Origin of the sequence: Bacillus sp. 7705b, from assembly GCF_002289525.1 — a bacterium.
Taxonomy (GTDB): domain Bacteria; phylum Bacillota; class Bacilli; order Bacillales; family Bacillaceae; genus Bacillus; species Bacillus halotolerans.
In genome coordinates, this window is sequence record NZ_NSDH01000048.1 from 1 (window position 1) to 57,671 (window position 57,671).

The following is a 57,671-nucleotide window of genomic DNA, read 5'->3' on the forward strand; positions in this document are numbered from 1 at the left end:
AAACTGCGGGCTCTTTTTTACGATCTGAATTTAAGCGGATAAATCTGCTTTTATTTTTTTCACAGCACCTGGCGCAGCTTTCTCTACAGCTGCAGCCGCAATTTCATAGGATTCTTCATAATCATAAGCGTAAAACCGTCTTTCCGCTTCTTTCAGCTGTTCAGATAAAATATGGTTCTGGCTTCTGAATCGGTTTCCGAACTGAATGATTTTTTCAATCAGCATAACCTGCTCTACCAGTTCCTCTGATTCCCGGCTTGCCCTGTTCACGATATCTTCCGCTTGTTTCAGATGGGCTCCGGCCTCTTCCATATTTAAAGGAATTTCGTTTAATTGATTGACCGTTTCTTGAATGTGATGATGCGCGTTTTCCAGCATCTCTTGAATATGACTCGGGATGCCCGGGATGTTGCTTGTCTTCAGCAGTCTTGCTGTTTCAGAAATTGTTTTTTTCAGATTGCCAAGTGTCTCTCTCGCCTGCAGTTCTTCTTTTCTAAGAGCCTGCAGCTTTTCACGGTAATCCGTATGGTCTTTTTTCACTTCTTCAATCTGCTTCTCAATTGATGCGACCTCTTCAACTAAAAGAGAGTAGGCGACATGCTCTGCATCCAGCTTATCTTTTACTGACGCAAGCAGCTTGCCGACTTCATCAATGCGCTTTTCAAAGGCCTGCTGTTTGCCTAGCTCACCAGCTGTCAGTCTGTAGCTTTCCTTCACCAGTTCAGTTTCCGCCTTTGTCTGCTCCTTCTCTTCTTTCAGCTTATCGTAAGCAATGATCAGCTCAGGCATTTTGCTTAACACAGATTGGCCTGCTTCAACTTCACCCTCGAGCTGCTGGTAAACAGATTGAATATTTTCGTCTATGAGCTGCAGTATGGCAGATGCTTCATCAATATCCAGCTCAGTCATCAAAACATGTTCTGCCCGTTTCAGCTGATTTGACAGATTTTCCAGTTCCTTATCAATCTGGATATGCTCAAGCTTATACCCTTTCTCTTTCATTTCGCGATATCCGTCTTTGAGCTTTGCAATCTGGCCCGGCAGCGTCTGCTTGCAGTCGGCTAACAGTTTCGGCACATCATCTATGTACGACTGAAGCCGTTCTAGATTGCGGTCCTGCTCAAGGAGAACTTTTCTTGCAGTAATATAGTTCCCGCCCTCTGTCTCTTCTTCAAACTGTTTGATCCCGCTCCAAATCTCGTCAAGATCTGCTTCAAGGCTGTCATAAAGCTCTCCGTAAAGGTGGCTGTATGCCAGCAGGTTTTTTCGGGACTTTGAGTAGCGTTCTCTTACCTGTTCAATCTCTTCGCGGCTCTTTTCTTCACTTGTGACGAGATTGCTGATTTCCCGGAGTATCTTTTCAATGTTCGATTCCGCCGCTGTCAGGAGATCGTCGATATGAACGAGCACTTGATTGGCTTTTTTAAACCGGTATTTGTCCGCGCATTCTTCGGCATCATAAAGGAGCTCTTCAACTTTCGGCATATGGGCAGTGACAATCTCATCCCATTCTTCACGCCATTTCTCAAAGAACTCTTCTGTCTGCCCCGTCATTTTCAGATGTTTAATTTTGGACATTTCTTCCACTATCGATCGATTGAGAATTTCAATCTTCCAAGATTCCAAACGATCAATTTCCGTGTAGATTTTTTTCCTGAAAAAGTAGCCCGCCGCAAACAGCGCGAGCAGTACAATTAATAATCCAATGACAAACTCCATAATGAGCCCCCTTGCTGTTAACCTTAATCTGTCAGGGTGTTTTATTTATTCAGAAAGATTTCAGGATATGTATTGAGAAAAACTGTCGTTTTCATTGTTATTATGATACCATGTAACCAACATTTTTTGAGCAGAAATCAAAAACTTTTTGTGCAAAATCGGCAGGATTTGACTATTTTTTCACGGGGTGACACCAATGCTAAAGCGAGACGGACATATTCACACACCATTTTGCCCTCACGGCACAACAGACACACTCAGACAATATGCGGAGGAAGCGATAAAAAAAGGCTTTCAATCAATTACGTTTACAGAGCACGCTCCTTTGCCTCCCTCTTTTACCGATCCGACACCGCAAAAAGACAGCGCGATGGCGCAAGCCTCTTTGGAACGCTACATTAATGAAATTTCCGGATTAAAAAAAGAATATCGCGGACAGCTTAACATACGGACCGGGCTTGAGGTCGATTATATTGCTGAATACGAAGATGAAATCAAATCGTTTCTGAATACATACGGCCCATTTTTAGATGACAGCATCTTATCCGTTCATTTTTTGCGCACAAGCTCGTCTTATCTGTGCCTCGACTATGATGAGCATACATTTAAAAAGCTGATCTCAGAGTGCGGAAGCATCGAAGCTGTATATGAACTGTATTACCGCAGCATTTATTCTTCTATTGTAGCATCTCTCGGCGCCTATAAGCCAAAAAGAGTCGGCCACATCACACTCGTTAAAAAATTCATCAGGCTGTTTCCTTATAAAATGTCCGATCATATTCACAGACTTGCTTCCGAGTGCCTGAACGCTGTCAAGGAAAACGGAATGGAGCTCGACTTTAATACATCAGGTCTGAGAAAAACATACGCGGGGGATATTTATCTGGAGGATTGGATGATTGAGGCGGCGAAGAAAAAAAACATCCCGCTTGTATTCGGGTCTGATGCCCATCAAGCGGGTGATGTCGGATACGCGTATGAGAAATTTACTGAACTGCGCTAATTTGTGACCGCATGTCTCCTGTCCGGAATACGCTTCTGATCCAAATCTTGATTTCCTCAAAATACATTTTATAAAAGTACGGCTCGTGCGGCTGCATATAGAGCACTTCTGAAATATATTGAGGCTGGAGATAGGGCATCATCAAGAGAGATTTTAATTGAAGAATAAAATGAGGCAGCGGCAGCGTTAAATGTTCTCGCTGTTTTTCTCCTTCCTCAATAATCAGCTGGAAGATATACTTTTCCTTCATCAGGTACGTCGACATTATTTCCCTTATTAAAGTCGAATCAATGGTGACTTCCCGGTAGACAAACCGAGTTAATTGACGATTGTTATGCTGATAGGATAAAATATCGAAAACCAATTGGAGAAGCTGTTCCTGCGTGCTTTGAAAAGAGATGTTGCCTGCCGCTGTTTCAAGTGTTTTATTGTAGCCTTCGTAAAACTCTGAAACTAAGTGTTCCATCAAACCTCCTTTGCCTTTAAAATAGTAGGAGATGTGCGCAACATTTACATCAGCTGACTTTGCAATTTCACGGACAGATGTGCCTGAAAATCCTTTTTGGTTAAAGAGCATGACAGCAGATTCAATAATTTTGTCTTTGGTGCTTACTTTCATACCGGCTCACTCCTTCCTCTTGTTACAAATTCAAGGTGGAGACCGGCTGTTCCTGTAAGAACTTATCGACAAATGCCGGCAGAAAAGCCGGGATTTTGTTTTATATTATAGAAAAAGTGAGGGTTTTCCATGTTTCATGTCGAACAACAATCTGGAGATAAAGAAAAAGACTATCAGCTTCTGCTCAAACAGCTCGAAGCCATAACAGAAGACGAAACAGACCAAATTGCAAACTACGCAAATGCGTCAGCACTGCTTTATCATTCATTGCCTGAGGTCAACTGGGCCGGTTTCTATTTTGCTAAAGAAGGGGAAGGACAGCTTGTGTTAGGGCCATTTCAAGGTCTGCCGGCATGTGTCCGTATTCCTTTCGGCAAAGGCGTTTGCGGAACAGCATATGCAAACGGAAAAGCAGAGCGAGTTGCGGATGTAAACGCATTTCCGGGACATATCGCCTGTGATGCAGCATCTCAATCAGAAATTGTGCTTCCGATTCATGTAGACGGAAACCTAGTCGGCGTTTTGGACATTGACAGCCCTGTCAAAAACCGATTTGATGAGATCGATGAAAAGTATCTTACACAATTTGCAGAAATCCTTGAAAAAGCTTTAGTGTAGAGCATACAACAAAAGCCCAAAACATGTAGCGTTTTGGGCTTTTTTCATTTTATCGACTCGTGAATCATCAAACGGTTTTTCCCGCTGCGTTTCGCGGTGTAAAGCGCTTCGTCGGCCTCGTGAACAAGCTCCTTCAAGGATTTTTTCGATTTTGAGTCCCAGCAGGAGATTCCGCATGAAATCGTCACCTCAGGCTTCGTGCTTTTTCTCACCGCACAAACAAGCCTTTCGGTAATCCGTTTCCCGACAGCAACCGTCACATTCGGAAGGTAAACCGCCAGCTCCTCGCCCCCCCAGCGGGCGCCGACATCATGCTTACGAATATTGCTTTTGATAACGGAAGCGACCTGTATTAAAATCTCGTCCCCTGTCTGATGTCCGTACGTATCATTTACATTTTTAAAATTATCAATATCAACAAGAATAAAAACGCCTTTTTGATGAATTTTCATGCTGTATTGAATTTTTTCATCTAAATAGACTCTTGAATACAGCTCTGTCAGCTGATCCGTTTTCACCAGATGCTCAAGGCGGTCGCGAAGCATCGAATTGGTCACAGCCAGCGTTGCGTGATGAATCAGTGCTTGGAACAGCTTGTACATTTCAAATGTAAAAGCGTACATTTCCTTTTTCAGCAAAACGGCAAATCCCAGGAGCTGGTCATTCTCCATCATCGGAACAGCCATAAGTGAACCGTATCCGGCTTTTCCAAACACAGACTGTCCATTTCCGATAAAAACGCCATTCTCACCTTCGTACAGTTTTTCTTTTATTTCATTATATATATCAGACGACTTCGTTTCTTTAAAAAATGCTGTGCTCCCGGGAAGCAGTGTCTGATGTTCAAAATGGTCAATATGGAAAAAACCCACTTCTTCAGCATGAAATGATTCAGCCATTCTCACAGCAAGATCGTTCATCGTATCCGTCAGCGTCAGCCGCTGGTTGAGACGGCGCGATGTTTCATTAATTAATTCCAAGTTTGCAATACTTGTTTTGGATTGTTCATAGAGCTGGGCATTTTCAAACGCCTTTCCCGCCGCATTTGCTATCAGTGACATTTCATCAAGGTACACGTCGGTAAGAGGACTGTCTCCCGCCCCACCTGCCATCAGAACGCCGTACGTTCCCTGCTGCCCTTTAATTGGAATGTAAGCGACTGTTTCATTTTTCCGCAAAATGTTCCCGGATAGATAGACTTTAAGCGCAAAGGAATCGGCATCTTCCCCTTCCATATACAGTTCCTTTGCAGGAACACCTATACATTGGTCCTGATCATGAGAAATAAACAGAGAAAATTGAAACAGGGGAAACGTGGTGTGTAAGCTTTCAAGAAGCTTCTTCAACACTTCCGTCTGGTCGAGCAGCGAATGGAACAGTTCTGTCATCTTGTATATCTTTTTTTGATAGATTGTTTTGATATAAAGTCTTTCCTGTTTCATTGACTGATTCAAAAAAGAAGAAATCAAATCCGGAAGCTCTTCCGGAAACACTCCGTCCTGCCTGCATGTTAAATGAAAGCTCCTGCCGGAGACATGATCCTCGATAACATAAAATGAGGCATTTATTTTCGATGCAGAAAAATGCACTTCATCCTCTGCCATTTGTGCCATGTGATCAGATGGAGACGGTAAAAGGGATACGCAAAGTGATGGAAAATATGTTTGAATAGCCGATGTCAGCCATAAAAGAGAGTCGGTGAATGAGACCTTTACAGATTTGGTTAATAAAAAATCGAGCATATGATAACGAAAGGCGGGTAATTGATCTTTTGTTTGTTCTATCATGTTTTATCACCTAAAAAGTTTACCACTAATTTTTGTTTATTATATCATAAACAGCAAAGCGATAATGGATGAATGGTTGACTTCAAAACAAATAAATTATATAATGACCTTTGTGTGAAATATTGCAGCCTTTTTGTTCAGCTTCTATGTTTTCATTTTGTTCCTTATCAGTAAGGTGTATCGTGTAACTCTCTGCTGCTGGAGCGAGGATACATGAAAACAAAATGTCCATGGTCGAATAGAACAGACGGTTTTTATTTTCCACAAAATTAAAACCAAAGGAGGAGTCACATTATGGCTCGCTATACAGGTCCATCTTGGAAACTGTCCCGCCGTCTAGGAATCTCTCTTAGCGGAACAGGAAAAGAATTAGAAAAACGCCCTTACGCTCCAGGTCCACACGGCCCAGGACAACGTAAAAAATTATCAGAATACGGTTTGCAATTGCAAGAAAAGCAAAAGCTTCGTCACATGTACGGTGTAAACGAACGTCAATTCCGTACATTGTTTGACAAAGCTGCAAAAATGACTGGTAAACACGGCGAAAACTTCATGATTCTTTTAGATTCTCGTCTTGATAACGTTGTGTACAAGCTAGGTTTAGCGCGTACTCGCCGTCAAGCTCGCCAATTGGTTAACCATGGCCACATTACTGTAGACGGAAGCCGCGTTGACATCCCGTCTTACCAAGTAAAAGCTGGTCAAACAATCGGTGTTCGCGAAAAATCAAGAAACCTTTCTATCATCAAAGAATCTGTTGAAGTAAACAACTTCGTTCCTGAATACCTTACTTTCGACGCTGAAAAGCTTGAAGGTACATTCACTCGTCTTCCAGAGCGTTCTGAACTTGCTCCGGAAATTAACGAAGCGCTTATCGTTGAGTTCTACTCTCGTTAATCGTTTAAAAAACCCCCTGCCGCTATGCGGTCGGGGGTTTTTTTTCGTCTGATTCTTCTACCGTTTCCTGCTGGACAACACTTTCTCTGGTCTGCTGCTCCCAATAATCCCGCTGTAATCTTTCTTTGGCGATCGTACACATGAGATTCACGGTGAGCTCTCCCTCCTATTGAAAAGGTGGTGAATGGTCGTGTTTGCCCTATCTAATATACTCTTTCCCTCAAATTCCTATGCGCTAAACCAAAAACATCCTTTGCCAATTAAGCAAAGGATGTTTTTTTCTTATTTATATGTGACAAGGAAGTATTTTTTCTTCCCGCGGCGCAGAACAGTAAATTGATCTTCAATGCGGTCTTCAGCAGATAAGATATAGTCAATTTCTGTCTGGCGTTCACCGTTAATGTAAACGGCTCCGTTTTTAATATCTTCACGGGCTTGGCGTTTAGACGGTGACAGTTTCGATTCAACCAGCACATCTACGAGTGACAGTTCTTCAGCGCTGTCTTTTTCTAGAGAAGGCACATCTTTAAAACCGATTTTTACGTCTTGGGCAGAAAGCTCTTTAATATTGCCGCTGAACAATGCTTGGGAAATATTAATCGCTTGCTCCAGTGCCTCGCGTCCGTGAACGAGCGCTGTCACTTCTTCTGCCAGGCGTTTTTGCGCTTCACGCTTTTCAGGTGCTGTTTCAGTTTTTTCAGCATATTCTTCGATTTCTTCCTTTGAAAGGAACGTGAAGTATTTTAAATATTTCACTACATCACGGTCGTCTGTATTGATCCAGAATTGATAGAACTCATATGGGGACGTTTTTTCTTTATCAAGCCAAATTGCGCCGCCTTCGGTTTTTCCGAATTTTGTGCCGTCCGCTTTCGTTACAAGCGGAATGGTAAGACCGAATGCTTTTGCTCCTTCTTCTTCAGATTTTCTGATCAGCTCAAGGCCAGCTGTAATGTTGCCCCATTGATCGCTTCCGCCGATTTGCAGCTTACAGTTTTTCTCTCTGTACAGGTTTAAGAAATCATAAGATTGAAGAATCATGTAGCTGAATTCCGTGTAAGAGATGCCGGATTCGATTCTGGAGCTGACTGTATCTTTTGCCAGCATGTAATTGATGCCGAAGTTTTTGCCGACGTCACGAAGGAAGTCGATCACATTCATGTTTCCGATCCAGTCGTAGTTATTTGCCATAACAGCTGGGTTTTCCGCTGATTCAAAATCAAGAAATCTTGAAAGCTGATGTTTGATTTTTTGCGACCATTCGACAACGATATCAGCCGTGTTTAATGTACGCTCAGCTTTTTTTCCGCTCGGATCGCCGATTAAACCCGTCGCGCCGCCCACAAGCGCAATCGGATGGTGCCCCGCAAGCTGAAAACGGCGGAGTGTTAAAATGGGCAGCAGGTGCCCGATATGCAAGCTGTCTGCTGTCGGATCAAAGCCTGAGTACAGGCGGATTTTTTCTTCGTTCAGCTGTTTATTCAGTCCTTCTTCATCCGTCATTTGCTGAATCAATCCGCGGAAGGATAAGTCTTCAAGTAAGTTTGTCATGAGATAAAGCTCCTTTTTTAATAAAATAAAAACGCCCCTTCGTGTAAACGAAGGGACGATTGATTATCGCGGTACCACCCTACTAATAAGAGCATACATACAGCTTTTCGCTCTTATCACTTTGCCTGATAACGGATCAGGTCCGTTCTTTCACTACTGAAAGCCTGAGCGGCTTTGTTTGCAAAAGCGGTTCATGAGTGTATTCGATATATCCGTCTGTGCTGATTTTCACCGGCCATCAGCTCTCTGGAACGTAAGGATATTCTACTTGTCTCAATCTTTACCTTTTCATATGAAGCTATATCATTTTTAACATAAATAAAATCCCGTGTCAACGGCGCCTTTTAATCCTCCATCGTTGACAGGTCTCCGGCCGGAAGATTCAGTTCCCACGCCTTCAGCACACGTCTCATGATTTTACCGCTCCGTGTTTTTGGCAGCTTATCCTTAAATTCAATTTCACGCGGAGCCGCATGGGCTGCAAGACCTTGTTTGACAAATTGGCGGATTTCTTCCTTCAGTTTATCAGACGGCTCAAACCCTTCTCTGAGAGCGATAAAGGCTTTGATGATTTCGCCGCGCACGGGATCAGGTTTTCCAATCACCCCCGCCTCCGCAATTGCCGGATGTTCGACAAGCTTGCTTTCCACTTCAAATGGTCCGACACGCTCACCGGAGGTCATGATGACATCGTCCACTCTGCCTTGGAACCAAAAATACCCTTCATCATCCATGTAGGCAGAATCACCCGACACATACCATCCGCCAGGCATAAAATAAGATTCGTATTTTTCAGGGTTGTTCCAAATCGTGTGCATCATAGAAGGCCAGCCCTTTTTAATGGCGAGGTTCCCCATTCGATACGGCGGAAGCTCGTTCCCCTGATTGTCAACGATTGCTGCTTCTACACCGGGAATCGGTTTTCCCATCGAGCCTGGTTTAATATCCATGCAAGGATAGTTGCAGATCAGCTGTCCGCCCGTCTCTGTCATCCACCATGTATCATGAATCCGTTTATTAAAAACTTTATGCCCCCATCTGATCACTTCCGGGTTTAAAGGTTCACCGACACTCAGCACATGGCGGAGTGAAGTCAGATCATATTTGGCAGCCATCTCATCTCCGGCTCCCATCAGCATTCGAAAGGCAGTCGGCGCGCTGTACCAGACGTTTACGCCAAGCTGCTCAATCGTTCCATACCAGCTTTCCGGGCTGAATCGTCCGCCGACAATAACATTTGTCGCTCCGTTCAGCCACGGCGCAAAAATCCCGTACACCGTTCCAGTCACCCAGCCTGGGTCGGCCGTGCACCAATAAATGTCCTCTTCCTTTAAATCAAGGACCCATTTTCCTGTCTGATACTGCTGAACCATCGCCTCATGGACATGAAGCACACCCTTTGGCGTACCCGTAGATCCTGATGTATAGTGAAGCAAATAGCCGTCTTTCCTGTCCATCCATTCAATGTCCAGTCTTGTGCTCTCATGCTTAGCCACTTCATCATAATGAATGATGTTTGTTCCTCTCTTTTCAGCCTGGCCGCCGACTATGAATATATGCTGTAAATCAGGCAGCTTTTCAACCGGAATCCTTTCCAAAAGCTCAGGCGTCGTGACGACAACCTTTGCCTCGCTGTTTTGCAGCCGGTCCTTAACAGCCCCCTCCATAAACGCTTCAAATAACGGCCCGGCGATTGCGCCGATTTTGATAGCGCCTAGCATAATAAAATAAAGCTCGGGTGATCTCGGCATAAAAATAAAAACGCGGTCCCCTTTTTCCACATTTCCATACCGTCTCAGTACATTCCCGGCTCTGTTTGTTTCTTCTTTCATTTCTTTAAATGTGTATTTTTCATCCCGTTTTGCGTCCTTATAATAAAGCGCTACTTTGTTTTTCCGAAAAGATTCGGCGTGGCGGTCTATCGTTTCATAAGCCGCGTTCAATTTCCCTGTCTTATGCCAAGAGAAATGTTTCTCCGCTTCGGACCAATCAAATTGCCGATACGTTTCATCGTAGTTTTCTAGGTTATGATCCCCCTCTATCGCTGGTAACGCTTTCAAATTCATGTCAAAACATCCCCCTTTGCTGAAGTTGTCACATTTATTATAGTATATATTCATATTCTTCTCAATTTTTAAAATATAAAGCATGTTGAAAACGCTTTATAATTTGTTATTCTTAAAGGAGGCATGTATTTTTTATAGAAATTGATGGGACGGTGAATCAGTGGAACATCATAAAACATATCACTCTGCAAACATCAAAACAGCAACCGGCTCCTTACTGATAGAAGGGCCTGTCTCTCCAGAAGACTTGGCAGGTTATGAGTTTCATAAGGATTTGACCGCATTTCGGCCGCCCCGGGAACAGCATGAAGCATTAGTCGATATTGCCGGCCTTCCTGAGGGACGCATTATCATTGCCAGAGACGGCCAGGCCATTGTCGGCTATGTGACGTATCTATACCCTGACCCGCTCGAAAGATGGTCAGAAGGAAATATGGAGGATTTGCTTGAGCTCGGAGCCATTGAGGTGGCGCCGGAATACCGGGGATGTTCTGTCGGAAAAACACTTCTGACCGTCAGCATGATGGACGAACAAATGGAGAACTACATTGTGATGACGACAGAATATTACTGGCATTGGGATTTAAAAGGGATGAAAAAGGATGTGTGGGAGTACAGAAAGATCATGGAGAAAATGATGAACGCAGGCGGATTGGTCTGGTTTGCCACCGATGAGCCAGAGATCAGCTCCCATCCTGCGAACTGCCTGATGGCGCGCATCGGAAAAAACGTCAGCCAGGAATCAATTGAACGATTTGACAGGCTCCGTTTTTATCATCGTTATATGTATTAACTGACACTGACAAAGGGGAAAAGATAATGATTGTTGAGCAAATCATGAAAAAGGATGTCATCACATTAACGAAAACGGATACGCTTGAAACGGCAATACACAAGCTGAAGGAATTTCATATCAGGCATTTGCCTGTTATTAATGAAGACCGCCATGTGATTGGGATGATTACAGACAGAGATATGAAACAGGCCAGCCCCAGTATTTTTGAAGAAAGCAAACGCAGCCGTTTTCTCACACGAAGCGTTGAATCCATTATGAAAAAAGACGTCGTGTGCGCCCATCCGCTTGATTTTGTTGAAGAAATATCAGCAGTTTTCTACGAGCACGGCATCGGCTGCCTTCCAGTCGTGCAGCATCACAAGTTAATCGGCATTCTGACAAAAACCGATTTGCTGCGGACTTTTGTGAAGCTGACAGGCGCTGACCAGCCGGGATCGCAGGTTGAGATCAAAGTAAATGACATCACAAAAAGCCTCGCCGATATCAGTGGCCTCTGCCAAAGACTTCAGGTAAAAATACTGAGCGTTCTTGTCTATCCCCATGACGATTCCGGCGCAAAGGTGCTTGTATTCCGTGTCAAGACGATGAATCCGCTGCCGTTTTTGCAGGAATTGCAAAAAAACGGGCATCTCATCGTATGGCCGTCAGAGCACAGGGATCAGCTATGAGGGACAGTGTGTTTATTTATTCTCCCTCTTATCAGACTTATATGTTTCATCAGGAGCACCCCTTTAATCAGCAGCGTGTTCTGCTGACATATGATTTGCTCAAATCGATGGATGCCTTTGACGAGGGGGATATCGTCAGTCCCCGGCTTGCGGCGGAAGATGAGCTGGCTCTTGTGCATACGGACGATTATATTCAGGCAGTACAGCTTGCCGGCGCCGGAAAACTTCCACCCGAAGAAGGGGAAAGCTACGGGCTCGGCACTGAAGATACACCCGTCTTTGCAGGCATGCATGAAGCTGCCTCACTATTAGTCGGCGGAACCTTAACAGCTGCGGATTATGTCATGTCTGGACAAGCACTGCATGCTGCCAACCTTGGGGGAGGCCTGCACCACGGCTTTCGCGGAAGGGCTTCTGGATTTTGCATATACAACGACAGTGCTGTAGCGATTCAATATATTCAGAAAAAATATCAAGCCAAGGTGCTGTATATTGATACGGACGCCCATCACGGAGACGGTGTGCAATTTGCGTTTTATGATAATCCCAACGTATGCACCCTGTCCATTCATGAAACGGGACGGTATTTATTCCCCGGAACCGGTCAGATTCAGGAAAAAGGCAGCGGAAAAGGCTACGGATATTCCTTTAATATCCCGCTTGATGCGTTTACAGAGGATGATTCATTTATTGAGGCTTACCAGACAGCAGCTTCAGAAATCGCCGCTTATTTTCAGCCGGATGTGATTATCAGCCAAAATGGAGCTGATGCCCATTACTACGATCCGCTGACGCATTTGTCAGCAACGATTGCCATTTACGAACAGATTCCGCGGCACGCTCACACTTTAGCGCATCAATATTGCGGCGGAAGATGGATCGCCGTCGGAGGAGGCGGATATGATATTTGGCGTGTGGTGCCCCGTGCCTGGGCCCGAGTATGGCTTGAAATGAAAGGGATCGATCCGGGACATGACATTCCATCTGAATGGATCGCAAAATGGCAAAAGCAATGCCCAGTCACCCTTCCGTCCAGCTGGAGCGATCCCGCCGATTTATATCCGCCGATTCCACGTAAGGCAGAAATTACAGAAAAAAATGCCCAAACCGTCAGTAAAGCGTTATATGCGATACGATCAGAGCGTCAGGAAAAAACAAAATAAAAAAACGACCTTCACGAAGAGGTCGTTTTTGATTTTTTGATGACGATTTCTACACGTCTGTTTTCCTTCATGTGTTCATTTGTTTTGTTATCCTTTACAGGCTTTGTATCCGCATAGCCAACAGCGATAAATCGCTTCGACGGGAGTTTCTCTTTTGATGTGAAATATTGAATCACTCCGCTTGCCCGTGCTGCGGATAGCTCCCAGTTGGACGGATACCTGTACGTTGAAATATTTCGGCTGTCTGTATGGCCCTCCACCTGAATATCATTTGGAATAGTCTGAAGAAGAACTGCAATTTGGTGAAGAAGTGTTTCAGCATTTTCCAACACTTTAGCCTCGCCTGAATCAAACAGCACCGCTTCCTGAAGAACGAGCACGACACCGCGTTCATCCCGCTTTGCTGTCATTTTCGCCTTCAGCTGGTGCTCTTGAATGTATGTATTCACTTTTTGCAGCAGTTGATCCTGCTGATTCTCTTGCTTCTTTGCATCGGCTGACGGCGTGTCTTTTTGATCGATGGCTGTTTGGTCTGGCTGAAGTCCGCTGCCTTCCTTTTGGATCGAGTTCACCGCTGCTTTAAATTTCTGCAGATCGATCTGCGACATCGAAAAAAGTAAAATAAAGAACACAAGGATCAGCGTAACCAGATCTGTAAAGGTGACCATCCAGCCCGAGGATGATTGATTGTTTTTCCCGTTTCCATTCCTTCGTTCAAAGCGCTCTCTTCTAAGCTTCATGTACAGATCCCTTTTTTGTCTTTACTTGATTATGCTGCTTCCGCCATTCTTCCCGAGAACTGAAAACGACGAGCTGGCTTTCCAGATTGCGCGGATTTTTTCCGGATTGTATCCCGATGATACCTTCCACCATTACCTGTTTGATGAAGATTTCACTTTCTGTTTTTTCTTCGAGCTTAGCCGCAATCGGGTTAAATACCATGTTTGCCAGCAATGATCCGTATAAGGTCGTCAAAAGTGCAACAGCCATATTCGGACCGAGCATATCAGGGTCATTTAAGTTTTTGAGCATCAGCACCAGCCCGACCAGTGTCCCGATCATGCCCCACGCCGGAGCGAATTCCCCCGCCTTCTCCAAAACACGCCGCCCTTTGCGGTGCCGTTCCTCCATTGCTGCAATTTCTGAATCCATGACAAGCCGAATCGTTTCTTCATCCCAGCCGTCAACCGCCAGAAGCAGCCCCTTTTTCAAGAATGGATCTCTGATTTCTCTGGCCTGGTCATCAAGTGATAAAAGCCCATGTTTGCGCGCATGATCGGAAAGGGAAACGAAGGTTTTCACAAGATCTTTTACATTGTCTTCCTGGCGGATAAATGCCTGCTTTAACACAGTGGGCGTTTTTTTCAGCTCTCTCGGCGGAAAACTGATAAAAACAGCGGCGCAAAGCCCTCCTGTTACGATAAAGAAAGAAGTCAGATCTAGAAAAGAGCGGAAACCGCTTACTCCCGATCCGGAAATAATTCCAATCACAATAATAATCGTTCCTAACACAAAACCAACAGGTGTAAGATAATCAAAACGTTTCATCATTTCTCCTCACTCATACGAAAAAAGCAAGAATCCACCTTAGAGGTGAAGCTTGCTTTCTTGTTTTTCTTATGACTTGGTTGACTGTCTTAACTCTATACGATGCGGCAATTCGACAATATGCTCTTCCACCGGCTCTTTATTCATGAGCTTTGTCAGCAGTCTCATGGCAACCGCGCCAATATCATACGTCGGCTGAACTACTGTTGAAAGCTGCGGCCGAACCATCAAGCTTAATCTCGTATTATCAAAGCCGATAATGTCGAGATCTTCAGGAATGGAAAGGCCTTGATCCTGTGCGGCATGAATAATGCCGAGCGCCATTTCATCAGTTGCGGAAAGAATCGCTGTCGGTTTTTTGTCCAGGCTCATGAGATGCTGAAGCGCCTCAAGTCCGGAATCATACGTGTAATCACCTTCAGCGACAAATTGTTCATTAAACGGAAGATTCGCCTCTTCAAGCGCCCGTTTGTAGCCTTGCAGTTTCTTTGAGCGGTTGATCGGTTCTGTCATCGGGCCGGAAACAAACGCGATATCAGTGTGCCCCTTATCAACCAAAAGCTTCACCGCGTCATAAATCGCCTGCTCGTAATCAATTGCGACTGATGGTGTTTCACCTTGCTCTTCAACAGAAGCGGCAAGCACGATCGGCACTGGCGAACGCTTAAATTCCGCTACATGCTCGTCCGTAATGTTTCCGCCCATAAATACGATGCCGTCGACCTGTTTGCCGAGCATTGTGTTTAATAAGTGCAGCTCTTTCTCCAAGTTTTGGTCAGAGTTGCTCAAAATGATGTTATATTTATACATTGTCGCGATATCTTCAATTCCGCGCGCAAGCTCTGAATAGAAAATGCTTGAGATATCAGGAATGATGACACCTACAGTTGTTGTTTTTTTGCTTGCAAGCCCTCTTGCCACCGCGTTTGGACGGTAGCCGAGACGGTCAATGGCTTCCAAGACTTTTTTTCTCGTTGTCGGTTTTACATTCGGGTTTCCATTCACGACACGGGAAACGGTTGCCATGCTTACATTAGCTTCTCTCGCTACGTCGTAGATCGTAATATTGCTCATCCTAAAACCACTCCTTTTACTGGATACACTTATCCTTATCTATAGCATAAACACTTTATGTAGAGAAATGTCATAATGTCCGAATTTATGTCGTTTATGATTTGTAAGCGTAAGTCAGTAGTCTACATTATTTTTCATTATTCATCAAATTTAAATACTTCTCATGAAATTATACACGTTTTTATAGATGATGAAAACGTATACTTGAGTTTTATAATTAAATAAACGAGAAAGCGCAAAAAAAGGCCGCATATGCGGCCTTTTGTATTGATCTCATTCCATTAGGCGTTGACTTTCACCATTGGTTTCAGTTCATTCAGCCATTTTTCGAATTCAGGGATCGCCATTTGCTGAGCAGAGTCAGAAAGTGCGACTGATGGATCAGGATGAACCTCTGCCATTACGCCGTCAGCACCGATCGCCAAAGCGGCTTTAGCTGTCGGAAGAAGGAGGTCGCGGCGGCCTGTTGAATGCGTCACATCAACAAAGACCGGCAAATGCGTTTCCTGTTTCAGAATTGGCACAGCTGAAATATCGAGCGTGTTTCTCGTTGCTGTTTCGTATGTTCTGATACCGCGCTCACAAAGGATAATTTGATCATTGCCTTGTGCCATAATGTATTCAGCTGCATTGATGAATTCCGAGATCGTTGCAGCAAGTCCGCGTTTCAGAAGGACAGGCTTTTTCACGGAACCTGCAGCTTTCAGCAATTCAAAGTTCTGCATATTACGCGCACCGATCTGAATTACATCAATGTAGTCAAGCGCTTCTTCAATATGAGCCGGAGTTACGATTTCGCTGATAACAGCCAGATCAAATTCATCCGCTACACGTTTTAAGATTTGGAGTCCTTCTACACCGAGGCCTTGGAAATCGTATGGGCTCGTACGAGGCTTAAAGGCTCCTCCGCGAAGAATTTTAATCCCTTGTTTTTTAGCAGCCGCAGCCACTTCCGCCACCTGCTCATAGCTCTCAACCGCACATGGTCCGACGATAAATCTTTGCTGGCCGTCTCCGACTTTTTCACCTTTGATATCAACGATTGTATCTTCAGGTTTTTTCTTACGGGAAACAAGAAGCGCTTTACTGTGATCTTCCTCCTGAAGCTCTAAACCTGCTTTAAAGATTTCTTTAAAAATGTGCTGGATAGTAGAATTTTCGAATGGTCCGTCATTGTTTTCAATGATTTTATTTAACATTGTGCGTTCTCTGACAGGATCAAAGCGATTGACACCTTGCGCTTCTTTCGCTTTACCGATCTCTTTCACAACATTTCCGCGCTGGTTGATTAATTTTAAAATTTGCAAGTTTAATTCGTCTGCCTGCTGCCTTAGAAGCTCTAATTCTGTGTTGCTCATTTTTTTCATCCTTTCCCTGCACATTCATTTTTTATTTTGTAGTTAACATGCATCTTACTATAAGTAAAACCAAATGGAAATACTGAAATACAAAATTTTTAAAAAAGTCTACTTTATTACCCAAACGCTTTTAAGTGATAAAGTAATGTATGATGCTATCGTACATGATGTGAAGAAAATGATCAATAGTTTTTTTCAAAAAAAAAGCGCCAGATCATATCTGGACGCTTTTTTCTAGGACAGATGCTGCTCAATCGCCGCTTCTGTAATTTGTGAATGTGAGGTATGCCACTTTACTTCACCGTTTTGGATCACGAAAACTTGAGGGCTTTCGTGCTTGACTCCGTATGTTTCTGCGATGAAATTTGACAGGGGCCGTGCCTCTTGTACTTGCAGATAGTAAGCCGGCACTTCTTCATGCTGATTTGCAAAGGCATTAAATTCTTGAAATGCGGCTTGGCTGATCGGGCATGTTAAGCTGTGCTTAAAAAACAAGAAAGTGCCTTCCTTTTCTGCAATACGCTTAAACTCTTCCTCAGATTGAATTAGCTGTTTTGCCATTAGTCAAGTCTGCTCCTTCCGGGCTCAGCGGTTGATGTGCTCGGCCTGTTTTTGTGCATCTTTCAGCTCGTCTTTTACGTCTTCTTTCGTTTGGAGGACTTGATCTTTTGCTTCGTCAGCCGCCTGCATTGCTTCTTTTTTCATATCTTGCGTAGCAGATGATGACTCGGTATTTGCAGATTTTGAACGGTCTCTTAAATCTTTGACCTTGTTCATGATCTGTCCTGACTGATCGGCGACAAGCTGTGTGATGTTAGATGTTTTGTCTTTTGCAATGCTGACATATTGTGTGCCTTTTTCTTTTGCATCTGCCGTCATTTTATCTGTTTTATCCCGCAGAGCAACAGCTTGATTTCCGAGATCGTCGCGTAGTTCTTTCCCAGATTTAGGTGCTAGGAAAAGCGCAGTGGTGGCTCCGATGATTCCTCCGATTAAAGTACCGATTAAAAAATCTTTACTATTAATTCCATCTTTGCTCATCATTATTCCTCCTCAAAGTGTTTTTCTCTCTTAAAGAGCTGATTTCTTTCGCTTCCACTTCTCCCAAATTTCCATTGCTGCTTGGCTCCAGGTGACAACCTGATTGATTTTATCTTGGTTTTCTCTCACTGATGCCGATACAGACCCTGCCGCCTGCTTCATTGATGTATTGAACTGCTGCACAGAGGTTCCCACCCCTTGAACAGCATGAACGACCGTGTTCAGCTTTTCTGATTTTTCCTGAATATCTTCAGCCAAGCGGTTGGTCTTATGTAAAAGCTCGGCAGTTTCAGTGGTAATGCCTTTCATTTGTCCCTCCAGCCCTTCGAGCGTGGATGCAACATGTTTTAATGTCAGCTGCAGTGACTTTAGTGTTTTAGACAAATAGATCACTAAGACGAGAAATGCTACTGCGATTAGTGCAACGCTTAAATAAAGAATGATAATCATCTTAAACCTCCTTGCTGCAGGATATACTGCTGTTTACCCGATTTGTAAAATCATAAACATATCTGTTGGGCTGTATACATATTATTCTCCATTACATTTGAAAAATCCTTTAAGAGGATTTTTCTTCAGATAAATAAAAAGCAGTGAAATCACTGCTTTTTATTATGCCATGACGTTTTCGTAGGCTCTCATATATTTTTGGATATCTCCTGCTCCCATAAAGATGAGAACGGCTTTATCATGAGCTTTTAAAACAGATGTATCATCTTCTGCAATCAGCTTGGCATTATTAATTTTTCCCTGCAGGTCGCCGATCGTCAGCTTTCCTGCGTTTTCCCGGGCTGACCCGAAGATGTCGCATAAATACACACAGTCTGCCCCGCTCAGGCTTTCAGCAAATTCATCAAGGAATTGCTGTGTCCGCGTAAATGTATGTGGCTGGAATACCGCAACGATTTCACGATCAGGATATTTCTGTCTTGCCGCCTCAATCGTCACTTTTATTTCTGTCGGATGATGAGCGTAATCATCAATTAACACTTGGTTTCCGAGCTGTTTCTCATTGAATCTGCGTTTGACGCCGCCAAATGATTTAAGGCCATGTTTAATAACGCTGGCGTCAATTTCTTCATAATGGCACAACGCGATGACCGCCAATGAGTTCAATACATTATGATGGCCATACGCAGGAATATAAAATGTGTCATAGAATGTATTGCGGACAAAGACATCGAAAGTTGTCCCTTCTGTGCTTTTTACAATGTTTCTCGCTTGAAAATCATTTTCTTCTCCTGTGCCGTAATAAACGACAGGCACATTCGCATGGATTTTCGGCAGATACTCATCATCACCGCAGGCAATAATGCCTTTGTTAACTTGAAGAGCCATTTCCTGAAAAGCGTCAAACACATCGTCAATATTTGAGAAGTAATCAGGGTGATCAAAATCAATATTCGTCATAATCGCGTAGTCAGGCTGATAGCTTAAGAAATGGCGGCGGTATTCGCACGCTTCAAATACGAAGTATTCGCTGTTTTCATTTCCTTGGCCTGTTCCGTCCCCGATTAAGAAAGACGTCGGTTTTGCGTTTTGGATAACGTGAGCCAGCAGCCCCGTAGTCGACGTTTTACCGTGCGCACCAGTAACCGCGACACTGGTGAATTTTTTCATGTAGTCACCTAAAAACTTATGATAACGAATCACCGGAATTCCGTCAGACATCGCTTTTTCAATCTCAGGGTGCGTGTCTGGGAATGCGTTTCCAGCGATAACTGTCATGCCGGGTTTGATGTTATCCGCGCTAAAAGGAAGAACAGTGATGTTTCTTTTTTCAAGCGCCGTTTGTGTAAAAATGAATTTTTCGATATCCGATCCTTGGACAGTATATCCATTATCATGAAGTATTTGGGCAAGCGGACTCATACCCGTCCCTTTTATTCCAACAAAATGATAAACAGTCATAATTGTACCTCCAACAAACGTCTATCTGTTCCCCAGTATATGACGTTCATTTCAATTTGCGACCGCGGCGGCTGAAAAGCCGCCTGACGGCGTATCCTTATATTTTTTGTTATGTTCAGTATCCGGTTATTTCTTTCCGATTAAACCTGAATATCACGATTTCTATGCCCATTTGCTGTAAAGCGGCATAGCTGTTAAATGCTCTATCCATTATCATACCATGTTTGCTGTGAAAATGAACCTATATTATTCGTTTATTAAATCACTTGCAGTGATCAGCACCTCTCGAGGCTTGCTTCCTTTCGCCTCAGAGATCATACCTTCCGCTTCCATCATATCAATCAGCCTTGCAGCCCGATTATATCCGATTCTGAATCTTCTTTGCAGGCTTGACGTGCTTGCACTGTTTTGCTCAACAACAAATTCGCACGCCTCATAAAACAGCTCATCCTCTTCCTTTAAGGCAGAGCCTTGTCTGACCAATTCTTCCTGTTCGAATAAATAAGCTGGCGGCAGCTGGTTTCTGACATGGGAAACAACACGGTCAATTTCTCGGTCCGATACAAAGTTGCCTTGGAGACGGACCGGTTTTCCAGAACCGTTCTCCAAAAAGAGCATGTCTCCTTTGCCGAGAAGTTTTTCCGCACCTGCCATGTCAATGATTGTTCGGGAATCAACCTGGCTGGAGACAGAAAACGCAATTCTCGTCGGGATATTCGCTTTAATCAGACCGGTAATGACATCGACTGACGGACGCTGAGTCGCGACAAGCAAATGGATTCCGCAGGCTCTTGCTTTTTGAGCAATCCGGGCAATGCTTTCTTCTACATCATTTGGAGCTACCATCATCAAATCCGCAAGCTCGTCAATGACCACAACTAAATACGGCAATTTTTCGCCCGTTTGATGATCAGAGGTTAATTGATTAAAACGGTCAATATCGCGAACACCGGAATGGGCAAACAGTTCATAGCGGCGCTCCATTTCCTCAACGACCCATTTTAAAGCAGCAGTGGCCGCTTTGGCGTCGGTAATGACAGGGCTGACGAGATGAGGAATTTTGTTGTAAGGCGCAAGCTCTACCATTTTCGGATCAATCAGCAGCACCTTCACTTCACTCGGATCAGCTTTATAAAGCAGACTCACTAAAATCGTATTGATGCACACGCTTTTTCCCGATCCTGTAGCTCCGGCAATAAGACCGTGCGGCATTTTCTTCAGATCAATGACAACAGGATTCCCCGAAATATCCAATCCAAGTGCTGCCGTAAGCGGTGACGTGCTCGTCCTGAAAGCAGAGCTGCGAATCATTTGGCGCAAATCAACCACCTTGCTCGTGCGGTTCGGCACTTCAATTCCGATCGTGTTTTTCCCCGGAATCGGCGCTTCTATTCGAATATCTCTGGCGGACAGGCTGAGTTTAATGTCATCAGACAGGTTGGTGATTTTATTCACCTTTACACCCGGTTCAGGGTGTACTTCAAATCTTGTGACTGACGGCCCTTGCGTTACATGAACCACATTGGCCCGAACGTTAAAGTTTTTCAAAGTTAAATCAAGCAGCTGACGCTGGTTTTCTATCCACGCAGTATCGTCCTGAACTTGTGCTGGCGGCACATCAAGCAGTGAGACATTTGGGAACACATAGCTTCCGCGGCGCTCCCCTGCTTTTTGCTGTTTATGCGCATCGCTTTTCAGCATCATAACATTAAAAGGAACAGACGGTCCCTTCTGAAGTGCTGGACTTCGTTCAGGATTGTTACTCGACTTCTCGGTTCTGTTCTGCTGTTCTGCTGGGGCCGTGCGTCTTTCACCCGCAGGACCTTCTTCCTCCCGGCTTTCATCCGCCGCAGAATAGGATGGAGAATCCTCTTCTGTGCTATGTTCGGGTTCTGGATAGTCATTTATCTGGGCCGCGGTTGCTTCAGGCTGGCTGTTTTCCTCTATCACTTGAGCTGATGCAGCTTCCGGAATGATTTCTTCGTGAGCAGCTGTATGGCTGTCTGACAGTTCCTCTGCTTCTTGCCCGGCATCTGCCACAGTCTCTTCCTCGTATCGTTCATTATGCAAGAAAGGCTTTTCATGCTCATGGAATTCCATTTCTTCTGCTGGGGCTGAGGTGTCAGCAGTTTCTGGAACAGCTTTTTCACGAACGTTTCCTTCGTTGGCTGACGGCTCTTCTGCCTCAGTTTCAGCACCTGTCACAGCCTCTTCCCCATATCGCTCATCGGGTAAGAAATGCTCTTCCTTTTCAGGCTCTTGGTTTTCCGTTTGTTCTGCTTGAGTTGAGACGGTGTCAGCAGTTTCCGGAACAGCTTCTTCGCGGGCATATCCTTCGTTACCTGACAGCTTTTCTGCTTCCATTCCGGCACCTGTCACAGTCTCTTCCCAAGATTTTTCTTCGCGCAAGAAAGATTCTTCCTGCTGCTTCATTTGTTCTGTTTCTTCTGACCGCATCTCAGCAGCTTTTGGAGCCATTTCGTCTCCAGCGTTTACTTTTTTGTCTGACAGCTCCTCTGCTGAGTGCTTTGCCATTGTTTCATTCGTACTTTTTAGGACGCCAGAAGGCTGTTCTTCGAATCGGTCATATGAAAAGAGAGGCTCCTTCTTCTGTTGCTGCGGCGGCCGGTCCGGCATTGGATAGCTGCGTTCGCGTTCGATTTCTTCTGAAAGCAGCGTTACCTTCTCTTCTACAGGTTCCGGCTTTTTTTGCACACCTTTTTTTTCCGCAGATTGTTTCGGCACGTCCTTTTTCACAGATGGTTTTTGATTAAATCCATATACAGGCGAAGGTATATTTGTCGGTTTAAAAGGTTTCTTGGCCGGCTCTGATTTTTCATATGTATAATGCTCTTTTTCATTATTTGTGCGGTCTCTGTGCTGAGCAGCGCTCGAACGAGGCTCGGCTTGCGGTTCCTCCGATGGCGGGCGGCGCCTTCTCAAATCATTTTTTTGGTATCCGTCAGGCACAACCGGAAAACGGAACTTGCCTTTAGGATATTCGTAATATATTTTAGGATCTTCCAATCGTTTTAATTGTCCTTCGGAGTGATGCGTTTCTTGCTGTTTCGGAATTTGAGCAGGTTTTGTCTCCCGTTCAGCGTCCTCTTCACTCTCTCCTAAAAATAAATCAAAAAATTTATGAAGCCAACTCATAATTCATCTCTAACTCCCTTATAGTTTTCTGGGACGATTTTTAGTATACCACTGCTTGTCGGCCCAGAAAAGATTAAGCTTTCAGCAAAACAAAGCCGCTAAACAAGGGCTTAGCGGCTTTTTTTACATGATTCGATTTTTTCGGCGTATTTATGGGAGTCTAAAACTGAAATGCGTCTCCAGCCTCATGGTCTCCTTCTAATACAAGGATTCCTTTTTCAGCCGGAGCGTCAGGCAATGCAAGCTCTTTTGCGGAGCAGATCATTCCGCTCGACGGTACGCCCCGAAGCTCAGCATCCTTAATGACGAGTCCGCTCGGCATCACAGCGCCGACTTTGGCAACGACAACTTTTTGACCTTGATCAACATTAGGCGCGCCGCAAACGATCTGAAGCGTTTCATCTCCTACGTTGACTTTACATACGCTTAATTTATCCGCATTTGGATGTTTTTCTTTTGATTCAACATATCCGACAACAAACTTTGGCGATAAATCAACGACTAATGTTTCTTCAATGCCGTTTCTGTTTAGCATTTCATTCACATCTTGAACGAATGTTTCTGAAAGGGCAACAGGGCCGTTTTCATTAATGGTTAAGTATGAAGACGCGTTAAAGATGTTAAAACCCGTCGTTTCATTTGTTTCGCTATTGAAAATTTTGACGACGTCGCCGTGTTTTTCATAGCCTACTTGCTCGCGCGTTACGTCTTTTAGAGAGATCAGAAGTGTATCTCCCACACCTTCTTTATTATAAAAAGCGTTCATAAGTAAAAAATCCTTTCTAATCCTTTTTCGGACGGCTTTTTGCCAAGATAAACACCGGCTCCAGCTTTCCTTCATTATACAGGAAAGAAAGCGCCGTAATCGGAACGGTGCCGCCTGCAAAGAAGCTCATCGACATTTGTCCTAAAATATCATACCCTGATTCATTCCGAATGTCAGCAAGTATCAGAACGTCCTGATGCGGAACAGAGATCGCGAGCTCACCTTTAGCATTTTGTTTATACTCATTTAAAATCGCTTCGTTCAGAATCCGGCTGGCGTCGTAACCGTCGTTTGCTCTGAAGAAGTAAAAGAGATTGCCGGCAACAGTATCCTCTTTGACAACCGTCGGCAGAGAGCGGAGGTTAAACGCAGCCGTTTCTCTGATCCGCTCCCTTGTCCAGTTTTCTTTCTCCAGCATGCGCTGATCAATTAAACGATAGGTTTTGCCCAGATCAAGCGCGTAGTAAATTCTTGTTTCTGCGGTATGATCGTCATAAATAAGCGGAATCTCTTCGCTGGACTTGTCCGGAAAAGAGGTTGAGCGGATGACCGGATAAATGCGGCTTTCCTTCCCAGTTATTTCCTGCGACTTCCCTTCCATAGCTGTCATGGCTTCTGATACATAGTAAACGATCTCGTCAATGGCTTCGTCTTTTTTCAGTTCCCATTTTGCAATAATCGGCGGCAGGTCGAGCGTAATTCCTTTTTTAGTTGTTTCATCCTCAACACGGAGGGTGTCTTTTTCTCTGTCAAATAAAAAGGAGCGATTCTCGTGCTGAAGGCGCTGTTTCAATATGTCTGACAGCTTCCTTGAGGTCATTTTCAAACCGGATATCCTCCTTTACGCTTTTGCGAGAGAGTCAGTTAAAAACTGTTCAATTTCTTCTTTTGTTTTGCGGTCTTTGCTCACAAAACGATTCACTTCTTTTCCTTCATTAAACACAACAAAGCTTGGAATGCCGTAAATCTCCCACTCCGCGCATGTATCAATAAATTTGTCGCGGTCTACATAGTAGTAAGTGAATTCAGGAAAGTCTGCTTCCAATTCCGGAAGAAAAGGCTCTACAAAACGGCAGTCCGGGCACCAGTCGGCAGAAAACATAAATACTGCCCAATCATCCTTTACCGCTTTTTCCAATTCTTGCGTTGTCTCGATTTTTTTCATCGGATATCCCTCCAGTTGTTTATGTTCTTACATGTTAGTTTATCGATACTCGTCCATTTGGATCATACCAAACTGCTTGCGGCAAAACCACTTATATGCAACGAATGAATATGTAAGATAAGCTTTCCCATTATCATTATCATATTTTATTTGCATTATCAAGCACGTTTCGTTTAACATCTTTTACATGAGGGTAAAATTGACAAATGGTCATACATAAGGAGGGATCCAGTTTGGAGTTTATCGTCTATTTAGCCGGAGAAATCCACAGCAATTGGCGGGAGGAAATAAAGGAGAAAACGAAGTCACTGAAGCTGCCGATTACGTTTGTCGGCCCGATGGAGCATCACGACCGTTCAGACAATATCGGAGAAGAAATCATGGGCGCTCAGCCAAACGCAGTCTATAAGGACGACAAGGCTTCTGATATCAATAACTTCAGAACTGCCGTCTTGATGAATAAAGCCGACTTTGTAATCGCCTTGTTTGGCGAAAAGTATAAACAATGGAACACAGCAATGGATGCTTCCTATGCCATCGCAAAAGGCAAACCCCTGATCATCATTCGTCCTGAATCGCTACACCACCCATTAAAAGAGCTTTCAAACAAAGCGAATATGACTGTTGAAACGGTGAACCAAGCCATTAAAGCACTTTCCTATGTATTTGAAACAAAATAAGAAAAAAGCTTGTCGGCATGGCTTACAGCCTTGCTCAACAAGCTTTTTCTCCAGGTTTTACATATTTTCTTTAATTGCTTCAACTGTCTGCTTGTCACAGGCAGTTACGAGCTTTATCAGCATTTCTTTAGCCGCAGCGTAATCATCAATATGGATAATAGATGCATTTGTATGAATGTAGCGGGAGCAGATCCCGATAACTGCTGACGGAACGCCGCTGTTTGAAATATGCACTCTGCCTGCATCTGTTCCGCCGCCCGAAACAAAGTATTGATATGGAATCTGATGCGTTTCAGCCATATCCAGAACAAATTCTCTCATTCCGCGGTGCATGACTGTTGTTCTGTCAAGAATGCGGAGCAAAAAGCCATTTCCAAGCTGCCCAAACTGCTGTTTATCGCCGCTCATGTCGTTTGCCGGACTGGCGTCAAGCGCGAAGAACAAATCCGGTTTGATCATATGAGACGCTGTCTGTGCGCCTCTTAAGCCGACTTCTTCCTGAACGGTTGCGCCAGCGTAAAGCGTATTCGGCAGTTCTTTACCTTGCAATTCCTTCAGCAATTCAATGCTCAATCCGCAGCCGTACCGGTTATCCCACGCTTTTGATAATATTTTCTTTTCATTCGCCATAATGGTAAACGGGCATACAGGGACAATTTGCTGGCCCGGTTTAATGCCGATTTTGATAGCGTCTTCCTTATCATCCGCTCCGATATCAATCATCATGTTTTTGATATCCATCGGACGGTTTCGCTGAGCATCTGTTAACAGATGCGGCGGTATGCTTGAAATAACTCCCGGAACCGGGCCGTTATCTGTTTGAATTTCCACTCTTTGTGCCAGCAGCACCTGACTCCACCAGCCGCCGAGCGTTTGGAACCTCAGTAATCCGTTATCTGTAATGGATGTCACCATAAATCCGACTTCATCCATATGTCCAGCCACCATGATTTTCGGCGCGTCCTCTCCGCCTTTTCTGACTCCGAAAACACTTCCCAGTCTGTCCTGAACGATATCATCGGCATATTTGGCAAGCTCCTGCTTCATAAACGCACGGACCTGATGCTCATTGCCCGGCGCTCCGGGAAGCTGCGTCAGTGTTTGGAAAAGCGCTTTCGTTTCTTGATTCATGTTTTCCCCTCATTTCTATGTAGTTCTTTTATTTTATTAGAAAAAATTCTGTTTTCCAAGCACTCTGATTGAATCTGCTCAATGAGCCGCGTATCGCTTAACAGGATTTGGCGGTTTCTGTATAATGGAAGTATGATCAATCAGGAGGTGCTTTATTTTGAAATTGCGTCATCTTCTTTTAGGAGCAGGACTTGGAATTTGTACGGCTGTTGTTGTGAAGCAATATGTGATGAAGCCTTATATTTCTTCAGAAAGAGCGCTTCGTATCGTAAAATCCGCTTTTAAACAGCGGGGGCCGATTGATGGATCATGGATCTACACCCAGCCGGAGCCCTACAATGTGAATGGAGAAACCGTGCAGGTGTACAAGACCGGTGTTACACGGTCAGCTTTCGGAGAACTAGAGCAATATGAAGTGATGGTGGATGCGAAAACGGGGAGAATTGTAGATGTCATCGATACAATCGCGTCTTAACACCGGACAAGCGTAAAATAGGAGCCGCTGCCCATGCAGCGGCTCTTTTTATATTATATCGCGCGAATTGGTTTGTATACCGGATACCACATCGCGTCCTGCACAGCCTGAATGATGTCCTCAGGCTCTTCAGTGGCCACGCCTTCCTTAATGGCGGTTTTAGCGACTTCAACTGCAACCGTTGCCGATACAGTCCGTAAATCCTCCACCTTCGGAAGCATCGGCGCGCCAGGCATGCCGACATTGACCATACTTGCGATCGCGCGGGCACATGCTTCAAACATGCCATCGGTGATTAATTTTGATTTGGTGACAATCGTTCCAAGCCCAAGCCCTGGGAAGACTAGTGCGTTGTTGGCCTGTCCGATATGATATGTCACGCCGTTATATTCCACTGGCGGGAACGGGCTTCCTGTCGTAATCAGCGCACGGCCTTCTGTCCATTCAATTAAATCTTGCGGTTTTGCTTCGGAAAGAGTCGTCGGATTCGACATCGGCAAAATCGCCGGACGTTTTACGTGTGCCGCCATTTCTTTTACAATTTCTTCAGTAAAGGCACCGGAAACCGTAGATGTTCCGATCAGGATCGTCGGTTTCGCCTGCCGGACCACTTCAAGGAGATCAATGCCCCCTCCTTCTCCGTTACGCTGATAATCCTTCACTTCATCAGCCGAACGGGCATAAGGCTTTTGGAAATCGAGAAGCTGATCCATATCATCTGTTAACAGCCCGTTTCGGTCTATGCACCAGAATCGCTGGTATGATTCTTCCTCACTCAGCCCTTCGCGCACCAATGCTTCCCGCAGCTGTTCAGCAATTCCGATTCCGGCTGTCCCCGCTCCGAATATGACGACTCTGTGATCCCTCAGCGGCACTTTAGACGCTTTTGCACAGGATAAAACTGCCGCAAGAGATACAGCGCCTGTACCTTGGATATCATCATTAAACGTACATACTTTATCTTTATAGCGTTTCAAGATGCTGCGCGCATTTTTCGCTCCGAAGTCCTCCCAGTGGAGCAATGCATTCGGGAATGTCTCTCTCGCAAGTGAGACATATTCATCAATAAATTGGTCATAGCGTTCACCGCGCACTCTGGAATGCTGATTGCCGACATAAAGCGGATCGTTCAAGAGGCTCTCTTGATTTGTGCCCGCATCCAAAACGACAGCCAGCACTCTGCTCGGATCAATTCCGGCAGCGGCCGTGTATACCGCAAGCTTGCCAATTGATATCGCGATACCGCCGACTCCCCAGTCTCCGATTCCTAAAATCCCTTCAGCATCGGTTGCGACAATTAAATCGATGGCATCACTTTTGTCTTTAAACTGTTTAAAGGCCTCTCTCATGCCTTCCGGGTCATCGATGGACAGATAGAGCCCTCTCGGCTTCCTGTATTCATGGCTGTATCTCTGAATGGCCGTACCTACTGTCGGCGTGTATACAATCGGGAGCATTTCCCCTAAGTGGTCATTTAACAAACGGTAAAACAGCGTTTCATTTCGATCGTGCAGCGCTGTCAAATAAACGTTTTTACTTAAATCATCAGGCTGTGAGGAAAACTGTTCGTACGCTCTTTTTGCCTGTTCATCAATGGTCAATACCTTCGGCGGCAAAAAGCCATTCAATCCGAGCGCTTTTCTTTCCTCTGTTGTAAAAGCTACTCCTTTGTTCAAAAAAGGAACAGAGAGTACTTCAAGGCCTCTTAATGTTGTCTGAATTTCTCCTTCGTTCGTTACTTCAAATTGTTTCACCCTGCCTCTTCCTTTCTGAGCATAATTAGTACTAGGTTTGCTTTATTAGCCGGAAATCATGCAGGGTAAACATGAAAATATGCTATTGTTTCTTTCGTTTGAGTGATTCTGTCATTCTTTCGTCCCCGTCCCATTTTAGTGCGCGATATACGGCATCATGATAAAAAATAAACCATGCGTCTTTTTCCGCTGCATACGCCTGCCACTTTTGCTTTTGCGGTATAGAGGTCATCGGATAATCATCATAAGCCAGCACCCATAATGGATTGCGGTGGGCGTGTGTCGGCATCAAATCCGCCATATGTACCGCGGTTTCACCCGCATCCTCACATACAAGAACACAGTGGCCGTCACTGTGGCCCCCGGTATGATGCAGTGTAACCCCCCCTGTTATCGTGCAAGTGTCTTCAAAGGTCTTCACTTGGCCGGCAACCGCCTCCCAGTTTTCTTTCCAGTAGGTATTTTTCGATCTGATATTCGGATGGCGCATTTCATTCCATTCAACAGATGAAGTATAAATAACGGCATTTGGAAAAACTGGCACCAGTTTATCTCCTTCGTATTCCGTCAATCCGCACGCATGGTCAAAATGAAGGTGTGTCATGGCGATCACGTGGATATCTTCAACCGTTAACCCGAGCGCTGCTAATGATGTTTTCACATTGGATTCTTGGGTCACACCGTAGTTTCTTTTTTGTTTCTCAGTCAGCTTTCCGGACCCGATACCGGCATCGACGATCACGTTCAGCCCGTCTTTTTGAATAAGAATTGGATCTGTCCTTAGTTCAATCTGGTTTTTTTCATTGACTGGGTATTTTTTTGACCATAACGGCTTTGGAACAACACCGAACATGGCTCCTCCGTCCATGTGAGTCACCCCTCCGTCAAGCCAAGTTAACGTCGTGTTTCCAATTTTCATCGTTTCCATTTTCATCCCCCCTGTCATCATCGTAGCAAACAGCGCATAAAAAAAACAGACTCCTGTGTCAGAGTCTGTTTTACGCTCTCCATTCAACTTCAGCCCGATAGATCGGCTGGCCGAGTGCTGAGAATTTTTCTTCATATTCTGTCATGATGTTATCTTCCATATCGCTGTTATGCAGATCAAGACTGACATATGTCAGCAGCAGACCGTATTCCGAGAAGCTTTTCAGCGAGTACTCAAACAGGCCGCGGTTGTCTGTTTTAAAATGAATCGCTCCGCCTTTCCCCATTACTTCTTCATATTTCTTGAGAAAATGGGAATACGTCAGACGGCGTTTTTCGTGGCGGTTTTTCGGCCAAGGATCAGAAAAGTTCAAGTACACCCGTTTGACTTCACCCGGCTCAAACACGTCTGTCAGCGTGTCCGCGTCTATATTCAAAAGCTTTACATTCGGCACTTCGCTATCCTTAACTTTCTGGACAGCTGTCACAATTACGCTTTTAAATAACTCAATACCAATATAATTAATGTCAGGATTTTGTTTGGCCATGCCGGAAATAAATTGCCCTTTTCCTGTACCGACCTCGATATGGATCGGATTGCTGTTGCCAAACACTGTATTCCATTTTCCTTTATAATCAGCAGGATTGCTGATGGCAATATCTGCGTTTTCAGCCAAAAAGTCATCAGCCCAAGGCTTGTGGCGCATTCTCATATGATTGACACCTCTATCTATTATTTCGACTAACAACATACCATGAATTAAAAAGACCCGCAAGCTTGTTTTTGAAGGTGTGCCTTTTTAGAGCAGATCACATAAAAAAAGAGGTTCCCATCTGTCGGAACACTCGTGTCTCATGCATAAAACCATACTGTTTTGAACAATTTAACCCGTAAGATACTGAAGGGATGTGTACCGTTTTATGGGTTTAAATTACGAGAATCAAGTTGATCTATTGAAGGACATTTTGACTGACCATCAATTAGACTGCTGCGGAACCGTCGCAGAGTACGAACAGCTTGAACGTGTGATTAAATCGCTGATGGCAAACACCGAGCTCGATTCACACTTAAAAAACGTGCTGGAAGATGTGTACCGATACAGCCAATCAGGAATATCATCCAAATCTATCGACTCACACATACAAGAGCATCAGAGCAGCTTGTCTCAATGGGTAGAGGAAATGGATTCGTATTCCTGATTATTAAACAATTCGCTTCATCAGCATATGCAGTTCTTCCATTGCATCATGGAATTCTTTATCGTTTCCTTTGGATTTATGCCAGGCAATGAAAGTGATTGTTTCAGATAGCACATACCATGCCATTCTTAACCGAAGGCCGTCCGTTAACTCAATACCGTACATGCCCAGCCAGCTCTCCCAAGCTGGCTTTTCGACGTAGTGGTACAGCAATGGCCCCAGATCCATCGCCGGATCAGCAATCATGGCGCCGTCCCAGTCAATTAAATACAGCTGGTTGTCTTCAGACAATAACCAGTTATTATGATTGACATCACAATGGCAAACGACTTTCTCACCGAAATGCACTTCATGCAGATGATCTTCTAAATACTTAATCCCTTCTTGAATCAGCGGCGAAGATTGCTGCACAGCAAATACAGCCTGTTTAAGCTGAGACAGCAGAGTCCCTGGATTCAGCGGTTCCTTTCCAAGTCTCTTCAGCATGTCCAGCAAGGCTTTTGATGTGTGTATTTTACGAAGCAATTCAGCAACGGACCGTCCGTTCATGTCTTTCGGCTTCAGCTCTCTGCCGGTCATCCAGTGCTGGGCCGTTATGACGTCCCCATTCTCCATCCGTTTTGTCCAAACCAGCTTAGGAACAATGCCTTCGGCGGATAAAACAGCTAAAAAAGGTGAGCTATTACGTTTTAAAAAAAGCTGCTGCCCGTTATGTTTCGCATAATATGCATCTCCTGTAGCTCCTCCGGCGGGGAAGATCTCCCAATCGCTACCTAGTAATTGTCCCAACCAGTTCATATCAATGTTCAACCCATCATTTCTTAAAATATTTTAGAATAAAGGCCTATTCGTCTTCAGTCTATCCAGCGAATGCCTTTTTCGTACGAATCGTATGAAAAATAAAAAAGACAGCTATTGAGAGTCTCATATGCTAATCAATAGCCGTCTTTTAAATTTTAGCGCTATAGCACAAACTTCGTCAAGCAAAACTCGTAAGATCTCGTGCTAAATATAAGATAACCGTTCCGATGCCGTTTACAGCAACCGCTTTCTTGATTTCTCCATGATCAGCACGAAACCCGTCAGTATCACATAGAAGGCGGTAAGCCTTATCTTTCGGCAGCTGCCATGTAACAGAATCGGGGCTGGCATGATGGATCACAATGATTTCTTCCCATTCGTCGATTGCGCCGAGGTTAAACAGCCGGTATACAATAAGGTGCTCTTTGAGAGCCAGACATTCAAGGCAGCGCTGAATATCGGCTGATGACGTAAGCCGGAATGCCGGATGCGCTTTTCTGAGCGAAATCAGCCTGCGGACATAGTCAACATCCTGCTTGAATGTTTCACGCCGCGACCAGTCCAGCTGGTTGATGCTGTCACTGGATTGATAGCTGTTTTCCACCCCCTGCTTCGTCCGGAAAAATTCCTGTCCGCTGTGAATAAACGGGACTCCCTGGGCCAGCAGAATGATTGCAGACGCCAGCTTTTGCCTGCTTCTTTTTCGGCTCTCACTTTCTTGAGGAAGCGCGAGGCTCATTTTATCCCAAAAAGTGTGGTTGTCATGCGACTCGACATAATTGATGGACTGGCTCGGCGCAGACACAAGCGGGTCTGTCTCTTCCCACCCGGAAGATCCGGCGATCCCGCGCATGACTGTTTCCGTTTGTTCGCCGTTCCCAAGAGCAAAACCCGCCGCCGCGATATGAAAGGTATTCCCTTTAACAGCGTCACGAAACGAATCATTAAAAAAACCGACGCCCGGCATTTTCGATGCATTCGCCAATGTCGCTTTCTGTTCAGGCGGCAGCGGTGTTGCCAAATCCCAGCCTTCCCCAAAGAGAAGGATTCCGGGCTTTACCTCAGATGCTTTTTCTTTCATATGAAGAACCGTTTCAATATCTAAAATGCCGAGCAGATCAAAGCGGAAGCCGTCGATATCGTATTCCTTCAGCCAATACAAGACACAATCCGTAATGAATTTCCTTGCCATCCGTCTTTCTGAGGCGATGTCATTCCCGACGCCGGTGCCATTCGAAGGCATTCCGAATTGATCATGCCGGAAGAAATAACCGGGCACCGTTTTTTCAAAGGGCGAGTGCTCTCTTTGGTATACATGGTTATAAACAACATCCAGAATGACACGCAGGCCATGCTGATGCAGGGTGTGAATCATTTGTTTTACTTCTGTGTTTCTTGTTTGAGGGTCGTGAGGATTGGAGGCATAGCTTCCCTCCGGGGCAAAAAAATGAAGCGGATTATAGCCCCAATTGTAGGCGGCAAGCGGGTTTTCTTCATCAACTCCGGCATAATCGTTTAGCGGTAAAAGTTCTATATGTGTAACGCCAAGCTCTTTTAAATAAGAAAGTCCTGTAGAACTGCCATTTTTCGTTTTGGTGTCCGTTTCAGCAAGCGCCGCATATTTCCCTTTGTTCTTCATACCGCTGTTTTCATGAATGGAGAAGTCTCGGATGTGCATCTCATAAATAATGGCATCAACTGGGTCTGAAAATGGTGTAAACGAAGGAGCCGAATTTGCTTGATCAGGGCGCAGCACGACACCCTTCTCTCCGTTGACCGTCACAGCTTTTGCATACGGATCAACCGTTTCTGTCCATTCTAAATTGTTGCAAATCCGGTACACATACTCATAACCGTGCAGATCTCCAGCCACTGTAACGGCGTATACTCCATTTTCCATTCGTGTCATTTGAAGCGTGTGCCCGCTTTTCTCGGGATGTGACAGCTTGACGGCAGCTGACGTCGCAGCAGGCGCCCATACCTTAAATTCAGTATAATCCGAAGCGTAAACAGCTCCGAGCTCTCCGTCATAATAAAATGCAGCATCAAACGCAGCCGTCCTGACAACCGCCCCGATTTGGAGATCCGTTTTTCCGCCGCCAGATGCTTTGACATGATGCGTTTTTCCGAAAGCCACCGGCTGTTCAGCTACACATACATACTTGTATTTCCCTTCTATTTGCCATTCCTGACTGACTGCCAGAGGAATTTCCGCTGTATCTGTCTCAAGCTGAAAAGGCGGCGTAAAGGTATCTTTTTGATCAGCAGGAATCAGAACCGTAATGATATTCATTTCATCGGCATACGCTTCAAAGCTGCGTTGGATACAGACCATCAGAATCTCTCTCCTCCAAAAACGTTTATGTTTTGATCCGTAAGGGTGAGGGACTCGATGCCAGACGGAATGGGGTTGTACCCATGATTTCTCCGTCAGCATGGAACGGAATTTTGTCCTTCGTGTAAAACGTAATGTCTTTCGCTTTAAACATCGTCACGCCGTCCATTTTGGTGTGTTTTCCAAATGTCATCAAGCATAACAACCAATACTTTTTCAAAAACGGCAGATTCTCAACGATGACAATATCAAATGCCTGTTCGCGCGGATTCGCAAGCGGGGCCGCCTTCATGCCGCCTCCATAAAACGGATGATTGGAGACGACCGCAAACCAGACATGATGAAATTCCTGTGTCTCTCCTTCAATTGTACAGGCCAACGAAAACGGCTTAAAGGTAGCCGACGCGTACAAATGGGAAAGCGGATAGACAAGAAAGCGGAGGCGCAGAAAATGGATCGCCCGTTTTAATGGAAATTCCATCGCCTTCTTATTGACATATGCGTCAAAGCCGATTCCGATATGATTCAAAAAATAAAGAACCTGCGATTTATCCTGAAGCAAATTAATGCTTCCTAAATGAAACGTTCGCGTTAACGGACGCTTCAGCTGTCTGATTTCCTGAATCAGATCTATTTTCTTAATGGAGAATCCTCTGGAAAAATCATTGTACGCGCCAGCCGGCACAAAACTCAGTTCGATATCGTCAACATCTTTCAGCCCGTTGACGACTTCGTGCATCGTTCCGTCTCCGCCGATAACGATCAGGCGTTTCAGCTTATGTTCCTGTATTGTTGAAATCTGCCGGGCGAGAACCTCGGCGTGTCCCGGATGTTCAGTTAAAAATGAGCGGTGCTCAATCTTTCGTTTCAGTAATTCCTTTTGTATCGACTTCCAAACACGCAGGCCTTTTCGATGCCCTGCTGCCGGATTAATAATAAAAAACCATTGGCTCATCTTTCTCACCTGCTTATGTTATGAGAAAACCGCTCAAATCGTTCTGCTTTACTCCAGCCACTCTTGTCTGCGATAGGAGTCTGACAGGCAATAAGACAACAAAGCCTTTGCAGCCTTTAATTGATGATGTTTTATCGGAGCAGTGTTTTTCTTCTGCCTCTCCATCCAATCCGCCAAGCCCCGTTTGTCCACTATTTCCAGACCGTACGGCGGCTCGGGGTAATCGATGTATGACGTTCTGCTCAGGAGTAATTTCGAGACTGGAATATCAGCGCCTTTTTCCTTTACGATCTTCGACACAACAGATCCCGTCCGAAACAGACTCAACGCCGGATTTAATACCGATTCAGTCTGAGAGCCTGTTTTCTTCTCCCAAAAACGATGTTTAGATCCTATGTACACACTGTCTTCCTCTGCCTCTATAAAAGAAACGCAAAAAATGTCAAGAGGTGAAATGATCACTATGCTTAATTCTACTGCCGCCTGCTGAATTTTGAACACAGGCTTATACATAATAAAATAAGAATCAGGAAGCTGCTGGGCCAGAAAACGCAAAATGCGGTCCTGCTTCACCTGGTTTGACAGATTTGACATCTCGGAAAGAGTAGAGCTTGCCCATTTGAGCTGAAATTCATATAAATGTCTTTTATAAAAGGAAGCAAGCGCCATCCTGCTCTTCGGCAGCCTTACGTTCAGATCGTCTTCTTCCTCAAACCATTGGTGTCTCTCTTCTTGTATATCGGCTTCTATCTCTTCTTTTCTTCTTTTCAATGAAAATTTTTTTCGTTTCTGCACCGGTTTTTGCTGTTCAGCACTGGCTTGTCTTTCTTCATGCTGGCGCTCCGCTGCTTCTAATAATGAAATCCAGCGCTCTTTTTTCAGCCGTATAAACTGATTCATATAATGGTACGGATCAAGTTCATATCTCGATATATAATCATGTATTTTGATGATTTGTGCCATTTTGTTTCTCCACTCCGCATGAATTAAGTTAAATAAAATTTGTATTTTTCCTCATATTTTGGTGATTGATTTAAGTGTGTCTGAAAAAGTGAAAATCGTTCAATAGCCGTTGAAACCTCACCGCTTTTAAACGGGACCTGCGCCGGAAATCCCTTTTGGCCTGTCCATTTTCTTGCCAGCGTCATATGGGGATGATACGCTCTCTTTTCCACTTTAAAGCCTGCTTGAAGAACAGCTTGTTTTGTATGCTCCCGCAGTGTTTCGAGCGCCGTATTCTTCTTCGGCTCCAAATGTAACACGCGCGGCTGCCTGCGGTCTCCGAACACATCTATTTTGTCAAACTCAATTGTAAACGGATTGGCATCAACAGCTAACTCGGCAAGCGAGCCTTCAAGCTGCTTGATTTGCGCTTCGTCCGCCGCACCGAGAAAAATTAACGTGATATGGTAGTCAAGCGGGTGCACCCATTTTTGAAACGTGAGCGCCGGCTCGCTTTTCGCAGCCTGGTAAATCGGATTTGCAATTTCCGGCGGAATGGGCACGCCGATGAAATAATGAGGCCGGATATCTGACATCCGTCTGACACTCCCTTCTTTGACTGCTATTATTTTATCAATAAAGAGGCTGCGCGAATAGAGGAACCGCATATGAAAACACTCTCGCGCAAACGTTTATTATGTTAGGATATTATATGACACTTGTTTTATTCAGAAAGGAATGACAATGTTGAAAATCGTTGAAAACACTTCTGATCTTATAGGAGATACACCGCTTGTGAGATTGAATCGGCTTCAGCCGGAAAACGCAGCACAAGTCTATTTAAAACTTGAATTTTTCAATCCAAGCGGCAGTGTGAAAGACAGAGCCGCTTACAATATGATCATAGAAGCAGAACAAAACGGCTTACTCAAGCCTGGCTCAGTTATCATTGAGCCGACCAGCGGAAATACCGGAATCGGACTCGCCATGAATGCGGCGGCCCGCGGCTATAAAGCGATTTTAGTAATGCCGGATACAATGACGAAGGAGCGGATCAACCTCCTCAAAGCCTATGGTGCAGAGGTTGTGTTAACTCCCGGATCGGAAAGAATGCCCGGCAGCATTAAAAAAGCAAAAGAGCTCGCCGAACAAATTCCGAACAGCTTCATTCCGATGCAGTTTGATAATACCGCAAATCCTGACGCGCATCGAAAAACAACTGCTCTGGAAATTTTCCGGGCAATAAAAGAAATCGGAAAACCGCTAGGCGCTTTTGTAGCTTCTTCCGGTACTGGCGGGACCATTACAGGAACCGGTGAAGCGCTAAAAGAACTTTTCCCGGATATTTTGGTTCATGTTGTCGAGCCTGCGGGGTCTCCGGTATTATCAGGCGGAAAACCGGGTGCGCATAAGCTGGTTGGGACAAGCCCAGGCTTCATTCCTCCAGTTTTAAATCAAGATGTATATGATGAAATTATCAAAATCACTGATGAGGATGCTTATACGACAACCAGACGCCTTGCTGCGGAGGAAGGAATTCTCGTCGGGCCCTCTTCAGGCGCTGCCTGCTTCGCGGCGATTGAAGCCGCCAAACGTCTCTCTCCTGATCAAGTCGTTGTCTGTATGACAGCTGATACCGGAGAACGTTATTTATCAACTGATTTATGGTCATTTGTGTAAAAAAGGACTGGCTTCAGAAGAAGCCGGTCCTTTTATTTTGCAAGTTCGTAGATGGCCTGCGCATATAAAGCAGTCGCTCTGAGGAGATCATCAATTTCAATATATTCATCCTTTTGGTGCGCACTATCGGGACGTCCGGGGAACAGCGGTCCGAATGCGACGCCGGCTTTCAAAGATCTTGCATACGTTCCCCCGCCGATTGAAATTAAATCAGCTTTTTTGCCTAATTGGCCTTCATATACCTTTTGCAGTGTTTTGACTAGCGGATGGTCTGCTGATACGTGATGCGGCTTGCTGTCTTTAAATTCTTCAAGCTCAAATTCAGCGGCGCTTTCAAACGCATCGCGAATCATTTTGCTTTCCGCCGTTACCGGATAGCGGATATTGATTCCGAGCTCGCCTCCTTGCCCTTCTTTATAGCGCAGTGTTCCGACATTTAATGTCAGCTCTCCGCTAATGTCATCCTCACAGTCAATATTCAGCTTCTTTCCTCTCGTATCATCTGAAAATTTGTCTGTCACGACTTGAACAAAACGCTGTCCGGCTTCATCCAGCTCAAACTGGCACAAAAATTCTGCCAGTTTGATGCCGGCATTCACTCCATTGTTCGGTTCCATCGCATGGCAGGAAAGTCCGTGCATGCGCAAGATCAGCTGCCCATTCTCAATCTCAGCTTCACCTTTTTGATCTGTCGCGCGGAGCATGTCTTTAAATGAGGCAAGAACCTCTTCTATATTTGATCCTTTGATAACGGCTTCCGCAGCGTCTGGCACCATGTTTAAGCGGAGACCTGATGTAAACGAGGCAAGAACTGTTTCTGAAGCGGCTTCGTTTGCGCGGTGCGGGATGAGCAGTGAAGCATCAATAATTCCTTTTTCCGCGTTAATAATCGGGAAGTCAGCATCTGGCGCAAAACCGAGAGTCGGCATTTCTTCGTGCTTGAAATAATGCTCCACACATCTCCAATCACTTTCTTCATCTGTTCCGATAATGATTCTGACACGTTTAGAAAGCGGCAGATTCATGTCTTTGACGATTTTCAGCGCGTAGAACGCCGCCATCGTCGGACCTTTGTCGTCAATGGCGCCCCTTGCATAAATCCGTCCGTTTCGGATGTCCGCTGAAAACGGATCACTTGTCCAGCCGTCTCCGGGCGGTACAACATCAACATGGCAAAGAACGCCGACAATGTCTTCACCCTCGCCCCATTCGATATGACCGGCGAACCCGTCAAGATTTTTTACTGAAAATCCTTCTTTTTCTCCAAGCTCAAGCAAAGAGGTCAAGCTGGCATTTACCCCTTCTCCGAATGGTTTGCCGGGCCCGGCTGTTGTTTCGTCCATTACACTGTTGATTCTCAAGAATTCCTGCGTATCGCGAATCAAATCATCTTTTTTTCTGATCACTTCGACTTCCCAGTTCATAATGATCCCCTTTCTGCAATAAATCACTTGCAAAAACTAAATAAAACGAATAATATTAATGGTGTTTTGTTAAAACGTTCGTAATTGGAGGTTACTATGTTTCATCTAAAAGAGCAGCAAACATCGATTAAACAAGAAATCATAGCTGGATTGACGACCTTTTTCACAATGGTCTATATTGTAGTGGTGAATCCGGTCATTTTAGCGAATGCCGGAGTTCCTTTTGACCAGGTCTTTACCGCAACGATTATCGCCTCCATTGTCGGAACGCTGTGGATGGCCCTGGCTGCAAATTATCCGATTGCCATTGCACCCGGCATGGGCTTAAACGCTTACTTAGCCTATCACGTTGTAGGCGCAAGCGGCGGCGGCATCACGTACGCAACAGCTTTCAGCGCAGTATTCACAGCAGGGGTTCTCTTCATTATTCTATCGTTAACGCCTTTAAGAAAACAACTGATAGAAGCGATTCCAAACAATTTAAAATACGGCATCACCACAGGGATCGGGCTTTTTATTGCGTTTATCGGTTTACGGCAGGCGGGAATTATTACGGCTGATAAATCAAATTTGGTCACACTCGGCAACCTACATTCGCCAGCGGTTATCTTAACGCTGATCGGCTTATTGATCAGTGTGATCCTGATGGTGCTGAATGTAAGCGGAGCGTTATTTATCGGAATGGCAGCTACCGCTTTAATCGCGTTTTTTACCGGCCAGCTGCATTTTCCTAAAGGCTTTATGTCTTTTCCGCATTTGCCTGAGGGATTGATTATTTCAAATCCGTTCTCCGCTTTTGGCGATGTGATCCATCACGGCCTGTACGCTGTCGTCTTTTCATTTCTGCTGGTAACGATTTTTGATACGACCGGTACGATGATCGGTGTGGCCGAGCAAGCCGGATTGATGAAAAACAACAAGCTCCCGAACGCGCGTAAAGCGCTGCTTGCTGATTCAACGGCGACCACAGTCGGTGCTGTATTCGGAACAAGTCCGACAACCGCGTTTGTCGAGTCTTCAGCTGGCGTTGCAGCCGGGGGAAGAACAGGTCTTACGTCTTTAACTGTCGCGGTATTGTTTGCAGCTTCGATGTTTTTCAGTCCGCTTGTCAGCGCCTTATCCGGCATATCCGCCATCACTTCTCCGGCTTTGATTATTGTCGGCAGCCTGATGATGGGCTCGGTGTCGAATATTAACTGGAAGGAGATGGACGAGGCATTTCCGGCATTTCTCGTTGTTCTGACCATGCCTCTTACATCAAGCATTTCCACAGGAATTGCACTTGGCTTTATTTCGTATCCGATTGTGAAAGCAGCACGGGGAAAATGGAGAGACATTCATCCTCTCGTCCTCGTATTTGCCGTTCTGTTTTTCATCCAGCTATTTATTCTATAACATACAGAAAACCCAAACGGCATCCGTTTGGGTTTTTATTTCACCAAAAAAGAGATAGCAGCCGCCAAAAAGCAGCAGGCAACACAAGCATAGTGCAGCGTGTTCACACAGCTTTTTCTGGCCCGGTAATATTCATCACTTTCCTTATCAGCCCCAATTAAGATCGGCGCATCCATCACTTTGTCAAAAATAAGCGAAAGCACATAACGGCAAACACCTGTATAAACCAGCAGCGCAATCACCTTAAGAACGATCGGGGAAACGACTGTTAAAACCGTAAAAGCCGACAAAAGCATATACAGATGCCTCGCATACTCCCCATTCCTCAGCATGACTTTAAAAAACAATTCTTTATAAATTGTATACATTGTCCGTTTCTTAAATATCCTTTTAGAATTCCGGAATAATAGTGGTTTTCTCCTCATCCTGTCCTTTACTCTCGGCATTCTCACATCTTGGCTCGTCATCATTACAAGACCTGCAAGAGTGAGCCTGATTTTTTTCTCCTCAAGCACCTCTGCCTCAAAAGCCGAAAATGAAGCCGTCTTTTTCAAACTGCGTATGAAAGCAAAAATAAAAGACAAAACACCGGCAAGCGAGAGCAAGTGCCACTCAGTAAAGGTAATCATGAGAAAAGAACACGCCAAAAGCACAGCCTTGAGAAAAAAGTCTGCAATCTGTCTCCAAATAGATCTTGGTTTTCTGACCCTGTCCTGCTTCAAGGATAAAAAGAGCGTATGAAGACCGAATGCATAGATCAATAGAGCAGCGCTTTCTGGAATCGTGACGCGAACAGAATCAATGATAAAGGGAAGAAAAAGAAAAAAGAGCAACAGCCATTTGGCGAACGTGAACAATAAAGAATACACCAATGCGTATTGTTTCATCTGGCGAATGATCGCTTTCTTTTGCAGCAAAAACACCTGGTCCGCTTCCAGTAAAAAAGTATGGATGGAGCCTGTGCAAACAATCAGTATACCGACAGCGTATAACCATCTCCATTCGACTCTCTCAGACCACTCGTAAAGAAGGCCGTTTCCATTCGTCCACTCCACATACTGATAAATCACAAAAGCAAGCGCCGGCAGGACAATGTAGAGCGCAACCGTCCAATCAATGACAGCATGCAGCACCTTAAACTGATATCGGTAAAAATCCAGCCACCTTCGAAAAAAGAGAGACCGTCCGTTCATGCTTTTTCTCCTTGAATCGCCGTATAAAAACAGTCAAGCAATGACTGCCCGTCTAATCCTGTTTGCTCTTGAATATCTTTTAACGTTCCCTGAAGAAACAAAGAACCTTTATCAATCATGTAAAACCGGTCGCAGATTTTTTCCGCGGTATCAAGTACGTGTGTGCACATGAGAATGCCGGCTCCTCTATCTTTCTCAGCCTTCAGCATGTCCACAAAGCGTTTTGTCGATATCGGGTCAAGGCCGATAAACGGTTCATCAATCACATACATATCAGGCTTAGAAAGAAAGGCCTGAATCAGCATCAGCTTTTGCTGCATGCCCTTCGAAAACGTCACCGGCAGCTCATGCATGACATGATCAAGCGAAAATGTTTCAAGAAGACTTTGGGCACGGTATTCGAATTCACTCTGACCAATGCCGTGCAAAGTGCTGATCAGGTCGAGATGCTCCCACAGCGTTAATTCCTCATAAAAGGACGGGTGCTCCGGAATATAAGCAAACGAGCAATCATTCCAAGCGATAGTCCCTTTAAAGTCTTGCGAGAGGCCGAGTATCGCCTTGATGGCAGTACTTTTTCCAGCGCCGTTCGCTCCAATCAACCCGACAAGCTCCCCTTCTCTGACTTCCAATAAAACATCGGTGAGCACTTTTTTTCGGCTTGTATACCCTGCTTGCTCTATCGATGCTTCCAACAACATTCTCAATCTCACTCACCCCCCAAATCACATACGAATCAGAATAAAAAAAGTTTCTTTATCCATAATAATATTGTGGTGAAATACATAGTAATCCAACAAGGATGGCGGCCAAACTCAAATTGGAAAAAATTTATCATACTTATTCCTAGATTCACCGCTGCGAAATCGTGTATAATGAAGGCGAATTATTTAAATATTACAGATGTCTGCCTTAGTTGCTATTTCGTACGCAGTTGATAGTCGTGAGTTGTGGTTAGTCAAGTCCATCCGATCTTATGATAGGGAGTGGTTTTTTGAAACCTTCAACAAACCGTATGCTAACTCGAATCAAATCAGTTTACATGTTTATTCAAGAGAAAGGCCTTGTGACAACACAGGAACTGGTTGACGAATTCGGCATTACACCTAGAACGATTCAAAGAGACTTAAATGTGTTAGCATATAATGATCTTGTTCATAGTCCAAGCCGTGGCAAATGGGAGACAACGAGAAAGAAAGTAAAGATTACCTCATAACATTAAAAATTACATAGGGCCGCCCTGTGAGCGGCCTGATAGATACAGGGCGAGGAACGTTCTTAGCCTTGTTTTTGTGTGCTTATATATAATAAAAAATCCCGCATGTGTGATGCGGGATTTTTTCATGCTTGCGGCTCGTTCAGCCATTCAAGTTCTTCTTCTGTAAGCTCACGGTATTCTCCCGGCTCCAAAGCAGGATCCAAGGATACGCGTCCCATTGAGAGCCGCTTCAGATAAATGACTTCATTGCCGACAGCATTTGCCATCTGTTTGACTTGATGATATTTCCCTTCTGTTATCGTCAGGTATATCACGGTATGCCCTTTATCGTTTGCCTTTATTTCTGCTTGTGCCGGCTTTGTTTTGTAGCCGCCTTCAATAAATACCCCAGTCTCTAAGCTGTTGATGTCTTCTGGCGAAATTTGCGACTTTAAGTGGACCTCATACGTTTTCGGAACATGCTTTTTCGGCGATAGCAGCCGGTGAGCGAGCTGACCGTCATTTGTCAGCAGCAGAAATCCTTCTGTATCCTTATCAAGCCGGCCGGCAGGAAACGGCTCGAATCTAAGTTCATCCGGCGTCAGCAAATCGACCACTGTCTTTTGCCGGCTGTCCTCAGTCGCTGACAGCACGCCCTGCGGTTTATTCATCATGATATAAATAAACTCGCGGTAATCAATCGGCTCGCCATAAACGGTCACCTCCTGCGCATCAGGGTCCACGTGCGCCTTGACATCTTTTGCCGGCTTTCCGTCGACCATGACGGCTCCCGCTTTCACAATCGATTTGACCTCTTTTCTCGAACCATACCCGCTGTTGGCAAGCAGCTTATCTAGTCTCATGCCAATCTCTCCTTCCTATAAAAGAAAGCCCGCATCAAGCGAGCCCTCTGTTTCAACATATTCTGTTAATCAGCGGCATGTCTGCCTTTCTTTAAGAACCCCGGTAAACGGCGGCCGAATATTTTCTGTAAAAACCCTAAACGATAAGCGCAATACAGGTAGACAGCTCCGCCGACCACAGCAGCAATCAGCACGACGATCGCAGCATGCAGCTGGCCATCCTCGTAGGAGATGAAAAAGCTTAACACCCACTGGACGATTTTAACGGCTATCGCCATCACTGCTGACAAGAGCAGCATCAGAACGCCCCGTTTCACTAATATTTTATACGAATAGCCGGCATGCCGTTTGATCATGATAAATCCGTATATAAGTGAAGCAGTATACCCGAGTGCCGTAGCTAAAATAGCGCCGTCAGCCTGCATCAGCTTAATCAGCGGGACATTCAGCACAAGTTTGATCACGACACCGATCACAAGACTGGCAACCGCAAATTTTTGCTTATTGATGCCCTGCAATATGGCGGCGTTGACAGTAAACAAAGAGAACAAGATCGCAACTGGCGAATACCAAAACAGGATATCTTTCCCCAATTCAGGATGAAGGCTCTCTGATCCGTAAAAGAACGTGTACACAGGGCCTGCTAATACCGATATACCGACAACAGCCGGAATAATTAAAAACAGGATCGTCTGCATCGACTGGTTGATCTGCTGATTTAACAGCTTGTAGTTTCTGCTTGTAAACGATTCTGTGATCGTCGGAATTAAGGTCAGTCCGAATGCCGTCGCAAGAGAAACCGGGATCATCACGAGCTTCTGCACGTAAAGTGTCAGAATGGCCATCATGTCCTGACTGATAGCTTGATGCCCCGCTTCAATCATGGCTTTGTTAAACGTATTTGTATCAATATAGTTATACAAAGGGATGGCTAGTCCAACAAACACGTAGGGAGCGGCATAGCTGAAGAGCTCGAAAAACATTTTCTTGTAGCTTAAATCTGCTGTCGGCCCCGTATTAGGCATCATCGCCAGCAGATTGCCTTTTCGTTTGTTCCAATAAATATACAATACGATCAGCCCGCCGAAGGCACCGATCAGCGCTGCAAAGGTTGCATAACCGACAGCGATCACAAGGCCGCCGTTTAAGACTTTCAAAATCAAGAAGGTCGCACTCAATAAAAAGATGATGCGGACAATCTGCTCAACAACTTGAGAGACAGCCGTCGGCCCCATCATTTGGTGACCTTGGAAAAATCCGCGCACAAGACTCATAATCGGCACGACTAAAAGCGCTAAGCTGACCATGCGGATGACATATACGACATGATCAATCGTCAAACCGTTATTATCTTTGCCCCCAAGCGATATTTCCGCAAAAAACGGAGCAGATAAATATAGTATAAAAAAGGCAATCATTCCCGTTACAAGCATAACCGACATGCCCGCCTTCAGCATTTTTCTGCTTGTTTCATAATCCCCTTTGGAATTATATTTGGAAACAAATTTAGAAACGGCGGCCGGAAAGCCCATTGTGGCAATGTTCAAAAATAAAGTGTATTGATTGTATCCGTATTGAAATAACGCACCGCCTGTCGCTCCGACCATGATGCTGAAAGGAATTAAATAAACCATTCCCAGTATCCGTGAAATATATGTACCGAGCGTTAACACAAACGTGCCTCTTAACAGTTTGCTTGACATGTTTCTTCATCACCATTTTCTACGAAGATTCAACTTTTCTATTTTAACACAACTGGGCATATAGACGGTAATAAATACAAAAGCAATCTCAGGAACAATGCAAGTTTGCGGCAAAATACGTTTAAGCAGAACCTGTCTTTCGCTATAATAGTACTGCGGACAGCGTTCCGCACACGAAATGTAAAAAGAAAGTTGATGATAAAGATGAAGCAGTATGACGTAATTGTAATCGGCGGAGGCCCTTCAGGTCTGATGGCTGCCATTGCAGCCGGAGAACAGGGTGCTGATGTTTTGTTAATAGATAAAGGAAATAAGTTAGGCCGTAAACTTGCCATATCCGGAGGCGGCCGCTGCAATGTGACAAACCGCCTTCCTGTCGAAGAAATTATTAAGCACATCCCCGGCAACGGCCGTTTTTTATACAGTGCGTTTTCTGAATTTAATAACGAAGATATTATCAAGTTTTTTGAAAATCTCGGGATCAAATTGAAGGAAGAGGATCACGGCCGGATGTTTCCGGTGACAGACAAAGCGCAAAGTGTTGTCGACGCGCTCTTAAACAGGCTGAAACAGCTGCGTGTGACGATCAGAACGAACGAAAAAATCAAATCTGTTACATATGAAGATGGACATACAGCAGGCATTGTGACGAATAATGGCGAAGTGATTCATAGTCAGGCAGTCATTATCGCGGTTGGCGGAAAAAGCGTTCCCCATACCGGCAGCACGGGTGATGGCTATGAATGGGCCGAAGCCGCAGGCCACACAATAACAGAGCTGTTCCCGACAGAGGTGCCCGTCACATCTGCCGAGCCGTTTATTAAGAAAAAAACACTGCAGGGTTTATCGCTCAGAGGTGTCGCCGTCAGTGTATTAAACAAAAAAGGCAAAGCCATTATCACACATAAGATGGACATGCTGTTTACTCATTTCGGCCTCTCAGGCCCCGCCATACTCAGGTGCAGCCAGTTTATCGTGAAAGAGCTGAAAAAACAGCCGGAAGTGCCCGTCAGAATTGATTTGTTTCCGGATATCAATGAAGAAACGCTATTCCAAAAGATGCACAAGGAGCTGAAAGACGCGCCGAAAAAAGCGTTAAAAAATGTGCTGAAGCCTTGGATGCAGGAGCGCTACCTTCTTTTCCTGCTTGAAAAAAACGGCATTTCACCGAACATATCATTTTCTGAGCTGCCGAAGGAGCCTTTCAGACAATTTGTCAAAGACTGCAAGCAATTTACCGTTCTCGCAAACGGCACGCTGTCTCTAGACAAAGCGTTTGTCACAGGAGGCGGTGTATCGGTGAAGGAGATTGACCCGAAAAAGATGGCGTCTAAAAAAATGGACGGCCTGTATTTTTGCGGCGAAATCTTAGATATTCACGGTTATACAGGCGGATACAATATCACATCTGCGCTCGTCACAGGCAGACTCGCCGGACTGAATGCCGGACGCTTTTCCCGTACGTAAATCTTAGACTTTTCAAACTCTTACAGCATGCCGGGCATTTGAAAATTTCCCGCAAAAATGTTAGGGTGAGATTTGTTTTGTTTCACCTGATTGCGGGGTAATTTACAGGAAGGAATGATCTGCCATCGTACGACCATACTAAGCCTGCGAGGAAGATATAGGCGTACACAAAAAAGTCAGAGGGTGAGAATGTTTGAAGAATATATCTAGTGTATTTTGGATTGTGATTGTCATCACAGCCGCAGCCGTTTTGTGGGGCGTTATTTCTCCTGACAGCCTGCAAAACGTGTCTCAATCGGCACAATCGTTTATAACAGATTCATTTGGTTGGTATTATCTATTAGTTGTCTCTTTGTTTGTCGGGTTCTGTCTCTTTTTAATTGTCAGCCCGATTGGAAAAATTAAACTGGGGAAACCGGATGAAAAACCGGAATTCGGGTTATTATCTTGGTTTGCCATGCTGTTCAGTGCAGGCATGGGAATCGGCTTAGTATTCTATGGTGCGGCTGAACCGATCAGCCATTACGCAATTAGCTCTCCATCAGGTGAAACAGAAACCCCCCAAGCCTTCAGAGATGCGCTCCGGTACACGTTTTTCCACTGGGGACTGCACGCTTGGGCCATTTATGCCGTCGTGGCATTATGTATCGCATATTTTCAATTCCGCAAAGACGCGCCTGGATTAATCAGCAGCACACTGACTCCGATTCTCGGCGATAAAGTAAACGGCCCGATCGGTAAACTGATTGACTGTATTGCTGTTTTCGCTACAGTTGTCGGCGTTGCAACGAGTCTGGGGATCGGCGCAACTCAAATTAACGGCGGATTGAATTACCTATTCGGAATTCCGAATCATTTTATCGTTCAATTGATTTTGATTGTTATTGTAACAGTGCTCTTTTTACTATCGGCTTGGAGCGGACTCGGAAAAGGCATTAAGTATTTAAGCAACACAAATATGGTGCTAGCCGGATTGCTGATGCTGTTTATGCTGGTTGTCGGACCTACCGTTTTGATCATGAACTCACTTACAGATTCAATTGGGCAGTATATTCAAAACATTGTTCAAATGAGCTTCAGACTGGCGCCGAACGATCCAGGCAAACGTGAATGGATCAACGGCTGGACGATTTTCTATTGGGCATGGTGGATTTCCTGGTCTCCATTTGTCGGCATTTTCATCGCTCGTGTATCCCGAGGCCGGACAATCCGTGAATTTTTGATCGGCGTCCTGGTGGCACCATGTATTTTGGCTTTCCTATGGTTCTCCATTTTCGGTGTTTCCGCGATGGACCTTCAGCAAAAAGGTATCTTTAATGTGGCGAAGCAGTCTTCCGAAACGATGCTGTTCGGAACACTGGATCACTATCCGCTGACAATGATCACGTCTATCCTGGCATTGATCCTGATCGCCGTGTTCTTTATTACATCAGCTGATTCAGCGACATTTGTCCTTGGTATGCAGACGACATACGGTTCATTAAACCCGGCTAACTCAGTCAAACTCAGCTGGGGCATCATTCAGTCTGCTATGGCAGCTGCGCTCTTGTATTCCGGCGGACTTGCCGCTTTGCAAAACACAGCGATTCTGGCGGCACTGCCATTTTCAATTGTTATCCTGCTCATGATTGCTGCCCTTTATAAAGCATTGGCAAGAGAACGAAAAGAAATTAGAGCAGCAGAGAAATTCCAGAAACCAAGAAGCCCAAGAGTGAAAAAGGCTTAACCATAAAAAAGATCTTTCCGCAGTCCGCGGAAAGATCTTTTTTTATTTTCGATATAAAATGAGTGCGGAAAAACAGTAGAGCTGCTCGCCTTCAGGGTCACATGCCGCTGAAACCGTATATTTGATATCAACCAGCTGCTCTTCCGATATTCCTTTTAAAAATGAATTGATCTCCGTTTGCAAATCTTTTTCATGCTCTTCATCAAACACTGCCACCTTCAGCATTTATCCGCTCTCCTTTCTCTATCAATCTATTCCGTTTGGAATCAATATATGATAGAGAAAATGTTTACCTCGTCTCCGGATAAATAGCTCCTGGTGCAGGATGTTTCTTTGCCGGTTCATGGTCCTGCTGCTCCAGCTTCACCAGGACGGCATAAGCGATCCTCATGTGGCAGTAGCTGATGAGACTGACGCTGAAAAAAGGGACAATTCCCGGCAGATAAGCCAGCAGGAAAAAGAGCGCGACCGTCAGCGCAAGCATGACGAGGGTATATTGTAAGTACGCCACACTCAGCAAGAGGGAAAACTTAAAATACAGGCGCTTTTTCCAATCAAAGTGGACGATCAGCGGAAACACATAAAAAAGCATTGATACAAACAGAAAGCCAAATATCATAATAGCAAAGCGCAGGATATGCAATAAAAAGTGGCTTGGGTAAATAAAGGCCAAATCGATATAAATGATCAAACCGATTAACACCAGTACAGCACCGATCAGATTGGAACGGAGAAATTCAGCTTTGTATTCCCGCCAAAAAGTCGGCAGCACCGGAACGTGATCCTGACCCTGAATCCATTTTCGCATAACAGCGAATAAAGCGGCAGTCGCGGGCATGACACCGAACACTCCGAGACCGATGATCGTAAAAAGCAGCCAAAGCAAATTGGTATACGCAAACCTCATGATCCACTCGCAAAAACGCAGCACCCGTGCCATTGATCCGTCATGTTCCACGAAAGCCCCTCCTCTTCGCTTTTATACATTTTGCATATGAAAAAGCTGTTTAATATCAATTGGTTTTTTTTCAACAACGGAGCGCCATATTCCCTCACCGAGCGCGATAGAATAGGCTCCGGCTTCGGCCCCGGCCAAAATGTCATACTGGCGCAGCGGATCTTTGCCTATAAATAGATCAGCAAGCAAAAGCGGATCACCTCCGCCGTGTCCTCCCTCGTTTTTGACGACTTGAATGGTTTGCTTCGATTCAAAAAGCGGATAATACTCAATCGTCTGCTCGGGAAAAGCAAACGGAATTCTGGAAGGCTCATGGAATTCATTTGATTCAATGCGTCCTTTTGTGCCGTTTATCGTAAGGCGGTAGCCTTCGTACGGAGCGGAAAATGTGATCGAGTAGCTTAAAAGCGCACCGCCGTCATATTTGACAGCCGCCACATACGTATCCTCAATGTCGATCTCCTCGTCAAAAATGCACGCGTCAGGGCGATATGCGGTATATAAGCTTGACTGGTCTGCATCCGCCTTGAGATGATCATCCTTTACAGAAGCTTTAGAGGCACGGGGGTGCCATCTCGCATAGTAATGGCATTTCTCTTTGACCCGGCATGTGCCGCAAAAACGCCCGTCTTCTTCCGGCAGCGGATTCCACTCACTGTCCGGCCCGTAGTAATTCAACTCGCCGTAAGCAAATACCTCCGCCGGGTTTTGGCCGAGCCACCAATTCACCAGATCGAAATGATGTGTGGATTTATGGACAGAAAGGCCGCCGGAAAATTGCCTGGATCGGTTCCAGCGTTTAAAATAGCTGGCGCCGTGATAGGTATCAATATACCAATTCAAATCAACAGACGTGACCCTTCCTATTTTTCCTTCTAAAATCATTTCTTTGATTTTCCGATGATACGGGCTGTAGCGGTAATTAAACGCGACAGTAACCTTCCCTTTGCTTTTCGCTTCTGCCTCAAGCACCCGCTTTGCATCCTGCACCGTCGTCACCATCGGTTTTTCCGTTATGACATCCGTATCCCACTGAAGGCTTCTCAATATATAGGTAACATGGGTGTCATCCCTTCCCGTCACAATCACAATGTCTGGCTTCGAAACGCTCATCATATTGTCAAAATCTTCTTCTTTATACTCCGGTACTTGTGCAAGCTCCGGAAATGCCTCTTTGCAGACGGCGAATCGTTTCGGATCGGCATCCAGCAATCCCGTAATTTCATAAGTGGATGAAAACAGTTTGAGCAGCGGTTTGATAAACATGCTGAGGGCTCTGCTGCTTAATCCGCAAATGACGATGCTTTTCAATGGTCCCCACCCCTATCGGACTTCTGTTAATTGGGAAATCAGCTGCAGCGCTTCCTCTGTTTTTTCGGAGTATACAGGGATAAACGCCGCCATATTTCGATTCAGCCGAAAAGAATAGCCGTTCAGCTGTTTTTCCCCTTTCTCAATCAGAACGGCATAGACTGTTTTTTCTCCCGTTTTTTGATTTACGGCTGTATAGGGCGATGAATGTTTCAGTGACAATCCGTCTAACGGCTGAAAATTTTCCGGATCATCGTAAGCTGCAAACAAGTCTTCAGGCACGATAAAGACGTCACCCTCGCGAGCCGTAATTTCAGTCAGCAGCTTTTCCGGCAAAGCGGGAAAAATTTCTGCCCTGCCTGCCTTCTTTTCAGCGGCCTCTTTTATGTTATCCTGTACGCCTGCCTGCATATCTGAAAACAGGATGACATGAATGCCGTCCGGTCTGCTTGAGCACGAAGCCAAAAACAGCAACGAGACGATCACACATACAGCCGCACATAGAGATCTTTTCATTTTTCGTCTGACCCGAGAAGCGCTTCCAATTCTGTCATCGCCAAAATAAACGCTCCCGCCCCGTGAAGGTCGTTTGTGCTCCGTTCCCGGCTGACATAATAATCATAAAACCCTGCCGACGTTCCGACACATATATCTTTGACGAGAAACGCGCCGTCTTTTGTTGTTTCAGTTTTATGCTGAATCAGCCCTTGATACGCTTTTAACAAAGACGTTTTATAGGATCTGTCGAGATATCCTTTATTGATTCCTTTAGCGATGGCATACATATACAGGCTCGATCCCGAGCTTTCCAGCCAGTTGTCAGATCTGTCGCCCTTGTCAACGATCTGATACCATAATCCTGTTTCCTTGTCTTGGCAGCGGCAGATGCTTTCGAGCATGTCCTGCAGTGTTTTTTTCCAGACATGACGGGTTGGGTGCTTCTCAGGCAGCTCTTCAATCATGTCTGCGAGTGACATGACGTACCAGCCGATTGAACGCGCCCAAAACTCCGGAGAGCAGCCTGTCTCTTGACTGGCCCAAGGCATTTTTTTCGCTTCATCCCACGCATGATAGAAGAGCCCGGTCTTTGGATCCTTCGTATGCTTTCTCATCAGGCCTTCCTGAAGCACAACCATGTCAAACAGCTCCGGCTCGTGCTTCAAATTGGCATATTTCAGCGCAAACGGCCCGCCCATATATAAGCCGTCAAGCCACATCTGATAAGGATAGCCGTCTTTATGCCAGAACCCCTGCTCAGACGTCCGGTTCAGCGTTCCATATAGTCCTCGCAGCCTTTTTGCGGCATTTACATACCGCTCATCACTCGTATGTTCGTATAATGGAAAAAGAATAAGACCAGCTTGAATGGCGTCCAGCTCATCTCTTCTGAATAATAGATTGCCATAATCATCAATTAAGAGATCTGCATAAGCTTTCGCATACTCAAAATATCGCTTTTGTCCGGTTGCTTCCCACAGCCGCAATACACCGCATAAGAAAACACCTTGATGGTAGTGCCAGCGGTTTGCAGGCGGCAGCTCCTCCACTGTATACGTGTTCATAATCGTTTCTGCCAATGCCTCCGCATACGTAAGAGGCGACTTTACAGCGATTGATTGATCCATTGATACCATCCCTTTCTTAATAGATTCCTTCCTCGCCAAATTTCTTCGCCAAACGATTCGCAAGCATGACCAAAATCAGCCCGACCGCCGCTTTAAATACGCCGACCGCTGTACTGTAGCTGAATTGGCCCTGTTTCAGCCCTGCAGTATAAACGTACGTATCAAAAATTTCCGCGACTTCCCTGTTTGTGGCGTTTAACAGCAAATATACATGCTCAAAGCCAAGCTCCAGCGTATCCCCAATTTTTAAAATCAGCAAAACGACGATGACGCTTTTGATAGCCGGCAGCGTAATATGCCACATTTGCCGCAGCCGTCCCGCTCCGTCCATTTTCGCCGCTTCATAAAGCTGAGGATCAACCGCCGTCATTGCGGCCAGGTAGATGATCGTTGACCAGCCCGCTTCTCTCCAGATGACCTGCAGAATATACAGCGGACGGAACCACTCTTCATTCAGCAGAAAATTGATTTTTTCACCGCCAAAAAACGTAATCAGTTCATTAATCAGGCCCCCGTCTACTGTCAAAAGCACAAATGACAGCGATACAACAATGACCCAGGACATAAAGTGCGGAATATAAATCAGCGTCTGAACGAATTTTTTAAAGAGTGCAATCCGCACTTCGTTTAGAAGAAGCGCTAATAAAATCGGCACCGGAAAAAAAATGGCCAGATTCAAGGCAAAGAGCACGAGCGTATTTTTTAACAGGACAAAAAATGTAGGCTCTGTAAACAGCCTGATAAAATGCTTCAGCCCGACCCACTCGCTGCCCCAAATGCCAAGAAACGGCTGATAATCCTGAAACGCAATCACGATTCCCCACATTGGAACATATTTAAAAAGCAAAAAATAAATACATCCCGGCAAAATCATAAAGTACAAAAACTTTTGCTGCAGCAGCTTATTTAGTAAGCGCTTTCTTTTTTCTTTTTTAAACATGACTGCGTCTACAGCCGGCGCTTGCGCTTCTGCTGTTTTCATCTTTTTCAAAGCCTCCTTTCACGGGTTCTTGTTTTCACTGTAGCGCAGCGTGCAAAAGTCCGTCTACAATCATATGATCACATTCTGCCTGAGCCCTTTGTCATCAAGGGTTTCGCCTCTCTATCTGAAAAAAAGACACCGATATTAGAAAATGATTATTGACAATATCTATCAATCTTTGGATTAATTGTATTAAGGTGTTATGAAATGGGGGGTTTTATGAAAAGAAGCCAATACAAGTTTTATTACAAACTCATCACGTTTTTTTGTTTACTCAGCACCATTCCCGTCATTTTGGTCGGTTTGTTTTCGTACGAGCACTCTCAGAAAACGGCCATCTCCAACGTTTCGGAGGAAAAACTCGACACACTCCAGCAGACCCAGCTAAGCATCGAGCACATCCTAAAAACCGTCGATCATTCTTTAACCCACTATGTGAGTTCGCCGCCTCTCCTCCGCACACTGTCCGAGCCTTTGCACTCTGACCAATTTCAAATCTATGACCAAGTGAACCAAGAGCTCAACTATTTGCAAAGCTTTGATACCGATTTGTCCAACATGACGCTTGTCAGCTATATGAAAAACTGGTACATGAACAATTCCGGTTTGTACCGCATGAATACGGACTCCCTTCATGAAGCAGCCGAGGCGTATTCGAAAAACAAAGCGAGCCGGTCCTATTGGACGCTGGAAAAAAATAACCGTTTGATCTCCACAAAGGAAGGCGCTTCAGAAAGCTGCCGGTATAATATCAATTTGATTAAGCAGCTCCCGCTGAACAGCACAAACACGAAGGGACTGGCAGCCGCAAGCATCCCAAGCTGTTCACTCGTTAAAAATATGCCTGATTATTCAAGCGCAAACAGCGTGTTTATCATTGATGAAAAAGGCCGAATCATCCTTCACAACAACATGTCTGATATAGGCGATTCTCTTCAAAACGACGATTTTGTCAAAAAAATGCTGGCGCAAAGCTCCAAAAGCGGCCAGTTTGAAACAGTCATTGACCGCATTCATTATAAAGTGACCTATCAAAAATCAGACTATAACACGTGGACTTATTTTTCTCTCGTTTCCCTGCCCGAACTAAAAAAAGAAGCCAAGTCGATCGGCTGGATCACCTTTACGGTATGTTTCGTTTTGTTAGCGCTTTCATTGTTATTCTCTTGGCTGGGCTCCCGTCATTTTTATAAGCCGATCCGGCTGCTTTATGAATCGTTTGCGCGGCACGGAGCCTTTCCAGAAAAACAGCCTCATCAAAACGAGTTTGAATTAATTGAGCAAAGCTTCAAACAGCTCAAAAACAGAAACGACGACCTTGAAGAAACAATGAGGCAGCAGGCCACTCATCTTCAGCAATATTTTATGGTCAGGCTTATGCTTGGAAAGCTGACGGATGAGGAGGTCAATAACCGCTTTGAAAGCCTCGGCTTAAAACAAAAATGGCGGCATCTCGCCCTGCTGGTGCTCCAAATTGACACGCTGAATCAAACACCGTATGAGAAAAAAGATATGGATCTGCTGTTGTTTGCCGTCAACAGCCTGATTGAGCGAAACATCCCCGCGGAAAAACGCCTCGCACCAGCGGTAGTTGATAAACAGCAGGCAACCATATTGATGAATGAGAGCGGAACAAAAGAGGAATTTATGGCCGAGCTGAATGATACTGCCCGGATGATTCAGGATACAGTTGAAGCTGAGCTGCACCTGTCTGTCAGCATCGGCGTCAGCCAGCCGTTTGATGCATTAGCAATGGCGAAAAACGCTTATGCGGAAGGCTTAGAAGCGTTAAAATACCGGCTGAAAGCAGAAAACAAATCGATAATCTTTTATGAAGACCTGGATCAGAAAAAAACGTTCAAAACCCATTTTCCGAAGCAGCTTCAGCATGAGCTGTTCGATGCTGTAAAAGCCGGCGACAAGGAGAAAGCAGACAAATGCCTGCACGCGATTTTACAGTCGATTTTTACACACAACACCAACCCGTACCAATTTCAGATCGCAATCGCCCGTTTTCTGAATCATGTCATTGAACTGATGCATGTACTCGGAATTGAACTATTTGAGCTTGAAGAAAACAAAATGCTGTATGACCAAATTTTTGAGCTGAAGACATTCGAGGATACTGAAAACTGGCTGAAGCAAGAATTCATTGATCCGATGACAAACAAAGTAAATGCCCGGGCCGATGCACAGTATAAAAATATTTCCGACAACATAATCCATATCATCCACCATGAGTTTGAATCCGATTTAACGCTGGACGAAATTGCCCGCAGGCTGCATTACAACCCGAACTACTTAAGCAGTATTTTCAAAAAAGAAATGGGCATTTCATTCAGCGAGTATGTCTCGAATTACCGCCACCATATGGCAAAAAGCTGGCTGGCTGAATCCGACATGGCGGTGAAAGACATAGCTGAAAAGCTCAAATACAAAAACTCGCAAAACTTTATCAGATCCTTTAAAAAGCTGGAAGGCATCACACCGGGCAACTACCGCCAGCAAAAAAGAAGCATATAAAAACCCAAAACCGCTAGTGCGTTTTGGGCTTTTTCAGTATCACTTTGTTTTTTTAAACGCTTCCTCGTATTCCTGAATAATCTGCTTTCCTCCGCTTGTTTCCCATTTTTCAACTTCTTTATCAAACTGGCTTTCTGTAATTTCTCCGATCATATATTTATAGGTGGCATCGTCTATCATTTTTTTCAGTTCATCTCCGCGCTCAGACTCCGCGGCGGAATACAAGCTCTCTGCCGGATTGGAGACGATGATGTTTTCATTGTCTTCCGTCAGCTCCTCGTACGCTGTCCGCAGCGGATCACCGGTGTTTTTTAAGTAGGCTTTATCAATGGCGATTAAGGCGGACAGCGGCTGAATATCAGTCTGCCAATCTTTTACCTGGCTTTCTTTTCTGGTGAATGTTTTGCCTTTTCCTTTATTGTAATGAACCCCGTCAATGCCGTATGTCATCAGGCTGTAGACGTCCTCTTCGGCTATTCGGTCAAAGAACGCCAAGATCCGTTTCAGCTCGGCTTCTGATTTCACACTCGTTTTCGGAAAAGCAAATACACCATTATGCCCTCCTGACGCCCATACACGCTCTTTTCCGTCAGGGCCTTTTATGCGGTTGATGATCTCCAGCTCCATTGATTTATCGGAGGCATTGTCACGCAAATTGACAGCGTCCACCATATTCCCGATATAGATGCCGGCCTTTCCTTGAGAAAACAGCTCCTGCTGCTGGGTTTTGCTTGTGACTGGAAAGTCTTTATTCATGTAGCCGTTATCACGCAGTTTTTTCATGTAATCCATTGTGTCTTTGTATTCTTTCGTCATGAAATCAGGTGTAAATGTGCCATTTGATTCCTTCCAGTCTGTCGGCATGCCTTCATATGAGCCAAGCGTCTTAAAAGCGCCGTAAATCAGATCATTTCGGTCAGTCAATCCGAATGTATCATCTTTTCCATCCTTGTCCGGGTCGTTCTCTGTAAACGCTTTGGCAACTTCATAAAGATCATCCAGCGTTTCCGGCGTTTTCAAATTCAAATTGTCCAGCCAGTCCTTCCGAATGACGATGCCTTGTCTCGAGAGGGGACGCTCTCTGTATATCCCGTAAAGCTTGCCATCGATTGTGACATTTTTATTAATGAGTTTATTCATCTTGTTTAAATTCGGATAATCTTTGATATAATCGCCGATTTCCCAGAACATTCCCGATCTGAAGGCATTCATGACAGACGAATTTTTAATGTCTTGAATCGTCACGATTTGCGGAAGATTGCCGGCTGCAAGCGCCGCATTCAGTCTGTCTTCTTTCACCGCATCAGGAACCCACGTGATGTCCAATTCTGTATTTGTCAGCTTCTCAATTTCTTTGATCGCCCTGTCTTTCGGCGGCTGCTGGTGATACAAAATCGCCATCATAGACAGCTTTACCTTTGAATCCGAGTCCGCCTTGCCTGATGATTGATCAGCTCCTTTACAGCCCGCCAGCACTCCTCCGAGAGCAAATACAAGCACAATCAGAAGCACCCTCC

Annotated in this window: 55 protein-coding genes and 1 other annotated feature (1 of these 56 running past the window's edge); of the genes, 15 read left to right on the plus strand and 40 right to left on the minus strand. The window is 44.9% G+C overall.

Features of this window, described 5'->3' with window-relative positions; all coding sequences use genetic code 11:
* Positions 1–30: 30 nt before the first annotated feature.
* Positions 31–1,719, minus strand: coding sequence for a septation ring formation regulator EzrA (ezrA, locus tag CJU60_RS18030; protein ID WP_044153843.1), 1,689 nt, complete (start codon positions 1,717–1,719; stop codon positions 31–33).
* Between the two features lie 196 nt (positions 1,720–1,915).
* Between ezrA and hisJ the strand changes: the two genes are divergently transcribed.
* Complete coding sequence (hisJ, locus tag CJU60_RS18035) at positions 1,916–2,722, plus strand: histidinol-phosphatase HisJ (protein WP_024122501.1); 807 nt, start codon at positions 1,916–1,918, stop codon at positions 2,720–2,722.
* On the opposite strand, the gene refZ is transcribed toward hisJ, so the two are convergent.
* On the minus strand, positions 2,706–3,341 hold the full coding sequence (gene refZ / locus CJU60_RS18040) for a transcriptional regulator RefZ (protein ID WP_010335311.1): 636 nt from the start codon (positions 3,339–3,341) through the stop codon (positions 2,706–2,708). The two genes, hisJ and refZ, sit on opposite strands and share 17 nt — an antisense overlap.
* A 129-nt stretch (positions 3,342–3,470) precedes the next feature.
* Here refZ and CJU60_RS18045 point away from each other — a divergent pair, with 129 nt between their 5' ends.
* Positions 3,471–3,959 (plus strand): GAF domain-containing protein, encoded by a 489-nt coding sequence (locus CJU60_RS18045; protein ID WP_024122502.1) that lies wholly within the window; start codon positions 3,471–3,473, stop codon positions 3,957–3,959.
* A 44-nt stretch (positions 3,960–4,003) separates the two neighbouring features.
* Here CJU60_RS18045 and CJU60_RS18050 read toward each other — a convergent pair whose 3' ends face one another.
* Positions 4,004–5,746, minus strand: coding sequence for a diguanylate cyclase domain-containing protein (locus tag CJU60_RS18050; protein WP_095714524.1), 1,743 nt, complete (start codon positions 5,744–5,746; stop codon positions 4,004–4,006).
* 294 nt (positions 5,747–6,040) lie between these two features.
* Between CJU60_RS18050 and rpsD the strand changes: the two genes are divergently transcribed.
* Positions 6,041–6,643, plus strand: coding sequence for a 30S ribosomal protein S4 (gene rpsD, locus CJU60_RS18060; RefSeq protein WP_024122504.1), 603 nt, complete (start codon positions 6,041–6,043; stop codon positions 6,641–6,643).
* A gap of 22 nt (positions 6,644–6,665) precedes the next feature.
* Here rpsD and sr7p read toward each other — a convergent pair whose 3' ends face one another.
* The 3 genes from sr7p to acsA all read right to left on the minus strand — a co-directional run bounded on the left by sr7p (position 6,666) and on the right by acsA (position 10,260).
* Complete coding sequence (gene sr7p, locus CJU60_RS21965; RefSeq protein WP_024122505.1) at positions 6,666–6,794, minus strand: small protein SR7P; 129 nt, start codon at positions 6,792–6,794, stop codon at positions 6,666–6,668.
* Positions 6,795–6,925: 131 nt separating this feature from the next.
* On the minus strand, positions 6,926–8,194 hold the full coding sequence (gene tyrS / locus CJU60_RS18065) for a tyrosine--tRNA ligase (RefSeq protein ID WP_095714526.1): 1,269 nt from the start codon (positions 8,192–8,194) through the stop codon (positions 6,926–6,928).
* A 48-nt stretch (positions 8,195–8,242) separates the two neighbouring features.
* Positions 8,243–8,484, minus strand: a binding site (T-box leader).
* Positions 8,485–8,538: 54 nt separating this feature from the next.
* On the minus strand, positions 8,539–10,260 hold the full coding sequence (gene acsA, locus CJU60_RS18075; RefSeq protein ID WP_024122507.1) for an acetate--CoA ligase: 1,722 nt from the start codon (positions 10,258–10,260) through the stop codon (positions 8,539–8,541).
* 160 nt (positions 10,261–10,420) lie between these two features.
* Between acsA and acuA the strand changes: the two genes are divergently transcribed.
* The 3 genes from acuA to CJU60_RS18090 are packed head-to-tail and all read left to right on the plus strand — an operon-like array spanning position 10,421 to position 12,887.
* On the plus strand, positions 10,421–11,053 hold the full coding sequence (gene acuA / locus CJU60_RS18080; RefSeq protein WP_069487059.1) for an acetoin utilization protein acetyltransferase AcuA: 633 nt from the start codon (positions 10,421–10,423) through the stop codon (positions 11,051–11,053).
* A gap of 26 nt (positions 11,054–11,079) precedes the next feature.
* Complete coding sequence (locus CJU60_RS18085) at positions 11,080–11,724, plus strand: acetoin utilization AcuB family protein (protein ID WP_095714527.1); 645 nt, start codon at positions 11,080–11,082, stop codon at positions 11,722–11,724.
* Complete coding sequence (locus tag CJU60_RS18090) at positions 11,721–12,887, plus strand: acetoin utilization protein AcuC (protein ID WP_095714528.1); 1,167 nt, start codon at positions 11,721–11,723, stop codon at positions 12,885–12,887. The genes CJU60_RS18085 and CJU60_RS18090 overlap by 4 nt, the downstream gene beginning before the upstream one ends.
* A gap of 11 nt (positions 12,888–12,898) precedes the next feature.
* On the opposite strand, the gene motS is transcribed toward CJU60_RS18090, so the two are convergent.
* The 13 genes from motS to CJU60_RS21465 form a co-directional block, all read right to left on the minus strand.
* Positions 12,899–13,627 carry a flagellar motor protein MotS gene (gene motS / locus CJU60_RS18095; protein ID WP_024122511.1) on the minus strand — a complete coding sequence of 243 codons (729 nt, stop codon included), beginning with the start codon at positions 13,625–13,627 and terminating at the stop codon, positions 12,899–12,901.
* Positions 13,617–14,435, minus strand: a complete 819-nt coding sequence (motP, locus tag CJU60_RS18100; RefSeq protein ID WP_024122512.1) for a flagellar motor protein MotP — start codon at positions 14,433–14,435, stop codon at positions 13,617–13,619. The genes motS and motP overlap by 11 nt, the downstream gene beginning before the upstream one ends.
* A 69-nt stretch (positions 14,436–14,504) precedes the next feature.
* Positions 14,505–15,509: a catabolite control protein A gene (ccpA, locus tag CJU60_RS18105; protein WP_024122513.1), complete on the minus strand. Its 1,005-nt coding sequence runs from the start codon at positions 15,507–15,509 to the stop codon at positions 14,505–14,507.
* A gap of 281 nt (positions 15,510–15,790) precedes the next feature.
* The gene (locus tag CJU60_RS18110) at positions 15,791–16,867 is read right to left on the minus strand and encodes a bifunctional 3-deoxy-7-phosphoheptulonate synthase/chorismate mutase (RefSeq protein ID WP_024122514.1); all 1,077 of its coding nucleotides are present in this window, start codon (positions 16,865–16,867) and stop codon (positions 15,791–15,793) included.
* 234 nt (positions 16,868–17,101) lie between these two features.
* A complete protein-coding gene (gene ytxJ, locus CJU60_RS18115; RefSeq protein ID WP_024122516.1) occupies positions 17,102–17,428 on the minus strand; it encodes a bacillithiol system redox-active protein YtxJ in 327 nt (108 codons plus the stop codon).
* A gap of 24 nt (positions 17,429–17,452) precedes the next feature.
* Positions 17,453–17,908, minus strand: a complete 456-nt coding sequence (locus CJU60_RS18120; RefSeq protein ID WP_095714529.1) for a YtxH domain-containing protein — start codon at positions 17,906–17,908, stop codon at positions 17,453–17,455.
* Positions 17,909–17,938: 30 nt separating this feature from the next.
* Positions 17,939–18,358: a DUF948 domain-containing protein gene (locus tag CJU60_RS18125; RefSeq protein ID WP_024122518.1), complete on the minus strand. Its 420-nt coding sequence runs from the start codon at positions 18,356–18,358 to the stop codon at positions 17,939–17,941.
* A 162-nt stretch (positions 18,359–18,520) separates the two neighbouring features.
* Positions 18,521–19,819 (minus strand): UDP-N-acetylmuramate--L-alanine ligase, encoded by a 1,299-nt coding sequence (murC, locus tag CJU60_RS18130; RefSeq protein ID WP_024122519.1) that lies wholly within the window; start codon positions 19,817–19,819, stop codon positions 18,521–18,523.
* A gap of 246 nt (positions 19,820–20,065) precedes the next feature.
* Positions 20,066–22,975, minus strand: coding sequence for a DNA translocase FtsK (locus CJU60_RS18135; protein WP_095714530.1), 2,910 nt, complete (start codon positions 22,973–22,975; stop codon positions 20,066–20,068).
* A 160-nt stretch (positions 22,976–23,135) separates the two neighbouring features.
* Positions 23,136–23,741 (minus strand): YtpR family tRNA-binding protein, encoded by a 606-nt coding sequence (gene ytpR, locus CJU60_RS18140; RefSeq protein ID WP_095714531.1) that lies wholly within the window; start codon positions 23,739–23,741, stop codon positions 23,136–23,138.
* 16 nt (positions 23,742–23,757) lie between these two features.
* A complete protein-coding gene (locus CJU60_RS18145; RefSeq protein ID WP_024122522.1) occupies positions 23,758–24,567 on the minus strand; it encodes a DUF1444 domain-containing protein in 810 nt (269 codons plus the stop codon).
* Positions 24,568–24,582: 15 nt separating this feature from the next.
* On the minus strand, positions 24,583–24,906 hold the full coding sequence (locus CJU60_RS18150; RefSeq protein WP_010331513.1) for a thioredoxin family protein: 324 nt from the start codon (positions 24,904–24,906) through the stop codon (positions 24,583–24,585).
* 39 nt (positions 24,907–24,945) lie between these two features.
* A complete protein-coding gene (locus CJU60_RS21465) occupies positions 24,946–25,062 on the minus strand; it encodes a hypothetical protein (protein WP_125825412.1) in 117 nt (38 codons plus the stop codon).
* A 77-nt stretch (positions 25,063–25,139) separates the two neighbouring features.
* Between CJU60_RS21465 and CJU60_RS18155 the strand changes: the two genes are divergently transcribed.
* Positions 25,140–25,586 carry a YtoQ family protein gene (locus CJU60_RS18155; RefSeq protein ID WP_024122523.1) on the plus strand — a complete coding sequence of 149 codons (447 nt, stop codon included), beginning with the start codon at positions 25,140–25,142 and terminating at the stop codon, positions 25,584–25,586.
* Positions 25,587–25,643: 57 nt separating this feature from the next.
* Here the strand turns inward: CJU60_RS18155 and CJU60_RS18160 are convergent, their stop codons facing one another.
* Positions 25,644–26,717 (minus strand): M42 family metallopeptidase, encoded by a 1,074-nt coding sequence (locus CJU60_RS18160; RefSeq protein ID WP_095714532.1) that lies wholly within the window; start codon positions 26,715–26,717, stop codon positions 25,644–25,646.
* A gap of 157 nt (positions 26,718–26,874) precedes the next feature.
* On the opposite strand from CJU60_RS18160, the gene CJU60_RS18165 reads away from it, so the two are divergent.
* On the plus strand, positions 26,875–27,192 hold the full coding sequence (locus CJU60_RS18165; RefSeq protein WP_010331516.1) for a PepSY domain-containing protein: 318 nt from the start codon (positions 26,875–26,877) through the stop codon (positions 27,190–27,192).
* 53 nt (positions 27,193–27,245) lie between these two features.
* Here the strand turns inward: CJU60_RS18165 and CJU60_RS18170 are convergent, their stop codons facing one another.
* From CJU60_RS18170 to trmB, 3 genes are all read right to left on the minus strand, one after another.
* Positions 27,246–28,946, minus strand: a complete 1,701-nt coding sequence (locus CJU60_RS18170; RefSeq protein WP_095714533.1) for an NAD-dependent malic enzyme — start codon at positions 28,944–28,946, stop codon at positions 27,246–27,248.
* An 82-nt stretch (positions 28,947–29,028) separates the two neighbouring features.
* Positions 29,029–29,874 (minus strand): YtnP family quorum-quenching lactonase, encoded by an 846-nt coding sequence (locus tag CJU60_RS18175; RefSeq protein WP_176471091.1) that lies wholly within the window; start codon positions 29,872–29,874, stop codon positions 29,029–29,031.
* Positions 29,875–29,944: 70 nt separating this feature from the next.
* Positions 29,945–30,586, minus strand: coding sequence for a tRNA (guanosine(46)-N7)-methyltransferase TrmB (gene trmB / locus CJU60_RS18180; RefSeq protein ID WP_038954257.1), 642 nt, complete (start codon positions 30,584–30,586; stop codon positions 29,945–29,947).
* 208 nt (positions 30,587–30,794) lie between these two features.
* On the opposite strand from trmB, the gene CJU60_RS18185 reads away from it, so the two are divergent.
* Positions 30,795–31,073 (plus strand): YtzH-like family protein, encoded by a 279-nt coding sequence (locus tag CJU60_RS18185; protein ID WP_024122528.1) that lies wholly within the window; start codon positions 30,795–30,797, stop codon positions 31,071–31,073.
* A gap of 3 nt (positions 31,074–31,076) precedes the next feature.
* On the opposite strand, the gene CJU60_RS18190 is transcribed toward CJU60_RS18185, so the two are convergent.
* From CJU60_RS18190 to thpR, 5 genes are all read right to left on the minus strand, one after another.
* Positions 31,077–31,871 (minus strand): phosphotransferase family protein, encoded by a 795-nt coding sequence (locus CJU60_RS18190; RefSeq protein WP_095714595.1) that lies wholly within the window; start codon positions 31,869–31,871, stop codon positions 31,077–31,079.
* 181 nt (positions 31,872–32,052) lie between these two features.
* Entirely contained in the window at positions 32,053–34,209 is a 2,157-nt protein-coding gene (gene pulA / locus CJU60_RS18195) for a type I pullulanase (RefSeq protein WP_095714534.1), read from the minus strand.
* A 25-nt stretch (positions 34,210–34,234) separates the two neighbouring features.
* Positions 34,235–35,164 (minus strand): YegS/Rv2252/BmrU family lipid kinase, encoded by a 930-nt coding sequence (locus CJU60_RS18200; protein WP_095714535.1) that lies wholly within the window; start codon positions 35,162–35,164, stop codon positions 34,235–34,237.
* Between the two features lie 48 nt (positions 35,165–35,212).
* Positions 35,213–36,127: a hypothetical protein gene (locus tag CJU60_RS18205; RefSeq protein WP_095714536.1), complete on the minus strand. Its 915-nt coding sequence runs from the start codon at positions 36,125–36,127 to the stop codon at positions 35,213–35,215.
* A 23-nt stretch (positions 36,128–36,150) separates the two neighbouring features.
* Positions 36,151–36,702: an RNA 2',3'-cyclic phosphodiesterase gene (gene thpR / locus CJU60_RS18210; protein ID WP_095714537.1), complete on the minus strand. Its 552-nt coding sequence runs from the start codon at positions 36,700–36,702 to the stop codon at positions 36,151–36,153.
* A gap of 148 nt (positions 36,703–36,850) precedes the next feature.
* On the opposite strand from thpR, the gene cysK reads away from it, so the two are divergent.
* Positions 36,851–37,786: a cysteine synthase A gene (cysK, locus tag CJU60_RS18215; protein WP_095714538.1), complete on the plus strand. Its 936-nt coding sequence runs from the start codon at positions 36,851–36,853 to the stop codon at positions 37,784–37,786.
* Between the two features lie 32 nt (positions 37,787–37,818).
* Here cysK and pepV read toward each other — a convergent pair whose 3' ends face one another.
* Positions 37,819–39,210: a dipeptidase PepV gene (pepV, locus tag CJU60_RS18220; protein WP_095714539.1), complete on the minus strand. Its 1,392-nt coding sequence runs from the start codon at positions 39,208–39,210 to the stop codon at positions 37,819–37,821.
* 96 nt (positions 39,211–39,306) lie between these two features.
* Here pepV and pbuO point away from each other — a divergent pair, with 96 nt between their 5' ends.
* Positions 39,307–40,605: a hypoxanthine/guanine permease PbuO gene (gene pbuO, locus CJU60_RS18225; RefSeq protein WP_095714540.1), complete on the plus strand. Its 1,299-nt coding sequence runs from the start codon at positions 39,307–39,309 to the stop codon at positions 40,603–40,605.
* A 35-nt stretch (positions 40,606–40,640) separates the two neighbouring features.
* Here pbuO and CJU60_RS18230 read toward each other — a convergent pair whose 3' ends face one another.
* Together CJU60_RS18230 and CJU60_RS18235 are read right to left on the minus strand one after the other, a co-directional pair.
* Positions 40,641–41,798, minus strand: a complete 1,158-nt coding sequence (locus CJU60_RS18230) for an ABC transporter permease (protein WP_095714541.1) — start codon at positions 41,796–41,798, stop codon at positions 40,641–40,643.
* A complete protein-coding gene (locus tag CJU60_RS18235; RefSeq protein ID WP_095532958.1) occupies positions 41,795–42,505 on the minus strand; it encodes an ABC transporter ATP-binding protein in 711 nt (236 codons plus the stop codon). Before CJU60_RS18235 ends, CJU60_RS18230 begins: the two co-directional genes overlap by 4 nt.
* Before the next feature lie 287 nt (positions 42,506–42,792).
* Here CJU60_RS18235 and CJU60_RS18240 point away from each other — a divergent pair, with 287 nt between their 5' ends.
* Positions 42,793–43,014 carry a DeoR family transcriptional regulator gene (locus CJU60_RS18240; RefSeq protein WP_003152337.1) on the plus strand — a complete coding sequence of 74 codons (222 nt, stop codon included), beginning with the start codon at positions 42,793–42,795 and terminating at the stop codon, positions 43,012–43,014.
* 125 nt (positions 43,015–43,139) lie between these two features.
* Here CJU60_RS18240 and CJU60_RS18245 read toward each other — a convergent pair whose 3' ends face one another.
* Positions 43,140–43,859: a pseudouridine synthase gene (locus CJU60_RS18245; RefSeq protein ID WP_024122539.1), complete on the minus strand. Its 720-nt coding sequence runs from the start codon at positions 43,857–43,859 to the stop codon at positions 43,140–43,142.
* Positions 43,860–43,924: 65 nt separating this feature from the next.
* Positions 43,925–45,562 (minus strand): lipid II flippase MurJ, encoded by a 1,638-nt coding sequence (gene murJ / locus CJU60_RS18250; RefSeq protein ID WP_024122540.1) that lies wholly within the window; start codon positions 45,560–45,562, stop codon positions 43,925–43,927.
* Positions 45,563–45,766: 204 nt separating this feature from the next.
* On the opposite strand from murJ, the gene CJU60_RS18255 reads away from it, so the two are divergent.
* Together CJU60_RS18255 and opuD are read left to right on the plus strand one after the other, a co-directional pair.
* Complete coding sequence (locus CJU60_RS18255; protein ID WP_095714596.1) at positions 45,767–47,029, plus strand: BaiN/RdsA family NAD(P)/FAD-dependent oxidoreductase; 1,263 nt, start codon at positions 45,767–45,769, stop codon at positions 47,027–47,029.
* A gap of 193 nt (positions 47,030–47,222) precedes the next feature.
* Positions 47,223–48,755 (plus strand): glycine betaine transporter OpuD, encoded by a 1,533-nt coding sequence (gene opuD, locus CJU60_RS18260; protein WP_024122541.1) that lies wholly within the window; start codon positions 47,223–47,225, stop codon positions 48,753–48,755.
* 42 nt (positions 48,756–48,797) lie between these two features.
* Here the strand turns inward: opuD and CJU60_RS18265 are convergent, their stop codons facing one another.
* The 6 genes from CJU60_RS18265 to rmgP form a co-directional block, all read right to left on the minus strand.
* Positions 48,798–48,980 carry a sporulation protein Cse60 gene (locus tag CJU60_RS18265; protein WP_003325003.1) on the minus strand — a complete coding sequence of 61 codons (183 nt, stop codon included), beginning with the start codon at positions 48,978–48,980 and terminating at the stop codon, positions 48,798–48,800.
* 64 nt (positions 48,981–49,044) lie between these two features.
* The gene (locus CJU60_RS18270) at positions 49,045–49,713 is read right to left on the minus strand and encodes a YesL family protein (RefSeq protein ID WP_095714542.1); all 669 of its coding nucleotides are present in this window, start codon (positions 49,711–49,713) and stop codon (positions 49,045–49,047) included.
* Between the two features lie 21 nt (positions 49,714–49,734).
* Positions 49,735–51,024 (minus strand): Gfo/Idh/MocA family protein, encoded by a 1,290-nt coding sequence (locus CJU60_RS18275; protein ID WP_095714543.1) that lies wholly within the window; start codon positions 51,022–51,024, stop codon positions 49,735–49,737.
* A 12-nt stretch (positions 51,025–51,036) separates the two neighbouring features.
* The gene (locus CJU60_RS18280) at positions 51,037–51,540 is read right to left on the minus strand and encodes a lipoprotein YteS (RefSeq protein ID WP_095714544.1); all 504 of its coding nucleotides are present in this window, start codon (positions 51,538–51,540) and stop codon (positions 51,037–51,039) included.
* Positions 51,537–52,658 carry a glycoside hydrolase family 88/105 protein gene (locus CJU60_RS18285; RefSeq protein WP_141243803.1) on the minus strand — a complete coding sequence of 374 codons (1,122 nt, stop codon included), beginning with the start codon at positions 52,656–52,658 and terminating at the stop codon, positions 51,537–51,539. The genes CJU60_RS18280 and CJU60_RS18285 overlap by 4 nt, the downstream gene beginning before the upstream one ends.
* Before the next feature lie 7 nt (positions 52,659–52,665).
* Positions 52,666–53,631 carry a polygalacturonan/rhamnogalacturonan ABC transporter permease gene (rmgP, locus tag CJU60_RS18290; protein WP_024122546.1) on the minus strand — a complete coding sequence of 322 codons (966 nt, stop codon included), beginning with the start codon at positions 53,629–53,631 and terminating at the stop codon, positions 52,666–52,668.
* A gap of 207 nt (positions 53,632–53,838) precedes the next feature.
* Here rmgP and CJU60_RS18295 point away from each other — a divergent pair, with 207 nt between their 5' ends.
* The gene (locus tag CJU60_RS18295; RefSeq protein ID WP_095714546.1) at positions 53,839–56,154 is read left to right on the plus strand and encodes a helix-turn-helix domain-containing protein; all 2,316 of its coding nucleotides are present in this window, start codon (positions 53,839–53,841) and stop codon (positions 56,152–56,154) included.
* A 39-nt stretch (positions 56,155–56,193) separates the two neighbouring features.
* Here the strand turns inward: CJU60_RS18295 and CJU60_RS18300 are convergent, their stop codons facing one another.
* Positions 56,194–57,671 carry the 3' portion of an extracellular solute-binding protein gene (locus tag CJU60_RS18300; protein WP_024122547.1) on the minus strand. The gene runs 13 nt beyond the window's last position, so 1,478 of the gene's 1,491 nt are visible here — the last part of the coding sequence; its start codon lies beyond the right edge, outside the window; it ends in the stop codon at positions 56,194–56,196.

Excerpts from the sequence above, each read along its gene's own strand:
- ezrA (WP_044153843.1), bottom strand. The coding sequence starts at position 1,719 with ATGGAGTTTGTCATTGGATTATTAATTGTACTGCTCGCGCTGTTTGCG.
- hisJ (WP_024122501.1), top strand. The coding sequence starts at position 1,916 with ATGCTAAAGCGAGACGGACATATTCACACACCATTTTGCCCTCACGGC.
- refZ (WP_010335311.1), bottom strand. The coding sequence starts at position 3,341 with ATGAAAGTAAGCACCAAAGACAAAATTATTGAATCTGCTGTCATGCTC.
- CJU60_RS18045 (WP_024122502.1), top strand. The coding sequence starts at position 3,471 with ATGTTTCATGTCGAACAACAATCTGGAGATAAAGAAAAAGACTATCAG.
- CJU60_RS18050 (WP_095714524.1), bottom strand. The coding sequence starts at position 5,746 with ATGATAGAACAAACAAAAGATCAATTACCCGCCTTTCGTTATCATATG.
- rpsD (WP_024122504.1), top strand. The coding sequence starts at position 6,041 with ATGGCTCGCTATACAGGTCCATCTTGGAAACTGTCCCGCCGTCTAGGA.
- tyrS (WP_095714526.1), bottom strand. The coding sequence starts at position 8,194 with ATGACAAACTTACTTGAAGACTTATCCTTCCGCGGATTGATTCAGCAA.
- acsA (WP_024122507.1), bottom strand. The coding sequence starts at position 10,260 with ATGAATTTGAAAGCGTTACCAGCGATAGAGGGGGATCATAACCTAGAA.
- CJU60_RS18085 (WP_095714527.1), top strand. The coding sequence starts at position 11,080 with ATGATTGTTGAGCAAATCATGAAAAAGGATGTCATCACATTAACGAAA.
- CJU60_RS18090 (WP_095714528.1), top strand. The coding sequence starts at position 11,721 with ATGAGGGACAGTGTGTTTATTTATTCTCCCTCTTATCAGACTTATATG.
- motS (WP_024122511.1), bottom strand. The coding sequence starts at position 13,627 with ATGAAGCTTAGAAGAGAGCGCTTTGAACGAAGGAATGGAAACGGGAAA.
- motP (WP_024122512.1), bottom strand. The coding sequence starts at position 14,435 with ATGAAACGTTTTGATTATCTTACACCTGTTGGTTTTGTGTTAGGAACG.
- ccpA (WP_024122513.1), bottom strand. The coding sequence starts at position 15,509 with ATGAGCAATATTACGATCTACGACGTAGCGAGAGAAGCTAATGTAAGC.
- CJU60_RS18110 (WP_024122514.1), bottom strand. The coding sequence starts at position 16,867 with ATGAGCAACACAGAATTAGAGCTTCTAAGGCAGCAGGCAGACGAATTA.
- ytxJ (WP_024122516.1), bottom strand. The coding sequence starts at position 17,428 with ATGGCAAAACAGCTAATTCAATCTGAGGAAGAGTTTAAGCGTATTGCA.
- CJU60_RS18120 (WP_095714529.1), bottom strand. The coding sequence starts at position 17,908 with ATGAGCAAAGATGGAATTAATAGTAAAGATTTTTTAATCGGTACTTTA.
- CJU60_RS18125 (WP_024122518.1), bottom strand. The coding sequence starts at position 18,358 with ATGATTATCATTCTTTATTTAAGCGTTGCACTAATCGCAGTAGCATTT.
- murC (WP_024122519.1), bottom strand. The coding sequence starts at position 19,819 with ATGACTGTTTATCATTTTGTTGGAATAAAAGGGACGGGTATGAGTCCG.
- CJU60_RS18135 (WP_095714530.1), bottom strand. The coding sequence starts at position 22,975 with ATGAGTTGGCTTCATAAATTTTTTGATTTATTTTTAGGAGAGAGTGAA.
- ytpR (WP_095714531.1), bottom strand. The coding sequence starts at position 23,741 with ATGAACGCTTTTTATAATAAAGAAGGTGTGGGAGATACACTTCTGATC.
- CJU60_RS18150 (WP_010331513.1), bottom strand. The coding sequence starts at position 24,906 with ATGAAAAAAATCGAGACAACGCAAGAATTGGAAAAAGCGGTAAAGGAT.
- CJU60_RS21465 (WP_125825412.1), bottom strand. The coding sequence starts at position 25,062 with ATGCAAATAAAATATGATAATGATAATGGGAAAGCTTATCTTACATAT.
- CJU60_RS18160 (WP_095714532.1), bottom strand. The coding sequence starts at position 26,717 with ATGAATCAAGAAACGAAAGCGCTTTTCCAAACACTGACGCAGCTTCCC.
- CJU60_RS18175 (WP_176471091.1), bottom strand. The coding sequence starts at position 29,874 with ATGGAAACGATGAAAATTGGAAACACGACGTTAACTTGGCTTGACGGA.
- trmB (WP_038954257.1), bottom strand. The coding sequence starts at position 30,586 with ATGAGAATGCGCCACAAGCCTTGGGCTGATGACTTTTTGGCTGAAAAC.
- CJU60_RS18185 (WP_024122528.1), top strand. The coding sequence starts at position 30,795 with ATGGGTTTAAATTACGAGAATCAAGTTGATCTATTGAAGGACATTTTG.
- CJU60_RS18190 (WP_095714595.1), bottom strand. The coding sequence starts at position 31,871 with ATGAACTGGTTGGGACAATTACTAGGTAGCGATTGGGAGATCTTCCCC.
- pulA (WP_095714534.1), bottom strand. The coding sequence starts at position 34,209 with ATGGTCTGTATCCAACGCAGCTTTGAAGCGTATGCCGATGAAATGAAT.
- CJU60_RS18200 (WP_095714535.1), bottom strand. The coding sequence starts at position 35,164 with ATGAGCCAATGGTTTTTTATTATTAATCCGGCAGCAGGGCATCGAAAA.
- CJU60_RS18205 (WP_095714536.1), bottom strand. The coding sequence starts at position 36,127 with ATGGCACAAATCATCAAAATACATGATTATATATCGAGATATGAACTT.
- thpR (WP_095714537.1), bottom strand. The coding sequence starts at position 36,702 with ATGTCAGATATCCGGCCTCATTATTTCATCGGCGTGCCCATTCCGCCG.
- cysK (WP_095714538.1), top strand. The coding sequence starts at position 36,851 with ATGTTGAAAATCGTTGAAAACACTTCTGATCTTATAGGAGATACACCG.
- pepV (WP_095714539.1), bottom strand. The coding sequence starts at position 39,210 with ATGAACTGGGAAGTCGAAGTGATCAGAAAAAAAGATGATTTGATTCGC.
- pbuO (WP_095714540.1), top strand. The coding sequence starts at position 39,307 with ATGTTTCATCTAAAAGAGCAGCAAACATCGATTAAACAAGAAATCATA.
- CJU60_RS18230 (WP_095714541.1), bottom strand. The coding sequence starts at position 41,798 with ATGAACGGACGGTCTCTCTTTTTTCGAAGGTGGCTGGATTTTTACCGA.
- CJU60_RS18245 (WP_024122539.1), bottom strand. The coding sequence starts at position 43,859 with ATGAGACTAGATAAGCTGCTTGCCAACAGCGGGTATGGTTCGAGAAAA.
- murJ (WP_024122540.1), bottom strand. The coding sequence starts at position 45,562 with ATGTCAAGCAAACTGTTAAGAGGCACGTTTGTGTTAACGCTCGGTACA.
- CJU60_RS18255 (WP_095714596.1), top strand. The coding sequence starts at position 45,767 with ATGAAGCAGTATGACGTAATTGTAATCGGCGGAGGCCCTTCAGGTCTG.
- CJU60_RS18265 (WP_003325003.1), bottom strand. The coding sequence starts at position 48,980 with ATGCTGAAGGTGGCAGTGTTTGATGAAGAGCATGAAAAAGATTTGCAA.
- CJU60_RS18280 (WP_095714544.1), bottom strand. The coding sequence starts at position 51,540 with ATGAAAAGATCTCTATGTGCGGCTGTATGTGTGATCGTCTCGTTGCTG.
- CJU60_RS18285 (WP_141243803.1), bottom strand. The coding sequence starts at position 52,658 with ATGGTATCAATGGATCAATCAATCGCTGTAAAGTCGCCTCTTACGTAT.
- rmgP (WP_024122546.1), bottom strand. The coding sequence starts at position 53,631 with ATGAAAACAGCAGAAGCGCAAGCGCCGGCTGTAGACGCAGTCATGTTT.
- CJU60_RS18295 (WP_095714546.1), top strand. The coding sequence starts at position 53,839 with ATGGGGGGTTTTATGAAAAGAAGCCAATACAAGTTTTATTACAAACTC.